The following is a 57,671-nucleotide window of genomic DNA, read 5'->3' as shown; positions in this document are numbered from 1 at the left end:
CTGGCCGCGCAGCGCGCGGGTCAGCGCCACGAAGACACCCTGCCCCATCGGCACAAAGCGGCCGGCGTGGCTGCCGGTCCAGTCGATCAGCTTGCCCAGCTCCAGCACCAGCCCCTCGGCCACGCGCAGCTCGCCGGCCAGCCGGTACCAGGCGCCACGGCTTTCGATGTGGACGCCGAGCTGCGGCAGGTCGGCGGGCACGATGCGGATTTCCTTGCCGCGCGGCCATTCCACAGCCTGCACCGCGGGCAGGCCGGGCAGCGCCTCCAGCACGGTCAGCGCGTCTTCGGGATCGTCCAGCGTCCAGGTATATTCACCGCCCGGCGGCGACTGCGTGACCAGCACCGGCAGCGCGGCGAAGACCTCGGCCACGCTGGCCAGTTCGGCATCGAGATCGCGCTGCGTGACCACCGTCTCGCCGCGCACCGCGGCCATCAGGCGTTCCCTGCCCGCGCCCGGCGCGAGCCGGGGCCCGAGCTGGCCCAGCGGCGTGACCACCAGCCGCATCGTGATACCGCGCCCGGCCACGCCGCCGATCGGCGCAACCTCCGCGCGCAGCCGCGCTTCGGCCTCGACCGTGCGCGAGCCGGCAGCCTGGTCGGCGTGGACCTGGAAATGGCCGGCCAGCGCGCGCAGCGTGCGATCGAGCTGGGCCTGGCCATCCTCCGGGATCGCCAGCCCGTCGCCGATCAGCCGCGCGGCGTCGAACTGCGCAGGGGTGAAGCGCAGCACCTTGAGCCGGTGCGGCCCGTCGCGCAGCACCGTGACCTGGCGCAGCGCCTCGGCCTCCTGGCGCGCCGCGGCGGGCAGCAGGGCCTCCATCGCCGGCGCCTCGCGCAGCGGCGGATAGAGGCGCAGCACGAAGCGGCCAGCGCTGTGCACGGCCTCCAGCGCGGGCGCGTCCTCGACCACCTCCAATGTCTGCGCCGGCGCGTGGGCGAGCACCACGGCCGGGTGGCCGACCAGCGCCATGGCGGCGGCAGCGCGGTCCAGCACATAGCGCCGGTTGTGCGAGGCATCGCGCCGGATCGCGCGCGCGACGCGCGCGTCCCACGGCTCGAGCCGGTCGTCCTCGGCCACGCGCGCCAGCGGCACCGGCCTGGGCTTGCCCCAGCCACGCGCGCCGCGCACTTGCTCCAACGGCTCGATGGTGGCCACCGCGCCGTCCGGCTCCAGCGTCAGCGCCCACAGCAGGCGGCGGCCGCCCTCGCCGGCGGCGACGGGTTCGGCGCTGGCGAGGGCGCGCAGCGCTTCCAGCGCCTGCTCCCAGCCAGGCTGGCCGGGTTCGGCATGCGGGTCGGAATGTGTGTTCAAAGGCACGACGAAATGGACTGGCGTCGGAAGCAAGCCCTGACGATGCAACCGTCGAGCCGGCAAACGCACGGAAATGAGGATTCTAGTCCGCCGCGGCGCTGGTTTCGTACGCTCTCCCCCCGCCACTCGCGTTGGCACCCATGCCCCCCGGGCTTACAATGTCGTTTTTGCTACTTTCACGGCGCTGGGAGAACAGACATGTCGATGGCGGATCGCGACGGCAAGATTTGGATGGACGGCAAGCTGATCGAATGGCGCGACGCCAAGATCCACGTGCTGACGCATACGCTGCACTACGGCATGGGCGTGTTCGAGGGCGTGCGTGCCTACAAGACGCCCGAAGGCACCGCCATCTTCCGCCTGAAAGAGCACACCCGCCGCCTGTTCAATTCCGCCAAGATCTTCCAGATGGCCATGCCGTTCGACGAGGCCACCCTGGAAGCCGCCACGCGCGAAGTGGTGCGCGCCAACAACCTGGAATCCTGCTACATCCGCCCGATCGTGTGGATCGGCTCGGAAAAGCTGGGCGTGTCGGCCAAGGGCAACACCATCCACGTGGCGATCGCGGCGTGGCCGTGGGGTGCCTACCTGGGCGAGGAAGGCATGGAGCGCGGCATCCGCGTGAAGACTTCGTCGTTCACCCGCCACCACGTCAACGTGTCGCTGGTGCGCGCCAAGGCCAGCGGCTACTACATCAACTCGATCCTCGCCAACCAGGAAGCGACCGGCCTGGGCTATGACGAAGCGCTGTTGCTCGACACCGAGGGCTACGTCAGCGAAGGCTCGGGCGAGAACGTCTTTATCGTGCGCAACGGCGTGATCTACACCCCGGACCTGGCCTCGTGCCTGGACGGCATCACGCGCGACGCCACGCTCACCATCGCGCGCGAGCTGGGCATCGAGGTGCGCGAGAAGCGCATCACCCGCGACGAGATGTACTGCGCCGACGAAGCCTTCTTCACCGGCACCGCCGCCGAAGTCACGCCGATCCGCGAGCTGGACGACCGCATCATCGGCGAAGGCCGCCGCGGCCCGGTCACCAAGCAGATCCAGGACGCGTTCTTTGCCGCCGTGGGCGGCACCAACGAAAAGTACAAGAAGTGGCTGACGCTGGTCTGAGCACCGGCCGCCAGCCCTCGTGCCCCGCACCCGCCGCCGTGCGCGCGGGGCACGCCTTGTTTTGACGAACAACAAGCCTCAATCCCCGCAACACCATGACGCAAACCGCCACCATCATCGAAATCGGCGCCGAAGACATTCCGCTGCACTGCCCCACCGCCAACACCCCGGCCTGGAACTACCACCCGCGCGTGTTCCTGGACGTGGCCGACACCGGCGAAGCCAAGTGCCCGTACTGCGGTACCGTCTACAAGCTCAGGCCGGGCACCGTGCTGAAGGGCCACCACTGATCCGAGCCGCCGGTTTTCGCACGACCCTGACGCTCCGGGCCGCCAGTTGGTGCTCCGGGGCGTTGCTGTTCCCGGCGATTGCGCCGGCGAACCGGCCCTCCGCGCCCCGCCCATGAAGAAAGCCCTCGTCATCGCCCCCAACTGGATCGGCGACGCCCTGATGGCGCAGCCGCTGTTCGCGCTGCTCAAGGCGCGCCATCCGCGCCTGGTCATCGACGCCCTCGCGCCCAAGTGGGTGGCGCCCGTGCTCGCGCGCATGCCCGAGATCGGCCGCGTGTTCCCGTCCGACCTGGCGCACGGCAAGCTGCAGCTGTCGGCGCGGCTGATGTTCGCGCAGCAGCTCAAGAACGAAGGCTACGACCTCGCCTACGTGCTGCCGAATTCGCTCAAGTCGGCGCTGATCCCGTGGCTGGCCGGCATTCCGCTGCGCATCGGCTACCGTGGCGAAGCGCGCTTCGGCATGCTCAACGTGCGCCATGCCAACCCGCCGCGCGACCACCGTCCGCCGATGGTCGAGCACTATGCCCGGCTCGCGCTCAAGCCCGGCGCGCGCTTGCCCGAGAACCTCTCCGAGCCGCGCCTGCGCGTCGACCCGGCGCGCGTGGCGGCCACCGCCGAGCGCTTCGGCATCGCCCCGCACACGCGCGTGATCGCGTTCTGCCCGGGCGCCGAGTACGGCCCCGCCAAGCGCTGGCCGGCCGGCCACTTCGCCAAACTGGCGCAGATGCTGCGGCGCTCCTACCCGTACGCGCAGATGATCACGCTGGGCTCGGCCAAGGACGCCGAGATCGCCGCCGAGATCGTCAAGGACGCACCGTTCGTGCGCAACCTGTGCGGCCAGACCTCGCTGGATGATGCCGTCGACCTGCTGGCGCTGTCCGAGGCCGCGGTCTGCAACGATTCCGGCCTGATGCACGTGACCGCGGCGCTGAACCGGCCGCAGGTGGCGGTCTATGGCTCGAGCGATCCGCGCCACACGCCGCCGCTGTCACAGGCTGCGAGTATCATGTGGCTGCAGCTGGAGTGCAGCCCGTGCTTCAAGCGCGAGTGCCCGCTGGGCCACCTGCGTTGCCTGAAAGAGATCGAACCCGAAATGGTCTTTGTTGAGCTGCGCAAGCTGCTGCACCGGCCCTGATACCCTGACACTGCCACCATGCCTCGTTTTGCCCGCCTGTTCGATTCTGCCGAAGACATCGTCGAAGCTTTCCGCGAGGCGCTCAAGCTGCGCGACGCCGAGGGCGCGCTGCGCCTGTGGCTGGACGAGGATTCGATCACCTGCGTGCTGCCCGACGGCCAGCGCATGATCGGCCACGAGCAGCTGCGCCAGGCGTTCTCGCAGCTGCTGGAAGAACAGCCGGTGCTGGTCGACGCGATCGAAACCAGCAGCCACGCATCGATGGCCGTGTCGATCTTCGACGTGACCGAGGCGCTGCGCTTTGGCAGCGACCGGGTCGAGGCCGACCTGTACGTGCACACCACCTATGTGCTGATGCAGAACCACGAAGGCTGGCGCCTGGCGCATGTCCACTGCAGCCCGGCCAACGCCGTGCAGGTGGCCGCGGTGGCTGCGGCACCCGGCCAGGCGCTGCACTGAGCCTTTGCCTGCCAGGCCGCGCGGCCCGGCTGCAACCGAGCAGGACTGCGAGACGGCAACACCGCAAGACTGTATTACCGAGCTGGCATGACGCAGCGCCCCGATCTCCTGACGCACCGTTTGCCTGTCGCCGCCGCGCCGCACGAGCATGGCCACGGCTACGGCGACGGCATCGACATGCCCTGGTGGCTGCGCGGCGGCCATGCCCAGACCATCATCCCCGCCCGCTTCACGCGCCGCCCGCCGCGCGTGGCGTTCCGGCGCGAGCGCTGGGACACGCCTGACGGCGACTTCATCGACCTGGACTGGACCACCCACCCGGTGCAGCCGGACACGCCGCTGGTAGTGATGTTCCACGGGCTGGAGGGCGATTCCGGCAGCCACTATGCGCAGGCACTGATGCATGCGCTGGGCACGCGCGGCTGGCAGGGCGTGGTCCCGCATTTCCGCGGTTGCTCGGGCGAGCTCAACCTGGCGCCCCGCTTCTACCACTCCGGCGACTCGGCCGAGCTGCGCTGGGTGCTGGAACGCGTGCACCGCCGGCACTGCGCCCAGGGCCGCAAGCTGCTGGTGGTCGGCATCTCGTTGGGCGGCAACGCGCTGCTGCGCCTGCTGGGCGAGGACGGCAGCGGTGCCAGCCATGTGCACGCCGCGGCCGCGATCTCGGCGCCGCTGGACCTGGCCGCGGGCGGCGCGGCGCTGTCGGCCGGCTTCAACATGCTCTATACGCGCATGTTCCTGCAGACGCTCAAGCGCAAGTCGCTGGCCAAGCTGCAGCAGTTCCCCGGCCTGTTCGACCGCGAGGCGATGCTGGCCAGCCGCGACCTGTACGCCTTCGACAACGTGGTCACGGCGCCGCTGCACGGCTATGCCGATACCGACGACTACTGGCGCCGCGCCGCCAGCAAGCCGGTGCTCGGCGCGATCGCCGTGCCCACGCTGGTGCTCAATGCGCGCAACGATCCGTTCCTGCCCGGGCGGCACCTGCCCGGCCCGGCCGACGTCAGCCCGCAGGTCTGGCTGGAACAGCCGGAGCACGGCGGCCATGTCGGCTTCATGACCCCGCATGAAGGCTGGCGGCGCCATCTGTGGCTGCCCGACAGCCAGTCGGGGGTGGCGTTCGGCGGCCATATCGAATGGCTGCCGGCGCGGATCCTGCGTTTTTTCGACAGCATGATGTAAAGCCGGCGGCGGCGTGCGTGGCGCCTTGCCGGCAGAGGAGACGGAGATGGACGACATCGTCAGGCAAGCCATGGCGCGCTGGCCCAACGTGCCCAATGCGTATGGCTGGCTCGCGCTGGACCGGCGCGGGCAGTGGCGCCTGCGCAATGAATACGCCCAGCAGCACGGCCTGTCCGGCGAGCCGGTGCGCAACGAAGCGCTGGTCGCCTTCATCGAGCGCAACTACCTGTGCGACGAGCGCGGCGCGTGGTATTTCCAGAACGGGCCGCAGAAGGTGTTCGTGGCGCTGGCGTACGCGCCATGGATCGTGCGGCTGCACCAGGGCGCGCTTTGCACAACCTCGCACCAGCCCTTTGCGCTGCAATCCTGCTACGCGGACGAGCATGGCAACGTGGTGCTGTCGGGGAAGGTCGACGGCGTGGACGGCACGCAGGTGGCGCTGCTGCACGACCATGACCTGGAAACCTTCAGCGGCAGCAGCACCTGGCACGGCGAGGCCTGCGGCACCGAACTCGGCCTGTTCCACCACGACGGCCACGACCTGCCGATCGAGCCGATCGCGGAGAGCGAAGTGCCGAAGCGCTTCGGCTTCGTGCGCCAGCCGGCGGCCTGACGCCGCCTGGCCCTGGCCGGGCCTGCCTCAGTTCGGTATGCCCTTGCTGTCCTGCTTGTCCTCGCGATACTGGCGTTCCAGCTGGTGCAGGCGGGCGTCGACCTCGGACAGCGTATAGAAGTCGCCGTCGCCGGCCTTGCGCGCGATCTGCAGCTGTTCGATCGCAGCCTGGTAGGCACCATCCATCGCATATTTTTCGGCCAGCGCCTGGTGCTGCTGCACCCGCTTGCCCTGGCCGGCGTATGCGCGCGCCAGCATCTCCCACCAATCGCTGCGGCTGGTTTCCTGGCGCGTGCGTTCGCGCAGGAAGCGCACCGCCTCCTCATAGCGGCCCGAGCCGAGCAGGGTCTCGGCATAGGCGACCGATACCGCATGAGAGAGCGGGAAGGCTTTCATCGAGGCCGTGGCCTGTGCCAGCGCCTCGGGCACGCGGCCCTGCGTGCGCGCCAGCTGGATCGCCATCACGTCCAGCATGGGGCTGCCCGAGCTTGCGCCCGGGATGGTGCCGTACAGCCGCCGCGCCTCGGCCAATTCCTGCTCGGCGGCGGCGGCACGGCCGAGCCGCTGCTCGGTGAAGGCGAGGCCGTAGTGCAGCGCCGGCGCCCGCAGCGTCGAGGCACCCGGCAGCTGCGCGCGCAGTGCATTGCGCAAGGCCTGCAGATCGCTCGGCGACGATTCCTGGATCACGCGCGCGCGCATCCGGGCGAACTCGTACTCGGGCGTATTGGGCACCTTGCGCGCGTTGGCGTGGCTCACGCGGTCCTGCATGTCGGCGAGACGCTCCGAAGTCAGCGGGTGGGTGCGCACATAGGACGGCACCGAGCTTTCCGAGATGCCGGACACGCGCTGCAGCCGCGCGAAGAAATCGGGCATGCCCTGCGGGTCGAAGCCCGCCGCGGTCATGATCTGGAAGCCGACACGGTCGGCCTCGCGCTCCGCGCCGCGCGAGAAGGACAGCTGGTTGGCAACGGCGGCGCCCTGCCCGCCCATCGCCAGCGCCGCCGCGGCATCGGGGCTGCGCGTGGCGGCGAGGCCGGCCAGCACCATCGACGCCAGCGCAATCCACATCGACTGGTCTTGCGACGTGATGCCGCGCGCGATATGGCGCTGCATCACGTGGCCGATTTCATGGCCCAGCACCGAGGCCAGTTCCGACTCGGTATCGGACTGCACCAGCAGCCCGGTATGCACGCCGATATAGCCGCCCGGCAGCGCGAAGGCGTTGATGCTGCGGTCGCGCACCGCGAACAGGTCAAAGCCGGTGGCAAAGGTACCGGCGCCGGTCGAGCCCGAGATATTCTGCCGCCGCGCCGCCTGCACCAGCCGGTAGCCGAGCGCGTTCAGGTAGTCCGACAGCAGCGGATCCGGCACGTACAGCGGATCGCGGCGGATATCGCGCATGATGCGGTCGCCCAGGCGCTTTTCCATGTCGGGCGACAGCGATGCCGTGGACGGGTCGCCCAGGTCAGGCAGCTGCACCCCGCCACTCTCGACCACCGGATTGTTGGTGCGCAGGCCGAACTCGGACTTCTGGCCCGCCTTGATGCTGCGGTTCAGGTTGTCGTAGACCTGGTCGCTCGCCTCGCCGGACAATGATGGCACCGGCTCCGGCGCCCGCATGGACGCGACCGGCCTGGCCGGCGCGGCCGCGGCAGAGGCCGGGGCAGCGGCCGGTATTCGCGTCGTCGCCTGCGGCCACGCCGGCGACGCCATGCTCAGCGCCAGCAGCGCAGCCAGCGACCGCCGCCATGGCGACCCGGGGCGACCATGATGTGACGCCGAACCGGCAGGCGCGGCATCCGCAGCGGCACAATGGCCGGGCGCGGCAGACCTGCGAAGCGATGGTTGTTTTGGCATGTTGCTATGATAGCGGCCTCCGGTGGCCGTTCCCATCAGACGGTTCTCCTCCCCGCCAAAGGCCTCCTGCACCAAGCCCTGCCATGACCCAGCTCACCCATTTCGATACCGCCGGCCAGGCCCACATGGTCGACGTCGGCGACAAGGCCAGCACGCACCGCGTAGCCGTGGCCACCGGCACCATCACCATGCTGCCCGACACCTTCGCGCTGGTGCGCGACGGCAGTGCCAAGAAGGGCGACGTGCTCGGCATCGCGCGCGTGGCCGCGATCATGGCCACCAAGCGCACCGCCGACCTGATCCCGCTATGCCATCCGATCGGGCTGACCAAGGTCGCGGTCGACTTTGCGCTCGACGAGGCCAGCGCCACCGTCGCCTGCACCGTCCGCACCGAGACCCGCGGCCAGACCGGCGTCGAGATGGAAGCGCTGACCGGAGTGCAGGTGGCGCTGCTGACGATCTACGACATGTGCAAGGCGGTGGACCGGGGCATGGTGATCGGCAACGTGAAGCTGCTGGAAAAGCATGGCGGCAAGTCCGGGGACTGGTCCGCGAACCCTTGATTCATAAGGCTTTCCAGACAGTCACTGTTGACCGCACTGTGCAACACCTGCGGCGCCGCTGGCGCAGCACGATGATGACGGAAGTGCACAAAAATTCGATCTTGCTCCAATCCTGCTCCATCGGAGACAGGAATGGCTTCCATATCCCGCAGAGGCGACGGATGGCAGGTACGTGTTCGTCGCAAAGGTTTCCCGCTTGAAGTAAAGACATTCACCACTCGGCACGATGCCGAACGGTGGGCAAGGTCCGTCGAATTAGAGATGGACCGGGGTAGTTTCGTCAGCCGCAGTGAGGCTGAATCGACCACCCTTGGGGATGTTCTCGAACGCTACATAACCGACATTTGCCCGTCGATGCGTGGCGGCACTGAAGACACCATTCGGCTACGTGCGATGTGTCGCACGAGACTTGCCAAACTGAGCATGGCTGCGCTGACGCCAATGGCAATCGCCGACTATCGCGATGAACGACTGAAGCAAGTACGGGCGGGCACTGTGATTCGCGAACTGGCTTACCTATCCTCAATCATCAACCACGCACGGCGCGAATGGGGCATCAACATCACAAACCCCGTCGCATCGGTTCGAAAACCAGCGATGCCACAGGGACGAGACAGGGTACTGTCGGCAGAGGAAGAATCTCGATTGCTGACTGCGCTGGCACCGACCGGACGCCGGAATCCGTGGCTTCGACCAATGGCAGTTTTGAGCTTGGAAACGGCCATGCGGCGGGGTGAGCTTTTGCAACTTCGTTGGCAGAACATCGACTTCGAAAGCCAAACTGCCTTCCTGCCAATGACCAAGAACGGAACTGCACGGACGGTGCCCCTATCCCGGAAGGCAGTAGCCCTGCTGAAAGAACTACCGCGTTGGATGGATGGAAGCGTATTCCCAATCAATGCACCGGCGCACCATCAGGCGTTCAAGCGGGCATGTAAGCGAGCTGGACTGGTTGACCTGCGCTGGCACGACCTGCGTCATACGGCGATAACCCGGCTGGCGACAAAGTTGCCGAACCTCATCGAACTGGCGGCAGTCTCCGGGCATCGCAGCCTGACCATGCTGAAGAGGTACTACCATCCTTCCGCCGCCGAACTGGCGAAAAAGATCGGCTGAGCGGACTGGTACTCGTAAAGGAAGGACGTCGGTTTGACGGTGGCCTTCCTGCTACACGGCACCAAGGAGTTGTTGCCTGTCGCGCCCGGCGATGCTATCAGTCTCCATCGAACCCTCTACGCGTTGACAGGCCCTCAATGGAATCAAACCAGCGAATCTTTTATACACGTGATCAGGTAAAGCTAATTACTGACGCATACCGGCATGTTTTTGGTCCCCTCTGTGCCGAACTGCGGGAATATTGGGACTTGGATCGGAAGCGTGATTGGGGTTGCCTGACAAGCGATTTCCACGTCGCAACTTTCGATCAGTATGAGGAAGCCAGTGCGCTTGCGATGCGGGTCGAGGCAACCGTTTTCGATCCCGTTCAACGTGGACATGCCCTACGTGATGCGACACGGAAGACAGGGGTTGGCCTGAGTCTCGGGCCTTGCCCTTGGACAGATCACGGACTGTTTCAATCTTATGAGCAGAATAAAGGAAAGGGGCGATTGACCATCATCCTCGGTCACGATTGGTATCCCATCGTCCCCGCGCGTGCGAAGACGCCACACCCTGTGGATGTGCCCTTGTCGCGCTATGCTGGGTTGCGTGGCCTAACTAAGTACATCAATGTCGGCGCCGTACCCGCGTCCATCATGGACAGATCGGAGATGCTGCTCTTCTTGAACTTTAAGCCTGACTTTCGACCGCCCAACTCACCGACAGTAGGTCCCTTCGAACCATATTCCCGCTGTTCAGAGGGTTTCAATGCGCTCGTCGATGCAGTCAGTAGAACCTTCAAGGTTCAGGTCATTAGCTGGGGAGCAAACGTTTGGGAACTGCTAAGGAAGCAGGTTGCCGACCTACGGAAGCCCCTCGGGATTTGCGTTCATGCCCGTTCACCGGAAGGTTTTGGTCGCCCCTTGGAACTGATCTGCGGTCAACGCAGTATTCCTTACCTACCTCTTGCTCACCCTTGCGACAGGCGCAACTTCAATGAGCAGCACGCCGCCCATGCAAAGGAAGGATTTATCAGAATGGGGCTTGGCGGCACAGGCAAGGTATCACCGCTCTAAAAATCAAACTGTACGAGGAAGCGTGATCCGACACCCCTTCCGATAGTTGTGACAGCCCCAGAACGAACCGTCCTTACCTTGCCGCTCCACCATCTTCACACCGCAGGCCGCACAAGTCGGGGTCTGGTAATCACCCTCAAACGCCCGCGCCAGTAGCATTGCTTGTTTGTCTGGGCCCAAGGCTCTGATGCGCCTCGACAATGCCAGCGCCGTCCAGTAGTTGGATGCCTGCTTCAGCGGCGTAATCCTTAACCGGCTGCCCGATGAAGCCTGCCAACGACCAGAAGACGCCCCGCTTCACCTTTTTCGAGTGCAGGACCCCGCCGAGTGCCCGAACCGGTTCTACCTTGACGGGGGCACGCCATGCGGGTTGCGCTGGTCCAACACCCCACGACTTGGCTATTGCAAGCCACTGACATGACGACGGAGGCTATCGAGGCGGCCGCCGAAATCAATCTGACCTGTGACTTCCGGCTGCATCAGTTTCGACTTGCATGGGCTCTAGTAAATTGCCGTGCATGCCGACGTAGGGCGCTTGGGCCGTTGCGGTGCTACCGCCTGCTATCCCAGAAGAAAAGATGATGCTTAAACTAAAGAAAATTTCAATTGAAAATTCTGGCGCAATAGAAAATTTTGATGTTGAGCTTCCTTTCACGGCTGACGGGTTGCCGAAGCCGCTGATCCTTGTCGGTGAAAATGGGGCCGGCAAGACGACAGCCTTGTCATTCATTGTTGACAGCCTTCTCCAAGTTGCAGCAACGAAATTCAATGATGTGTTAACGCCGCAAGGTCTCGGCACGCTTTACTACCGTCTAAGAAGTCATGACATTCGGGTCGGAGCAACGTCTTCCCTTACACACATCCGCTATGAATATCAGGGGCAGGATGTGCACTATGTGGACCGAGTTGGCGCGGGCGCTGATATAGCTCAAATCCGGCAACGACTGGCCGTACCGCCAGAACTGCCAATGAACGGCACCGAGACAACTGAAAAATGCTGGACCCCGAATGTAGAGCAGGCCGCCGCGACTATGCGAGATGGAGCATATGTCTTCTTCCCGAGCGGACGCAGAGAGATACCTCACTGGTTGCAAGAGAAGGGGCTACATCCTGAGCGTTACTCAACCCAACAAAGGTTTTCCAATAACCTAAGTAAGACGCTGATTGTGGAGACCGCCGCTGAAGATACCGCGATTTGGATTATGGACGGCTTGCTTGATCGAGCCATGCAATACCCTGAGGCCGGGATCATCGTCGCGAATCAAATCTTGCAGGCCATCTTGGAGGACCCGACTGCGCACTTCGCAGTCGCGCCACGCAACGTCTGGCCTCGCGTACAAATCTATACCGGGGTAGCTGCCGGGGCCTTGCCTCTTCCGAATCCGCGTCGAATGGCTATCCCTTCTCTCGCACACCTATCCGCTGGGCAGTCAATGTTGCTATCGATGTTCGGAACGATTGCGAATCAAGGTACGCTGCAGCAAAGGCGAAGCCTTCAGGATGTTGAGGGGATAGTGGTCATCGACGAAGTCGAGGTCTATCTCCATACGCACCTACAGCGGACAGTTCTTCCAAGATTGATAAGGCTGTTCCCGAAGGTGCAGTTTGTGGTAACCACCCATAGTCCGGCTTTCCTGATGGGAATGAGAGACGAGTTTGGAACGGATGGCTTCGAGATTCGCGACATGCCAACTGGCACGCGAATCGACGTGGACCAATTTAGTGAGATTGGGGCGGCGGTTGAAGCTTTGAGTCAATCGACTGCGTTCCGAGATGAAGTCAGGGCTGAAGTCGCACGAGAGAATGAACGCCCCCTTCTCATAGTCGAGGGAAGAAGTGACGCGATTCTCATCGAAGGACTGTGGCGCATATCCACCCATGCCCCACCCCCGTTTAAGATCATGACAGCAAAGGGGAAACGTGGCCTTCGGTACCTGCTTGAAGACGAACAGTTCATTAGCGAAGTTGGCGAGAATCAGCGCGTTCTAGGTCTATTTGACTTCGATGAGGCGTTCGATGACTGGAACGGATGCCATCGGAACTATCCCAACCGGGAAGGTGACGACGAATCGGGGTTACTGCGAAGGCATATCGCCAAGCAAATTTTTGCCGGGTTGCTCCCTGTGCCTGCCGGGCGAGGAGTACAGGCCGGGGAACGGTTCGCGGCAAACTCTACCTTCACAATTGAACTGTACCTGCCGGACGAACTATTGGCAGCAGGTCAGAATCTTGACACCGAAATCTTCCCCGGCGACTTTGCCATCAGAAAGTTCCGTGGCGACAAGGTAGCGTTCGCCGAAAGAGTATCTGCTGCGGGTGAGCTTTTGCCTCATTTCGAGCCGCTTCTTGCTCTCATACGACGAGTCTTGATCGATTGACGACCAGACCCCATACATAACAAGAAAAAAGGATGCCGCGCAGGCATCCTTGATCGTTCGTGGCACGGTCGGTTATGACGCCGACAGCTTCTGGATTCTGTCGTCCACCGCCTTCAGCAGGCATGCCGAATCGGTGCAGGCGTTCCGCTCTTGCTTCATCCATTCGACTTGTTGCGCCTTCAAGCTGTTGACATCGGCGGACTTCGCCTTAGCGGCGCTGTAGGTGGCAGCCAGTCGCTTGTCCGCATCGGCGGTCTGAGGCGAAGAGCAAATCAACTTCTCAATCTTTGACGCCGCCTTGCTGCAATCGAACGAAGCCTCGATGACAGTCTTCTCTGGGGCGGCAGGTGCCGTGGCGGCAATTGCCGGTGCATCCTTGGCTTCAGGTGCAGGCGCTGGCGCTGCAGGTATTGCGGGTTCCTGAACAGCCGCTTGCAGGCTTGGATTCGGGACCGTTACGGCTTGCTGCTGCGCAGCAACTTGGTCAGAAGGCTTATCTTCTTGGACCGGGGCAGCAGCGGGACTGGCAGGTTCATTCTGGACTTCTGCAACTTGTTCCTTCATGGTCGCACCTGACCCGAATGCTGTGTTGACTACATCCTCCAGCGGCACCAGCTTTGACAGCCCCACCGCCATGATGCAGAAGGCGGCGACAGCAGCGATAGCTTGCGGTCCAAACTGCCAAAAGGCTTTTTGCGCAGCCAAGTCCGCAGCGCCTCGGGCGAAGACGTAGTCGGGCATCGCGAACTGCCGAAAGGCGTCGCCAATGCGAGATGCCAGTGGTCCGGCGACCATGAACGCTACCGCAAAGCCTCCGATCACGATGGCAGTGCCCTTGTCACCCGCCAAGAATGCTTGGTAGGCGAGAAATCCAAAGATGGCGGCGCCGACGATGCCAAAGAAGACGCCGAGGCCCCAACCAAACGCCTTCTCAAAGTCAGCCTCCGCCGCAGCGGCTTCGGCGGCTGCAATATCAGCCCCACAGTGCTTGCACCGAATTGCTGCATCTTGAATGTCTTCACTACAGAACGGACATTTCTTCATATCTCTCCCCGTAAATCTGAAATCCCACCCTTGACTGCGCAGTCGTGCCAGTGCGCTTTGATCCACACGGCAGGTGCAGTCATCTAGAATGAACGTTGGCGCAAATAAGGTACATGTACCCTAGAACCAGCCGCATCATATCTGAATGATGCGGGGGTGCCAAACCTCAGCAGTCAACGCCAGAACACCACCCTTGTCGCCCTTGGCGATGCGATTCGACGCATCCGCAAAGAGCGGGGCTTGTCACAGGAACAACTGGCCTTGTCCGCAGAAATCGACGTGAGTTATCTGGGACGGGTGGAACGTGGCGACAACAACGTCGCAGTTCTCAGGCTTGAGCGCATCGCCGAAGCACTTGGTGTGACGATGGCTAAACTGATGGCCGAAGCAGGCTTATGAGGTAGCCGCCGATTGCGCGGTCACGGCTTCCCGGACCCGCATGATGGTTTGCCTGCTGGTCTTCATGTCTCGGGCGATCTGCGCAACCGACATACCAGCACTAAGTCGATCCACCACCACAGCACGCTGCTCTTCAGACAAGGCAGATGGCCTGCCAAACGCCTTGCCTTCAGCCTTAGCACGACGAAGACCGGCCTGAGTACGTTCTATAAGAAGGTCGCGTTCGAATTCGGCCACCGCGTTGATGACCTGCATGGTCATCTTCCCTGCCGGGCTGGTCAGGTCAACGCCACCAAGCGCCAGACAGTGAACGCGGACGCCAGCGGCTTCCAGCCGTTCCACCGTTGCCCGGACGTCGATGGCATTGCGCCCCAGCCGATCCAACTTAGTTACGATAATCACATCGCCGTCTTCCAGCTTGTCCAGCAGCTTGGAGAAGCCTTTCCGTTCGGAAGCGGCCACCGAACCCGACACAGTCTCCGCGATGATGCGCTGCTTGGCGACGCTGAATCCCGCCGCCTCGATTTCCTTCACTTGGTTCTCAGTCGTCTGGTCCGCAGTTGATACCCGGCAATACGCAAACAGTCGTGACATCCGCACCTCATGTGTCCGTAATGGGAGTACGAAATATACACCCTGTCCACAAGGTTTACAAGCCTACTTTCGGACATGGGTCTGGACGGGGGTCCGGCAGTGGACGGTTTCGGACATACTGCTTATCGAACCGTGGACCGTTGCTAGGGGAAGCAATGACAAATGATCCAGCACATGTCATCGAAACCGCCTGCCGGTATCTCTCTAAAGATGATCCCGCTGGCGCCGCTCATGCCATCGCCACTGAATACCCTTTCGCACCGAAGCCGAACGGTAGCCAAAGCTACCCGGCACGGTTCATGACCAAGGTGTTCGTCCGAGATGGATTCATCGATCGCTATCGCGGGACGCGGTTGGTCTTTCCGCCCGTTCTGCGGTTGCTGTCCCTGTACTTGCCAAGTGAATTCCCATATCACAAGAACTGGAAGATGAACGAGTGTCACCCGGCCTACTGGGAATTGTTGGCAACCATAGATCATGTCATTGCTGTTGCCGGGGGCGGATCAACCGACGAGGCGAACTGCGTGTCCTGTTCGATGCTGACCAATGGCATCAAGTCGAACTGGACGCTCGAACAGTTGCAATGGACGCTTCTCCCTGAGGGCGACATCGAGAAATGGGATGGCATGGCCGGTTGGTTCCTCAATGAGATTCGTCGGAACCCCGCCCTGCTGGATGAAGGACCGGCAGCGGCCTATCTGAAGCAATGGTACGGACCGGCGAAGGAGTTCGTTCGTACATCTCCCATCGATGCGCTGTGACTGGCGTAGTCGCTCGGTTCGAGACGGGTACTTCGAAAGCGGCGATTCGACACGGGTTTCGACCGGTTGAATATCGAACCACTTGCGTCCCGGTTCGCCTGACCCATACCCATTTGGGACCAGCCGGTCACTTGTCTTCACTCCCTGCGGTCGTGCGCTTCGCGAGGACGGGAGCCAAGATCAACATCCATATCTCGGCAAGACATGTGCATATCGACCGGACGGACGCGGCGCACCCCGGTTACCAAGTAGCCACAGGAAAAAGAAAAAAACCAGTTCTTGTTTTTTCAACCTTTGGACAACAGGACACCCCTAAAGGGGTGTGTCCGTGTCTGTCCGTATTAGGTCGGTGATTTCAGTCCAAGGACCAATCGATCTGCCGTGGCTGTCCGCTTGTCCACGAAGACTAGGTATTCACCCAGTAGTAGTCGCCGTGGTTCCCAACGCGACCCTCGCGAATCAGTTGCTTGACAGCACGTTCAAACGCCTTGCGCTGCGAATCAGCCGTACCCGTACTGATGCCCGCTTCGATTGCAGCAGGTTTCCACTTGTCCTTATGAACAACCAAGGCAGGGCCGAACATGCCAACATCCTCTTGCAGTTCGGCATCCGGTGTTTCGCCGAAGACATCGGCAATATCCCGCAATACACCAAGCGCCTTCACCGAACTGGCAGCCAGACGCGTCTCTGACTTATTCCGGGACGGTACATCCAGCGGAATCAGTACGCCGGCAGTCTCACCATCACCCAAGGATACGCCCTCGATCTGAAAGTGGAATTCGAAGTCTTCAGGGCCATCCTTCATCTTGGTGCATTGAAGAACCCGGAGATCGCCGCTACGGCGTTCAACCCGGTATTCGTGGTCCATAGCTGCTTTCAGTGCCGATGCGCCACGTGCCCGATCTTTCTCGCTGTTCCCGGAATGGTGAACGATCACGACCGACGCATTGAGCGGAATACGCAGGTGCGTGTCGATCTTGCTTATCAGACGGTTCACGTCGGTGTTGCTGTTCTCGTCACCACCAAAGTTACGTGCCAGCGTGTCGATGACGACCATGCAGGGCTGACCAGCCGGAACCCGCCTTGCGATCTTCTGGGACAAGTCGCTGGCCGCGTCATCGTCTGAGAGAGAGACAGGGAACTTCAATACGTGCAAGGGCATCTCTTCACCGGCAATGCCTTTCGTCCTCGCCCACGCCCTCATCCGGCGACGAAAGCCCGGAACGCCTTCGCCGACAATATAGAAGACCGGGGCGGTTTCCACCGCTTGACCGTGCCAGTCAGTGCCGGTTGCAACACAACACGCCCAATCAAGTGCGATGAAGCTTTTGCCGCTACCGGATGCACCGAACAACATGCAGGACGTGCCCTGTTCCAAGACACCATCGATCAGCCAGTCGGTAGATGCCGTCTCGGCCATGAAGTCAGCAGCCTGAACGAAATCATCACCACTGACAGATTTTTGCGACACCGGCAACGCAGCGATTTGGGCACCCTTCTGGGCACTGTCACTCGACAGCGCCTTCGCAATGGTCATCTGGCCGTAGGTCTGGCCAGCGGAATGATCTTCATCCCATTTCGACCGGATCAGCGCAGACTCGCGGAACAGGCGGTCGATCTGGTCAGCGTCTTGCGTCCAGTACGCCAACAGGTTTGCCAGTGCCTGATCTGCGTCCGACTGGCTTCCATAGCCAGACCAATCGCCATACGTGAACAACTTGGTGAATTTTTCGCTGTTACCAGCACGCGTCGCCCGCGCAAGAATTGCTTCATCGCCGAGGTCGCCATTGCTGGATTGCGTCAACGGCAAGACGTTGGAATCAACTTCATTGGCAGCCGAAGCCTTCGTGTATTGCTTCGACAGCCAGTCAATTGCTTCCTGCTTGTTCGTTACTTCATTGGCGGCAGCGCCGAAGACGTGCCCGGTGACCGTGAAGTATCGCGGACTGCCCTTATCGTAAAATTCGAGGCGGTTGTCCGGCCCTGACTTACCGCAACGAGGGAGCGTACCCTTCACGAGGATATGAAGGCCGTCACCGCTAGGCGAATACTCGACGTATGCACCGTCGAACTGCTCGACGATTTGTTGCGCCCACGGTTCGAGACTGTCATCAATGGACAAAACGTGGTCCAGATCAATACCGCAATTGCCGTCACGCAGCATCATCCCGATGCCATCGAACCTACCGCCTTCGTAGGCCGTGCGGACTTCTTCGAAAGTTGCCCAAGTTGTCGGGTCGTTCGGCTTAGCGTACTGGCCGTTCGCTTGCAAAGGCGGCTTGGTCCAGTCGTTGCCCTTTTTAACCCACCGCCACAGGACCCACTGCGGGCGGCTGTCCTTCATGGATGCAGGAATGCCATCAAAGTTGACCTCAAGGCAGTCCGGCCTTTGTTGGAGGGGAAGCGCCGACATCATTCAGCACCTCGCGAGAAGGTCATTGCCAGAAAGAGCGGGACAGACGGCGATTGGAGAAAAATTACATAATTGGTTTGATTCATTGGTTGTTGCGCACAATTGCGCATAGCAATCGGTCTCCCTCGCCGGGACTGGCAGCATAGGCGCGAGCGGACGCACCGCATGGCGCAGGAACGCGACCAGACGGCAAGGAAGCCTCGGGTATTGAATTGAGTTCTCGGAGACGAATGGCCGCAGCAGACGCAGGAACGCCATGCGAGTTGCCAAGACGCAAGAGGGCCGAGAACGGCTTAGGTACTGCTAAGGGAATTCATATAGCGCCCGACCAGAACAGTCGAAGCGTTGCGGCAGAAGCCGCTCAGTGGTGTTCAGCCAAAGACATGAACGAAAATCAAGTAATACATATTATGCCACGGCTGGGAAGTTCTTGTCAAACGAATCCTTGACATGTAGTCGAATTTGTTGCTGGGCTACGCCATTTGGCAGTCAGCGCAACAGTGCCCCGAAGTCACCGGCCCTGCCACGGCTGCAACCGGCGATGCCAGACGTCGTCCCACGCTTGCTCATGTACCGCAGGGATGGGCATCGGGTCTCCTTCAGGATTGATCGTGCATCGAGGCTGACCAGTTCATCTGTAATGCCTGCGTCACCCACAAGCAATCCGCCATCGGGCTATCACAACCTGCTGCCGTATCTTGCGGACAGGACCTTAACCGGGAATACGTGTTGTGGCAGATCGATCACACGCATGTTGCGAGATAGTTGTCTTACCTGCACAACAACGTGACCCGCCCGATACCTCGCGCCCGGAAGGCATAATACGAGTCCTCGCCTTTCCCCAAGCGACTTTCGGACGACAAGCCAAGAATGACCGCACTCGAAAAACTGCTCGACGCCTTCCGCCAAGCCGCCGCGTCCGAACGCGAGAAAGGAACCTACTTCGAAGAGTTGATCATCTGCTACCTGCGCAACGAAGCCACTTACCGCGACCTGTACAGCGATGTGTGGACTTATGCACAGTGGGCGGACGTGCAGGGTCTGGACAAGCGGGACGCCGGTATTGACCTTGTCGCGAAGACCCAAGGGACAGGCGAGTATCACGCCATCCAATGCAAGCTGTACGCACCGGACTACAAGGTCCAGAAGAGCGACATCGACAGCTTCTTTACGGCGTCCGGCAAGAAGCCGTTTGTGCGCCGGATCATTGTCGCCACGACGAATCATTGGAGTGACCACGCCGAAGATGCCCTGTATGACCAGCAGCCACCGGTCAGCAAGATCGACCTGACCGCCCTTGAAGAAAGTCAGATCGATTGGGACCAGTACCAGCCGAAGGCGGCACCGGTCATCAAGGCCAAGAAGCAGTTGCGTCCGCACCAAGTCAGTGCGTTGAACGCAACTGTTCATGGTCTGGAAGCTGCTGACCGGGGCAAGCTGATAATGGCATGCGGTACAGGGAAAACTTTTTGCAGCCTGAAGATCGCCGAAACCTTGGCCGGTGCAGGCAAGCGGGTACTCTTTCTTGTTCCAAGTCTGTCCCTGCTGTCCCAGACCCTGACGGAATGGACGCAAGAAAGCGAGACGCCGCTGCATAGCTTCGCGGTGTGTTCTGACAGCGACGTGGGCAAGAAGCGCAAGAAGGAAGACGACGCTGTTCAGACCTTCGTCCATGAATTGCGCTATCCGGCCACTACGGACGCGGCCCGGCTGGCGGCGGAGATGGCGAAGCGACATGACGCATCGCACATGAGCGTCGTCTTCAGTACCTACCATTCCATCGACGTAATTAGCCGTTCCCAGAAGGAGTTCGGGCTTGCTGACTTCGACCTGATCGTCTGCGACGAAGCCCACCGCACAACCGGTGCGACCTTTGGTGACGACGACGAAAGCGCCTTCGTCCGGGTCCACGATGCCAACTACATCCGGTCTGCCAAGCGCCTGTACATGACCGCAACGCCGCGCATCTATGGCGATTCGGCCAAGGCGACGGCTGAACGTGACAACGTGGCGCTCTGCTCGATGGACGACAAGGCGCTGTACGGTGAAGAATTGTTCGTCATCACCTTCTCCGAAGCCGTCAAGCGAGAATTGCTGGTCGATTACAAGGTGATTGTGCTGGCAGTCGAGGAAGCGCATGTCAGCCGCCGCCTGCAAGACCTGCTACGAGACGACAACAACCAGTTGAAAGTTGACGATGCAGCCCGAATCGTCGGCTGCTGGAAGGCGCTTTCGAAGCAGGACATGACCGGCGACTTGGTAGACGACGACGCCGCCATGAAACGCGCCGTGGCCTTCTGTCAGGTCATCGAGGTTTCGAAAGGGGCGAAGACGCACAAGGTCAGTTCGAAGCAGATCGCCGGAATGTTCCAGGCTGTTGTCGAGGCGTATCAGGAAAGCGAGGAAACAGAGGACTTCGAACAAGCGGCCCGGCTTCACTGCGAAGCCGACCATGTGGACGGCGGCATGAACGCCAGTGTGAAGGAAGCGAAGCTGGCATGGCTGAAATCCGAGACGCCGGAGAACACCTGTCGCATTCTCAGTAATGTCCGTTGCCTGTCTGAAGGTGTAGACGTTCCGGCGCTGGATGCCGTGCTGTTCCTAACGCCCCGCAACTCGCAGGTGGACGTGGTGCAGTCTGTAGGCCGGGTCATGCGCATTGCGCCCGGCAAGAAGCGCGGGTATGTGGTGTTGCCAGTGGTGATTCCGGCTGGCGTCGAACCGCATGAAGCCCTGAACGACAACAAGACCTATGCCGTCGTGTGGCAGGTCTTGCAGGCGCTGCGTTCGCACGATGACCGCTTCGACGCGATGGTCAATAAGCTGGACCTGATTGGCAAGGACACCAGCAAGATGGAAGTCATCGCCATCACGGACAAAATCCAGAAGAAGCAGGAAAGGACGAAGGGCACCAAGAACAAGGACGCCGGGCGCGATGAGTTCAACCTTGGCAAGAAGACGAAACGGCGTCCTAAGCAGGAACAGCAGCAGGAAATGCAGTTCGAAATCGGTGAGATCGAGAAGGCCATCTATGCCAAGCTGGTCCAGAAGGTCGGCAACCGGCACCATTGGGAAGATTGGGCCAACGACATCGCCAAGATTGCCCGGACCCATATCGACCGCATCACCGGCATCATCGAAAAACCGGCAAACGCCAAGGAACGGGAAGCCTTCCACGCCTTTGCCCATGAACTGCGGGATGACCTGAACGGCAGCATCACGGACGGCGAAATCGTTGAAATGCTGGCGCAGCATCTCATCACCAAGCCGGTGTTCGATGCACTGTTCCAAGACTACAGCTTTGCCCAGCACAACCCCATGTCCATCGCCATGCAGAACGTTCTGGACGTGCTGCATGAACACCGGCTGGACAAGGAAGCGGACACGCTGGAAAGGTTCTACGCCAGTGTGAAACTGCGGGCCGAAGGCATCGACAACGCGGCAGGCAAACAGAAGATCGTTGTGGAGTTGTACGATAAATTCTTCCGCAATGCCTTCCCCAAGATGACCGAGCGACTTGGCATCGTCTATACGCCAGTTGAAGTTGTGGACTTCATCATCCACAGCGTCGCCCACATCCTGCAAGCCGAGTTCGGGCAAACCCTTGGCAGCAAGGGCGTGCATATCATCGACCCGTTCACAGGCACCGGCACCTTCATAACCCGGCTGCTGCAAAGTGGGCTGATCAAACCGGAAGAACTGCCGCACAAGTACAAGCACGAAATCCATGCCAATGAGATCGTGCTGCTGGCCTACTACATCGCAGCCATCAACATCGAGGCCGTGTACCACGGCACCGTTGGCGGCAAGTACCAGCCCTTCGAAGGTATCTGCCTGACCGACACCTTCCAGTTGTATGAAAAGGAAGACATGGTGGATGCCCTGTTGGCAAACAACAGCGCCCGCCGCAAACGCCAGAAGAAGCTGGACATTCGCGTCATCATCGGTAATCCGCCGTATTCAGTCGGTCAGAAGGATGACCATGATGAAGCAGCAAACATTCGATATCCAAGCCTTGATCAGTCCATCAGAGAGACCTATGTGCGAAGGTCCACTGGCAATCCGCGCAGCCTCTACGACAGTTACGTCAGAGCATTTCGGTGGGCAAGCAATCGTATAGGTAACGCGGGGATCATCGGCTTCGTAACCAATGCAGGATTCGTCGACGGTAAAGCCGCCGATGGAATACGTCTTACCCTTGCCGAAGAGTTTTCCAGTATTCACATTTTCCACCTACGTGGATTACGCGGGCAAAAGACCTCTGGCGAACGAGCAAAAAGAGAAGGCGGCCAGATATTTGGCATGGGAAGCGCAGCAGCCATTGCGATCACCATATTGGTCAAGAATCCCAAGGCGGCGACGCATGGTCAGATTTACTTCCATGACATTGGGGATTACCTCACCCGCGATGAGAAGCTTGCAAAAATTGCGGGCTTCATGAGCATTGACGGCATTGCGAAGGAAGATGGCTGGAAGAGTATTACGCCGGACGCTCATGGGGATTGGATCAAGCAGCGCGTAGACGATTTTTCGGACTACATTGCTATGGGCGATAAAAAGGGCGTAGATTCTGGCAACCTCTTTGAGAACTATACGAGTGGGGTTAAGACGAATCGTGATAGCTGGGCCTACAACTCATCTAGGTCTTCTCTTGCATCAAATATGGAAAGAATGATTTCTTTCTACAACGATTGCGTGCATGCGAGAAACCACGATGACATTAATGACCCAAGCAAAATCGCTTGGTCATGGGTGCTTCGTGGTCGTTTTGAGAAGGGTGCGACCTGTGATTTCATCCCAACGTCGATCACTGAAGCCATCTACAGGCCATTTGAGAAAAAATGGATGTACTACGACGGATTCTTTAATGAGAACCGTTATCAAATGCCGCGCATTTTCCCAGATAGCAATGCCAAGAACATTGTTATTGGCATTTCTGCACCCAATCAACGAAGCGTGTTTTCGGTAATGATTTCGAACTGTGTACCTAGCCTGCATGCCGTCGATATGTCAGGTTCACAGTTCTTCCCTATGTATATCTATGACAGTGGTTCAAGTAGCACAATAACGAAGCAATCCAGCCTCTTCGACAATAACAGCGACGTCCCGGCCACGCCCAATCGCCTACGCCGTGATGCGATTACCGACGAAGGCCTTGCGCACTTCCAGTCTGCTTATCCGGGTGAGAAAATCAGCAAGGAAGACATCTTTTACTACGTCTACGGCCTGCTGCATTCACCAGATTATCGGGATCGCTATGCCGACAACCTGAGCAAGGAACTGCCACGCATCCCTTGCGTGAAGACCGCTGCCGACTTTTGGGCTTTCTCCAAGGCTGGTCGCGATCTGGCGGAACTGCATCTGAACTATGAGACGGTCGAGAAGTACCCGTTGCAGATCGAAGATGGCGGCCTGCTGTTGAAGGATGCCGATTACCGTGTCGAGAAGATGCGGTACGGCAAGAAGGGTAAGGACAAGGACCCAACCACGCTGATCTACAACGACAAGATCACCCTCACCGGAATCCCGCTGGAAGCCTATGACTACGTGGTGAACGGCAAACCGGCACTGGATTGGGTCGTGGAACGTCAGTGCGTGAAGACCGACAAGGACAGCGGCATCGTCAACGATGCCAACGATTGGGCCATCGAAACTATGGACAACCCGCGTTACCCACTCGAACTGTTCCAGCGCGTGGTGACGGTCAGTTTGGAAACGATGAAGATCGTCCGGTCGTTGCCGCGTCTCGATATTCAGCAGCCGGGGCAAGCTGACGGGAAGCCGGTGGACGAGATGATCCAGTCCGCGATGACTGCCTGAGAATGCTCACAACATTCGAAAATGACCTGAAAGCGGTCATCGGCCATCCCACGACCCTACGCCCTTTCGTATGCAACGGGTCGCCGCTGGACTGTACCGTGTTCTTGGTTGGGCTGAACCCGGCGACAAAGTTGAAGGCTGGATTTTGGGACTTCTGGGTACCGGGCGTGGGCTTCGATCGCGAAGCATGGTTCAAGACCTATGTGGACGAACGAGTGGCAGCAGGTCCCAACCCGGGCAAGACGCGTGTCACCAAGGCGTCTCGCACGCGCAGACTTATAAACCACATGATCGAAGGCGCGGGTTCCGTCAAGGTACTGGAAACAAACATCTATTCCACGGAGAAGGCGTCCTTGTCCGATCTCCACCCAAATGAGAAGGAAACCGCGCCATTCGACTTCCTTCTTGGCCGCATCAAACCTCGCCTGTTAGTGGCATTTGGCATTGACGCTCATCGTCACCTTGCCAAGCAAAAACTCGATGCCAAGGTCTTGGAGATACCGCATTTCGCTGATCGCGAAGCGGGATGGTCGAATGACAAAGCCTTCAAGCTCGGCGAACAGGTGAAGGTATTCGTCGGAACGGCCTGATGCTCCGGCCTCGTTCGTAGAATTCACCGATCAACGGTTCCACCGGTTCGAACCCGCTCAGCATGCGATTCCATTGTCACACGACCTCAAAGTCCTCATGCCGGAACGGCGCATACACTTCGCCGTCGAAGAACACGGCATAGACACCGGTCCGCTTGCCGTAGGCGACGATTTGCACGGTCTGGCCGACGAGAAATTCGGTACGCGGGGTACGGGCGTTTAGCACCTTGACGACCGTACCGTGGTCAAGCGGGGTATTCATAGCTCACCTTCCCGACAGGGGTTCGTGTCGGCGCCGCCGCCTACGTGTCCAATTGATCCCAATCGTCGCCAAGCATCCAGCGAAGGGCAGACAGCTTGCCGTTGACCATGCCCCACTCGAAGTCAGTCCAAGGACCATAGTTTCCTTCGCCAAGCTGCCTTTCTGCCCTCTTGGCGGACCTCAGTGCGCCTTTCCAGATGTCTTCCGCGATATGGGTCTGCGTATTTAACTTGCGCTTGGCCCATCCATCGTCCCATGCTTTGCGACTGACGATCTTGACCTTGCCTGTTTCGACCTGCCAAGCCCTGTACTTGTGCCGGTTGTACCAGACCTGCGTCGTCAGGCGGTCCATCGCTTCCAGTATCTCTGTGAGACTCCTTGGTTCTTGCTGCCATTCCTGTTCCCACATGGCGTGGGTGACATGCATCGGGTCGATACGGCGCAGGCATTCGGTCAAGTTGATGAAGTACATCGACTTGATCTTCGAGAAGGAACTGGCTAGGTCGGGGTGCGGCAGTTTTTGATTGCCGTTGACCATGCTGAAGTCGTGCTTGTTGTGTGTCACGAAGGCGAACCGCTGACCCGTACCGCCCATCTTCCGCACGCATTCAACATAAGTTTCGATCAGGATCGCGTCTGCCATCGAGTTCTTGTTTTCGTGGTGGCACGGCGCTTTTCGATGCAGCGCACGATCTGCTGCTCGAATCTTCACCTCATCGGTGGCCTCTATGATCGGCGCGGAAGTGAGTATCTTCTCGATTCGGTTCAGGACACCTTCAGCCGCACCGCCCATGATCGGAATGCGATGGTCTATGTCCGACAGATAGGCCAGAACCTTGTCCTTCTGCCTCTTGTCGCCGTCTGCCTTGCGGATCGCGTCTTTGACCTGATTGAAGTGGCTGGAAAGGCCCTTCGCGCTGGACTTGGCAACCCGCGTGCGGTTCTTCTGAAACTCGTTGACGACAATGCGTGGCACCAGAAGGTTCACGCGTTCGGCAGCAACAAGGTCTTCGAGTAAATCAAGCAGAGGGGTCTGTTTGGCGTTCTCGGCAAGGTCAAGCCAGACGCTGGTGTCGATGAGAAGGTGGAACATTGGTTTGGATAGTTGTTCTTGCCAATGCCGCTGCTGCGTCAGGCGATCTCCCGCACGTCAATCTTGAACTGGCGGTCATCCCGTACTGCCTCGAAGAATTTGACGGGATGACCCCTTCGCCCAACCCATTCTCGGATTTTGGTGCGGTCGCTTTCCGGCATGCGAAATCCGAACGTGACGCTACGCAGCAATTCTGCCGGGTAGCTGTGCAGCCCGGGGCCGCTTTCATGGTCGATGATCCTGTACTCGGATTCATATGACCAGCCGGTGAATTTGGTAAGGAAGACCAAATCCACCTGATCTGAGGTCGTGGTGGTGAAGACATCAACAACGGGATATGTGTCCGAGTAGCGAACTTCTTGGGCTGCCCCAAAAAACGGCGTAGTGTCGCCTGCTTCGAAACCAAGACAGTACCCGCGATGTTCGTCCGCATAGTGCGACCACATGAGGATGCTGTCATTGGTCGCTGACAGACAGTAAATCCCAATGTTGTCAGCAAGGGCTGATAGCAACCCTGTTCGCATGCCTTCCCATGTTTCTGGGTTTCGGTGCCGGCCCTCTCTATAGATGCCGAAGGCTCGCGCCATCGCTTCATCGGGAGAAAGGTGCGGTTCCTGCTGATGCAATCCCCTTGCAAGCCTTGTAACAATGTCCCTTTCTGACCCCTCAAAGGTGAACCAAGGCCGGCATTCAAAGGGGTCATTCAGAGAGGCCGGTGACGCGAACCATACGCTCGGTGTTGAAAACAGCGCCTCTGAGTATTCGCCAAGCATTCCATACTTGTACAAGACCCCAACGGTCATCGTTTCGTCTCCATGTGAAAGATCAGCGGTTCCACCAGTTCGAAACCACGTAATTCTTCCAGCCATCGAATCGGGATTCCGGCAAGACCCCTAATGCCCGCCAGACCGCCAGCGACGGCAGCAGTCGTGTCAGTATCGTGGCCGAACAAAATAGCGGTCCTGACTACATCCTCGAAAGAATCCTCTTCCAGTGCCTTGCGTGCTGACCATAGGCAGTCCAGCACGTAGCCGGTCCCACGTGGCTGGTCCGTCTTCCCGAAACTCCTCAACACATCCAGTTCGGCCTGGAACGCTTTCCGCTGTCGTTCACCTGTCCAGTCTTGGTAAATCTCTTCAAGACGGCGGTCTGCCCATGACCACGGATCGGGTAGCTTGCACAGGTAGCCTCGGGCGGCCAGCGAGAAGTATGCGCAACCCACGAGCGACCGGGGATGGGCATGGGTCGGCAAACTTTGAAGGTGCGCGTCCTTCACAAGCTGTTCGTCGCTACCGCTATGCCATAGGGCTAACGGCAGAACCCGCATGAGGGACCCATTTCCGTTGCTGCGTTCATCGGTCCCACCGGATTCGTGCGGCGAGACACCATCGCGAAGGTAGCCCAACGCCTCGGCAGTCTGGATGCCACAGTCGAAGACATCGCCATCGACAGCCATGTAGCCATCATCCAGCCATTGCAACAGTCGGTCGCCGAAGTCGGTCAGATTTAGCTGTCCACAGTCCGTCAGACTTGCCATAAGGCAAAGTGCTTGGGCACCATCATCAGACCACGTTCCGGGTCGGACCCCGGCATGTGCCCGCCTGAATCCGACTGGTGGCACCATTTCAATCAGATGGCGCTTTGGCAGGTCTTCCGGTGAATGAAATTCGAACGGTACGCCCAAGGCATCCCCGACCAGTAGGCCCACCAGTCCGCCAATGGCAGCATTGGACGCATGGTCCGTCAACAGTGCGGCGAATCCATTGTTCTTGTCTGTCAATTAGCATTCTCCAACTGTTGGACCATTGGTCGCATATGGTAGCGGCTGGCGCGACCAATGGTGTCAACGGTAGCGATGGAACCAGTGCCCACCAATGGCTGCTAAGACAACTGTGGCTTGACTGTGGGCAGCCATTGGGGACATAGGAAACGGGTGACGCCGCCAATGGTTTACAGCCCTCACGGCAATTGTTGGACTGGTCTGCATTTCCCGTAACCATTGAGAACCGGTCTGGGCAATGGCGGCATAGCAGTGATCGACCGTAGCAATGGTGACCGTTGCAATGCTAGTCATTGGCCGACCGATGGGTATCCGCTATTCGTCAAGCTCATCCACTGTCGTCGAGGTGAAGTCGGCAGTGACAATCAAGGCCGAACGGTAACGTGGTTTTGTGATGGAAAGATAACACGACCGAAGCATTCCAGCCGACGCCATCGTTAGCAGAGACTGAAATTCACTTGGGGATAGGTCGATAACGGCCTGTAGCACCGGCTTGACAGCAATGATTGCGCCAATCGATGGCACTTCCCTCTGACCGACGACCGGGTTCGCATTGACATAGGCCATGATGGAAAACTGCGAAGTTCCTGCTACCGGTTCGGTGAGTTCACCCTCGATGTGTAGGGTAAGCATAGTCACCCGTTCTGGCGGCAATGATCGAGGTCTGTCAGCGCGAATACTCAGGCTGGCGCGAAGCTGTTTAATGTCGCCGTAACGCGGTAGCAGTTCGTCGCGTCTTTTTTTCCTAAGTGGGCGTGACATGGGCCGTCTCCCTTCCAATGACGAGAATGTGAACTGGCTTACGGTCGCACGACTGTGATAACCATTGGGGACATATGGAAGCGGACGACGCAGCAGTCGGTTTACCGGTCGTAATGCAATGTTGGACCGATCTGCATTGCATGCGCTGCGCCTATCGGGACCGGCGTGGGCATCAATGGAACACTACCGACTGTAGCGGCGACCGCGCCGCCGATAGACACTATCGCAAACTGCAACGTCATCTCGTAAACTTATGACTGGCGTTGGTGCGATTGCTCCATTTGCGCTCCAACGCCGTTCCACTTGATCAACCGGATTGGTCAAGATCGAAGGTCAAGCCTAAAGTCACGTTAGTGATCACTCTCACTACTAAACCCTATTGATGGGCACTTAGACGCATGGCGCTGACCGGCGTGCAGGTGGCGCTGCTGACGATCTACGACATGTGCAAGGCGGTGGACCGGGGGATGGTGATCGGCAACGTGAAGCTGCTGGAAAAGCATGGCGGCAAGTCGGGCGACTGGGTGGCGGCCGCCGGCCAGTGAGCGGCCTGGCTGCAGCGCCCGTGGATCGGCACGCGCCAAACGGCAATCGCGGCACCTAGACTAGACATTGCTCAGGGCAGCCGGAAACGCGCTTCGCGCCCGCATGGACCCAGCGTCCCCGCCTGGCTCCCATCACCTTGCCAAAGGAGACACGCAATGCTGACGCAGAAGACAAAGGACATTGTGAAAGCCACCGCGCCGGTATTGGCGGAACACGGCTACGACATTATCAAGTGCTTCTATAAGCGCATGTTCGAAGCGCACCCCGAACTTAAGAATGTGTTCAACATGGCGCATCAGGAACGGGGCGAGCAGCAGCAGGCATTGGCGCGGGCGGTCTACGCGTATGCGGAGAATATCGAAGACCCGAGCAGCCTGATGGCCGTGCTGAACAACATTGCCAACAAGCACGCGAGCCTGGGCGTCAAGCCGGAGCAGTACCCGATCGTCGGCGAGCATCTGCTGGCGGCCATCAAGGAAGTCCTGGGCAGCGCAGCGACCGAGGAAATCATCTCAGCGTGGGCACAAGCCTATGGCAACCTCGCCGACGTCCTGATGGGCATGGAAAGCGCGCTGTATGAAGGTTCGGCCGAACAAACCGGCGGCTGGACCGGGTGGCGGTCCTTTGTGGTCCGCGAGAAGCGCCCGGAGAGCGGCGTGATCACGTCCTTCATCCTTGAGCCGGTCGACGGCAAGCCGGTAGCCAACTTCAAACCCGGTCAGTACACCAGCATTGCCGTCGACGTGCCCGCGCTAGGCCTGCAGCAAATCCGCCAGTACAGCTTGTCCGATATGCCGAACGGGCGCAGCTATCGGATCTCGGTCAAACGGGAAGGCGGCGGCACCCAGCCTCCTGGCTATGTTTCAAACCTGCTGCACGATCACGTCAATGTCGGCGACGAGGTAAAGCTGGCTACGCCGTATGGGAGTTTCCATATCGACGTCAACGCCAAGACGCCCATTGTGCTGATCAGCGGCGGCGTGGGGCTGACACCGATGATCAGCATGCTCAAGACCGCGCTGCAGGCGCCGCCGCGGAAGGTCGTCTTCGCGCATGGCGCCCGCAATAGTGCAGTGCATGCCATGCGAGACAAGCTGCGCGAGGCGGCAAAGACCTATGAGAACTTCGAACTGATCGTGTTCTATGACCAGCCCCTGCCTGAGGACGTGCAAGGGCGCGACTACGATTATGCGGGGCTGGTCGACGTCAAGCTGATCGAAAAGTCGATCCTGCTGCCCGACGCGGACTACTACATCTGCGGCCCGATTCCCTTCATGCGCATGCAGCATGATGCACTGAAGAATCTTGGCGTCCATGAAGCGCGCATTCATTACGAGGTGTTTGGTCCGGACCTGTTTGCCGAATAGGCCGGCACGCATGGACGCATCCGGGAACGACGGACTTGTCATGCCGCGCCAGTTCACGGCGTCCGGCCAGTCTGTCGTTCCTCGGTAATAAAGGTAACGCCACATTTCCACATGCGCCGCCGCAGCGCCTGCGCACGACAATTTGGTATTCAATACGATTGCGGGCCGGCGCATGTCGCGGCCGGCTGCCACTGCCCGCGGCGAGCCTTTCGGCCACGCGGGGGAAAGGTGAATACCATGAACGGGCGCAAGCTCTGCCAGCTGGTACTGGCACTGGCGGCCACGGCCGCAAGCGGCGCCGCCCTTGCCGGGCGAGCCGATTTCCACAATGCCGGCTGGCATGACGCGGACACACGCGGCGGCATGATCAAGACGCGTGTCGGCGTGGGCTTCTATTTCGGCCCCAGCGTCGTGTTCGGCGGCTACCCGTATTACTACCCTGCCTACCCTGCGCCCTATTACTACCCGGCTCCGGCCGTCGCCGTGCCGGCCGAGCCACCTCAATACGTCGAGCAGGGCCCCAACGGGCCGGTGCCAGCCCCGGGGCCCGAGCGGTCTGTACCGCAGGACCAGGGCTGGTGGTACCACTGCAACGAGCCGGAAGGCTACTACCCCTACGTGCAATCGTGCCCGGGAGGCTGGCAGCGAGTGCCGGCCCAGCCGCCGGCCAATTACTGACAGCGTGGAGCACAGCATGCGAGTCCTGACCCGCGCCACGTTTGCCGTGGCGACCCTGACACTCGGCGCCTGCGTCGTGATGCCTTCCGGCCCCAGCGTGATGGCGTTGCCGGGCACCGGCAAGAGCTTCGACCAGTTCCGCGCCGACGACTACAACTGCCGCCAGTTCGCCTTTGGGCAGGTCGGCGGCGTGACTTCCTCGCAGGCGGCCAACAACGCGGCAGTCGGCAGTGCGGTAGTGGGCACCGCGCTGGGCGCTGCGGCTGGTGCAGCCTTTGACGGCGGATCGGGCGCGGCGGTCGGCGCGGGCCTGGGCCTGCTGACAGGCGCCGCGGTCGGCGCGGGCAACGCGCAGTACGCGGGTTACGGCACGCAGCGGCAATACGACGCCGCCTACGTGCAGTGCATGTATGCCAGCGGCAACCGCGTGCCAGTACCGGGGCGGGTGGCGGCTGCGCCGGCTCCTGCGCCGCGGTACTACTATGCGCCGCCCCCCCCGGCCTACTACGTGCCCTACTACTAGGTCAGTTGCGTCCCCACGCGGAGAACCGGCGCGAGCGATCGGTGACCCAGGCGCAGAACGCCTGCGGGCGCTCGCCCTCGGACAACTCGCTGCATGCCTTGGCGATCTCGGCGTATTGCGTCGCTTCATCGCCCAGGTAGTACCAGCGCAACCGTTCCATCCACAGGCGGCCCTGCGCGGCATCGCCGGTCAGCGCGAGCAGCCACGCCGTGCGCCCGATCATCGTGGGAGTCGGCAGCAGGTGCACGGCGGCGATATGCCCCGGCAGCAATTGCGCTGCATTCTGCGGCGTGATGACGGCCTGCCCGACGGCATCGGCCTGCGCATGCTGGCGGAACCAGAAGCGCGGCATCGGCAAGGTGTTGCGGGTTTCGCTGGCGGCGTATTCGCGTGCTTCGGCGCGGCGGTAGTCTTGCCACATGGTCGCCAGGATGGCGACGGCAAGCGCAATGCAGGCCACGTTGAGACCCTTCGCCACACTGGCCGGGACGCGCCATGGTCCGGCGGCGGCAGGCTCGAGCCAGCCCAGCAGGAAACAGAACGGCAGGAAGAAATACAGGTAGTGCAGGGGGTATTCCAGCATCGAATGCGCGCAGAGCATCGCCAGCCACGTCAGCATCAGCACCGCTTCACGGCGCTCGCCGTTTTCTGCCTGCCAGAGCCGCGCCCGCACCACGCGCCATAGCCACGCTGCGAGAATCAGCGCGACGCCGAGCGTGCCCGCGACGCCGGTCTTGGCCAGCAGATCCAGCACAGCGTTATGGGCATGCAGGGACATCTCCACCTTCACGCCGACCTGCGGCAACTGGGTGAATTGCGCCCAGCCGAATTCGCCCCAGCCGACACCGAGCCATGGATGCGCGCGGAACATCGCCAATGCATGCGACCATAGCGCACCACGTGCGGACATCTGGTCTTCGGCTTCCAGTTGCGCGATGGTGTCGAACAGGCGCCAGTCGAGCAACTGGCCGGCGGCGCGGATCGCTGGCTGCAGCACCAGCAGCATCATGATCATGGCGGCCGCGGCCACCAGCAGTCCGGTCGTGCGCAGCATCGGATCCGCCTCGCGCGGCGTGTCGCGTGCCAGCCAGGCAGCGACCAGCGCGTAGAGCGCGGCAAGACCAACATGCAGCACGCCGGTGCGCGATCCCGATAGCACGATGCCGCTCTCCAGCAGTGCTACCGCTACCAGCCACATCGGGAAACGCAGCCTGCCGCGCGATGCCAGCCAGACTGACGCAACCAGTGCGAGGCCGTGCACGGTGGCCTGGTGATTGGGCTGGTTCAGGTTGCCCCACAGGCGGCGGTTGTCGTCGTAGAAGTAGGTGGAAACGAGGCCGAAGGTGCTGCGCTCGAGATGGAAGAGCTGGACCCACTGTGTGACGGTGCCGAGCAGGCCGGCGATCAGGAAGGCGATGGCCAGGGTGTCGCCGGCGTTGAGCGTCTCGGATGCTTGACTGCGGCGGTATGACCATGCGGCGCATGTCACGGCTGCGCCGAGGAACAGTGACAGGACAGTGAGGGTCGCGCTGCCGGTGATATCGGCGTGACCGAGGGCGGTGCGCATCAGACCGACGGCGGCGAGCCAGAAGAACAGCAAGGCTACCCACGGCAGCAAGATCGTCGCAGATGCCGCTGGGGTGGCGGGCTTGCGGAGCGACAGGAACGCAACCAGGGCCAGCGCGCAGCACGCGGCGGTCCATTCGCCGTAGAACGTCGCGAGTGGGAGCGTATGCCGGGAGACTAACAGCGGGAAGACGATTGCTGCGATGAGAGCAGCCGCGGGGAGATTTGTCCGGGACGGCGGCATTGAGGCGCCTGGTTTGGGGAAAGGCGCATCATAGCGTGCGCGCCGGGCAAAGAAAAAGCGCCCGAAGGCGCTTTTCCATCACGATCTGAAAAATTACGTGCGGCAGCTTGCCGGAGCGAAGTTGCCAGCCAGTGAGCCCGCTGCCGTAGGTGCCGGGCCCGGAACCGGCAGGGTTGACGCGGCCTTGGCCGCGGAGAAGCATTCCCAAGTCACAGAACCACCAGCCGGAACCGTGCCGACTGCGAGATTGGCTGCGGCAGCGGAAGGAACGAGCACAAGCGTACCGCCACCTGCACGTGCGGAATAAGTGATCGTGATTTCTCCAGTAGCAGCAGTGATAACAATACTGGTGACGTTTTGAGTAGCGGCAGGAGCGGTCCACCCACTAGCAAAGGCGACCCCGCTTGCAGCGTTTTCTGTGACCGCAGTTTTTGCCGAAGCTGCAAGTGCCATGCCTTCAGTAACACGAGAACGAACCAAGTAGTCCTGATAAGCCGGAATCGCAATCGCCGCCAAGATACCAATGATCGCCACCACGATCATCAGTTCGATCAGCGTAAAGCCCTTCTGGACACGACGGCCCAGTTTCTTCAGTTGTACCCGTTGCATGATTTGACCCCTCGAAGAGATTTTGGTTAAGCGTTGCACGTCTTCGGTTTCGTGACGCGGGGCCTATTCAGCAGTAAGCGTGCCAGCCATATCCCCCGTCCGTAGGGGGCAAAAAGCGACAAATTCCGTCACCCGGCAGCGGAAAGGCCCTACGCATGCGCCAAATTTTGTCACCTGGCGGCGCTACCACCTGCCGAAGCGACAAAATGTGCGATCACTCACATGAGTTAGTTGGATATCCCACCGACAGGGACGTCTGCCAGGAGAGCAACAAAAAAGGCGGCCACCCGGCCGCCCTTCCCTGCGATGCAATACCCCGTCAGGCCGTCTGCGCCTGCCGGCGGCTCAGCAGCTTGCCGATGATCACCACCAGGATCGCGCCTGCGGCACCGAATACCAGGTGAGCGTGCGGCACGTGGACTTCGAACCAGGCCGCATCGACCGGATCGCTGACCAGCATCTCGCCAGCCAGGTAGCCCAGCAGCGCCGCGCCCAGCACGATGATGACCGGGAAGCGCTCCATCACCTTGAGCAGCAGCGTGCTGCCGAACACGATCAGCGGGATCGACAGGCCCAGGCCGATGATCAGCAGCATCAGCTGGCTGCCTTCGGGGCCCTTCTGCGCGGCGGCGGCCACGGCGACCACGTTGTCGAGCGACATCACCAGGTCGGCGATCAGGATGGTGCGGATGGCGGCCCAGATATTGTCCTTGCCGTCGTGGCCTTCCTCGTCGTCATCGCCGGTCAGCAGTTGCACGCCGATATAGACCAGCAGCACGGCGCCGACGATCTTCAGGTACGGCAGGCTCAGCAGCTTGACCGCGGCCACGGTCAGCACCACGCGCATGATGATGGCGGCGGCGCTGCCCCAGAAGATGGCCTTCTTCTGTTGGGCGGGCGGCAGGTTGCGCGAGGCGAGCGCGATCACCACCGCGTTGTCGCCGGACAGGACGATGTTGGTCAGGATGATCGATCCCAACGCAATCCAGAAAGTGGTGGAAGACAGCAGTTCCACTGGGAGGCTCCTCGAGTTCTATGTGGTGGCGGTTTTATGTACTGGCGCGCCCCGTCATCCGACGGGTGTTCGGATGTCTGAAAGCGCAGACATGACTGTTTAACCCACGAACCTTTCGATTACATTTCAATCCTGTAATCTTTCGGGGCTTTCACGGCGCCGGGATCACCCGCTGCAAAAACAATGCCCCCGCCGATGGCGGGGGCATCACTAGTCTGTCATTCCCGCCCCAGCGGGAACGGCAAGCAGACCTTACAGCATCGCCTTCAGCAGGCGGCCCATCTCCGACGGGTTCTTGGTCACCTTGATACCGCAGGCTTCCATGATTTCCAGCTTGGCCTGGGCGGTGTCGGCACCGCCCGAGATCAGCGCGCCGGCGTGGCCCATGCGCTTGCCCGGAGGCGCGGTCACGCCAGCGATGAAGCCAACCACCGGCTTCTTCATGTTGTCCTTGATCCAGTTGGCCGCGTTGGCTTCGTCCGGACCGCCGATCTCACCGATCATGACCACGGCGTCCGTTTCCGGATCGTCGTTGAACATCTTCATGACGTCGATGTGCTTCAGGCCGTTGATGGGGTCGCCACCGATGCCGACAGCCGACGACTGGCCCAGGCCCAGCGCGGTCAGCTGGCCCACGGCTTCGTACGTCAGGGTGCCCGAGCGCGACACCACGCCGATGCGGCCCTTCTTGTGGATGTGGCCCGGCATGATGCCGATCTTGATTTCGTCCGGCGTGATCAGGCCCGGGCAGTTCGGCCCCAGCAGCAGGGTCTTCTTGTTCTCGCGGCGCATGCGGTCCTTGACTTCCATCATGTCGCGCACGGGGATGCCTTCGGTAATGCAGACCACCAGGTCCAGGTCGGCATCAACGGCTTCCCAGATCGCGGCAGCGGCGCCTGCGGGCGGCACGTAGATGACCGACACGGTCGCGCCGGTCTGGGCCTTGGCGTCCTTGACGCTGGCGTAGATGGGAATGCCTTCGAAGTCTTCGCCTGCCTTCTTGGGGTTCACGCCTGCGACGAAGGCGTTCTTGCCATTGGCGTAGTCGCGGCAGCCACGGGTGTGGAACTGGCCGGTCTTGCCGGTGATGCCCTGGGTGATGACCTTGGTGTCTTTGTTGATCAGAATCGACATGCTGTAATCCTTTGCTTTTCTACGAGCGGCGCGCGCGGGAGCTCAATAAAGAGCGCCAGCGCACCGCTCGCGTTCGCGTATGGTTGCGTTCGTGCGACGGCTTACTTGCCAGCGGCAGCGGCCACCACCTTCTGGGCGGCTTCTTCCATCGTGTCGGCCGAGATGATGGGCAGGCCCGACTCGGCCAGCATCTTCTTGCCGAGGTCTTCGTTGGTGCCCTTCATGCGCACGACCAGCGGCACCGTCAGGTGCACGGCCTTGGAAGCGGAGATCACGCCTTCGGCGATCACGTCGCAACGCATGATGCCGCCGAAGATGTTGACCAGGATGGCCTGCACGTTCTTGTTGCTCAGCATCAGCTTGAAGGCTTCGGTCACCTTCTCGGTGGTGGCACCGCCGCCCACGTCGAGGAAGTTGGCCGGCTCGCCGCCGAACAGCTTGATGGTGTCCATGGTGGCCATGGCCAGGCCGGCGCCGTTCACCAGGCAGCCGATGTTGCCGTCCAGCGAGATGTAGGCCAGGTCGAACTTCGAGGCTTCGATTTCGTTGGCGTCTTCTTCATCCAGGTCGCGGTAGGCGACGATTTCCGGGTGACGGAACAGCGCGTTCGAGTCGAAGTTGAACTTGGCGTCCAGCGCGATGACCTTGCCGTCGCCGGTCAGGATCAGCGGGTTGATTTCGGCCAGCGAAGCGTCGGTGTCGTAGAACGCCTTGTACAGGCCTTGCAGTGCCTGGCGGGCTTGCGCCACGCTCGCGTCGGGCACGCCGATCTTGCGGGCGATGTCATCGGCGTCAGCGTCGGTCAGGCCGGTCGACGGCTCGATGATCAGCGTGTGGATCTTTTCCGGGGTGTGGGCAGCGACTTCTTCGATGTCCATGCCGCCTTCGCTCGACGCCATCAGCGCGATCTTCTGCGACACGCGGTCCACCACCAGCGAAACGTACAGTTCCTTCTTGATGTCGGCGCCTTCTTCGATCAGCAGGCGGTTGACCTTCTTGCCTTCCGGACCAGTCTGGTGCGTGACCAGCTGCATGCCCAGGATGTTCGAGGCGTATTGCTTGACCTCGTCCATGCTCTTGGCAACCTTGACGCCGCCGCCCTTGCCGCGGCCACCCGCGTGGATCTGCGCCTTGACAACCCACACCGGGCCGCCGAGCTGTTCTGCGGCCTTCAGGGCCTCGTCAACCGAGAACGCGGGGATGCCGCGCGGAACCGGCACATTGTATTTGCGCAGGATTTCCTTGCCTTGATACTCATGGATATTCATGCGTGTTTCCTTTCGGGTAGGCGTAAAAGGTAGAAGGGAGAAATCTGAAAAAGGAGACGAACTCTCTCGTCTGGTTGGCTGATCCTGAGAATCAGCCGGAAGTGCCGGTTGGCCTGTCGGCCGGGACAGCGTCGTTGCCGTCGTCGTTGGCTTGACCACCGCGGTCGCCATTGGCCACGGCGGGCGCCCGAGGCGCGGTTGCGACGGCAGGTGCGGCCTCGGCCCTTGCCTTGGGCCTCGGCTGGTGACCATACCAGCGCGGGTAAAACTCACGAACCACCTCGCCGTCGAAACGCAGCGCGTGGCAGCCGTGCAACTGATAGGGCGGCTCCGGATTCGGATCGTCCTCGCCGTTGTCGCGGATACTGATGACTTCGCCGGCAAACGCCTGGATCGCGGTGCTGGGCAGCACGCCGGCGGCTTCGGTCAGGTGGGAACAGCCGTTGATGCCGGCCAGGCGCTCGCGCACGGCCTTGCGGAAGCCCTTGCGCAGGTTCAGCCCGATCAGCTTGCGGTAGGCCGGGCCGATGGTGTCGCACTGCGACGGGTACGGCACCCAGTCGGAGCACGCCTCGGCATCCAGCACCGTCATGTCCTCGTTGATCGTGACGCGCAGCCACAGGTCGTGCAGGGGCTGGCCTACCGGGCGGATACGGTCGCCGGCAAGTGCGATGTCGCGGGGCTTGGTGTCGGTCAGGCGCACCTCGACATCCCACAGGCCGTCCTCTCTCTGGTACGCCTCGGCCGTAATGGCACGGCGATGGCGCAAGGAGCGGTTGACGGGCTGGGACAGAGGCATGGCCAGGCTGGAATACTGGGGGCTTGGGAACGGCGGCGCCGGAGCACCGAATAACCCGGGGAGTTTAACATGCCGCGCTGGTTTGCCCGGGAACATCCTTGTGCGGCGACTGTCGCGCCGCATTGTCGGGCAACGGCGCGCCAATGACACCCTGACTGCAGTGCAGGTAATGAACCGACGAATGCGGATACTACCGCACACAGACGCTCAGTCGTCGTCGCCGTACGCTTCGTCAGCGCCCTGGATGATCTTGCTGACCACCGCCCGGGAGAATCCCCGCGCCACCATGAATCGGATCTGCCTCGCACGTGCCTCCGGCGTATCCGGCGGCACGCCGAAACGCTTGCGCCAGACCTCGCGGGCCCGCTCGGTCTCGGTGGCGCGCAGCCTTTCCTGCAGTTCGCCCAGCTGTTCGCTGTCCAGCTTGTGGGTCTTGGCTTCCTGCATCACCCTGGCCGCGCCATAGCGGGCGCCGCGGCGATGGACCAGGCTGTCGGCAAAGCGCTGGTTGGACAGCCAGTTCTCGCGCTCGAGCGCATCGAGCAACTGCTCGAGCTGTTCCGGCGATTCGGCATGGGGCGCCAGCTTGCGCGCCAGCTCGGCGCGGCTGTGCTCGCGGCGCGACAGGTAGCCGACGGCGCGGGCCTTCAGGGACAGGGGGGGACGCGTGGCCATTGAGGTCGTGAAGTTTCCACCGTGGGCCTAAACAAAAAGGCCGGCGCATCGGCGATGCCCCGGCCCTTCCGGTTGCTCCAGCGGCGGGCTGGCGCTCAGTCTTCCAGCACTTCGGCCGGCACGACGTTGGTCGGCGCCACACCCAGCGCGGCACGCACCTTGTTCTCGATCTCTTCGGCGATGTCCGGGTTCTCGCGCAGGTATTCGCGCGCGTTGTCCTTGCCCTGGCCGATCTTGTCGCCGTTGTAGCTGTACCACGCGCCCGACTTCTCGACGATCTTGGCGTCCACGCCCAGGTCGATGATCTCGCCCTGGCGGGAAATGCCCTGGCCGTACAGGATGTCGAAGAAGGCTTCGCGGAACGGCGGCGAGACCTTGTTCTTGACCACCTTGACCTTGGTCTCGTTGCCGATGACGTCGTCGCCCTTCTTGATCGAGCCGATGCGGCGGATATCCAGGCGCACCGAGGCGTAGAACTTCAGCGCATTGCCGCCGGTGGTGGTTTCCGGCGAGCCGAACATCACGCCGATCTTCATGCGGATCTGGTTGATGAAGATCACCAGGCAGTTGGTGCGCTTGATGGTGCCGGTCAGCTTGCGCAGCGCCTGGCTCATCAGGCGGGCCTGCAGGCCGGGCAGCGAGTCGCCCATTTCGCCTTCGATTTCAGCCTTGGGCACCAGCGCCGCCACCGAGTCGATCACGATCAGGTCGATCGAGCCCGAGCGCACCAGCGCGTCGGTGATTTCCAGCGCCTGCTCGCCGGTGTCCGGCTGCGAGATCAGCAGGTCGCCGACGTTCACGCCCAGCTTGCCGGCGTAGCTGACATCCAGCGCGTGCTCGGCGTCGATAAAGGCGCAGGTGCCGCCCAGCTTCTGCATTTCGGCCACGACCTGCAGCGTCAGCGTGGTCTTGCCCGACGATTCCGGACCATAGATCTCGACCACGCGGCCGCGCGGCAGGCCGCCGACGCCAAGCGCAATGTCCAGGCCGAGCGAACCGGTGGAGACCACCTGGATGTCCTTCTCGACCTCGCCGTCGCCCAGGCGCATGATCGAGCCCTTGCCGAACTGCTTCTCGATCTGGGAGAGCGCGGCGGCAAGCGCCTTCTGCTTCTCGGCGCTCACGCCCGCACCTGCCTTCTTGTCGTCCATGGTCGTCCTTGAATCAAATGGTGTATAAATAGGCCGCATGTGGCGCGGCACCGGCTTTTGCCGGCTCCGGCGCCGGCCCGGCTGTCTGCGCGGCCGCCATTCCGGAAGCATCACTCAGGAAGCATCCCGGGCGGCCCCAGCGGAATGTGCGGGTACTGTATAAAAAAACAGTATGCTTGGCAAGCCCCATCGCGCCCATTCCGCGGGCGTCCGGCTATGCCGGCCAGGCGGAGACAACCATGCGTATTCTGATCGCCGAAGATGACGACACGCTGGCCGATGGCCTGACGCGCTCGTTACGTCACTCTGGCTATGCCGTCGACCATGTTGCCGACGGGCTCGGTGCCGACTCCGCCCTGTCGACCCAGACCTTCGACCTGCTGATCCTGGACCTGGGACTGCCGCGCATGTCCGGCCTTGAGGTGCTCAAGCGCCTGCGCGCCCGCGGCGCGATGCTGCCGGTGCTGATCTTGACCGCGGCCGACAGCGTCGACGAGCGCGTCAAGGGCCTGGACCTGGGCGCCGACGACTACATGGCCAAACCATTCGCGCTGTCCGAACTGGAAGCGCGCGTGCGCGCACTGGTGCGCCGCGGCGCCGGCGGCGGCGCCACGCTGATGCGGCACGGGCCGCTGGCCTTCGACCAGGTCGGCCGCATCGCCTACCTGAACGAACAGATGCTCGACCTGTCGGCGCGCGAGATCGGCCTGCTGGAGATCCTGCTGACGCGCTGCGGCCGGCTGGTGTCCAAGGAACAGCTGGTCGACCACCTGTGCGAGTGGGGCGAGGAAGTCAGCAACAATGCCATCGAGGTCTACGTGCACCGCCTGCGCAAGAAGATCGAGGTGGGCGGCATCCGCATCGCCACGGTTCGCGGCCTGGGTTATTGCCTGGAAAAATTCCAGCCGGCCGTGGCCGCGCAGCATTGACGCCACCATTGACGCGGCCCGCACCTTAGCCCCGCCCTTGCAGGCGAGCACGACCGCACCCGAGCGACCACCGTCGAGATGAGCCTGCTGCAACTGCCCTGGCGGCGCGCGCACCGCGCCGTGCCACCACCCTCCCATACCACGCCTGGCACGCCTGGCACGCCTGGCACGCCCGGCACCGACCAGGAACTGGCCGACGCACTGCCTCACCTGGAGGAAAGCACCGCCACGCCCGCGCCACGCTCGCTGTTCGGCGAGATCCTCGACTGGATGCTGGCGCCGCTGCTGCTGCTGTGGCCGATGAGCATCGCGGTGACCTACCTGGTGGCCAAGTCGATCGCCAACGGCCCGTTCGACCGGGCGCTGGAAGCCAGCGCCATCGTACTGTCGCAGCAGCTGCGCGAGGTCAACGGCCGCGTCACGCTGCAGCTGCCGCTGTCGGCGCGCGAGATCCTGCGCGCCGACGAGACCGACAATATCTATTACCAGGTAGTCGGCAAGCGCGGCGAGTACATCGCCGGCGACCACGACCTGCCGCTGCCGTCGGAAGAAGACCAGGGCCACGCCGGCCTGGTGTCGCTGCGCGACGACCGCATCGCCGGCAACGATGTGCGCGTGGCCTACACCTACGTCGACCTGCGCAATGTCAGCGGCAGCCAGCCGGTGCTGGTGCAGGTGGCCGAGACGCTCGACAAGCGCGCGCGCCTGGCCAACGAGATCATCAAGGGCGTGATCCTGCCCCAGTTCGTGATCCTGCCGCTGGCGGTGGTGCTGGTGTGGTTCGGGCTCTCGCGCGGGCTGGCGCCGCTGACCGCGATCCAGCAGCGCATCCGCGCACGCAACCCCGGCGACACCAGTCCCATCGACGAACGCGCCGCACCGCAGGAGATCACGCCGCTGGTGGGATCGTTCAACGACCTGCTGGCGCAGCTGGACCAGTCGGTGCAGACGCAGAAGCGCTTTATCGCCGATGCCGCGCACCAGATGAAGACACCGCTGGCGGGGCTGCGCATGCAGGCCGAGCTGGCGCAGCGCGAGCAGTCGCCGGAAGAGCTGCGGCGCTCGCTGGCACAGATCGCCGGCAGCTCCGAGCGCACCGCGCACCTGGTCACGCAACTGCTGTCGCTGGCGCGTATGGAAAACCTGGCCGGCACCGGCGGCATGGGCGAGCTGGACCTGTGCGCGCTGGCGCGCGAGGTGGTCAAGGACTGGCTGCCGCAGGCCTGGGCGCGCGACATCGACCTGGGGCTGGACGCCGCCGACCACCCGGTTACGGTGCTGGGCAACGGGCTGATGCTGACGGAGATGCTCAACAACCTGCTCGACAATGCCATCCGCTATACGCCGCGCGGCGGGCATGCGACGGTGCGGGTCAGCGCCGATGCCTTCGAGCCGTTTGCCTACCTCGACGTGGAAGACACCGGCCCGGGCATCGCGCCGGCCGATCGCGAACGCGTGATGGAGCGCTTCTACCGCGTGCTCGGCACCAATACCGAAGGCAGCGGGCTGGGCCTGGCCATCGTGCGCGAGATCGTGCAGCAGCACGGCGGCGACGTGCAGATTTCCGACCACGTCTACCAGCAATCGCCGCGCCTGGCCGGCGCGCATTTCCGCGTGACACTGCGCCGCCCCACCGAAACCCTGACCTGATGAACGACGCGCCCGCCCCTGACCTCGCCGAAGCACGCCAGCGCCAGAACTGGCACCGCAACCTGCGCTGGATCGTCGGGCTGCTGGCGGTCTGGTTCGTGGTTACCTTCGTGGTAGCGTGGTTTGCGCGCGAACTGCGCTTCGACTTCTTCGGCTGGCCGTTCTCGTTCTGGGTTGGCGCCCAGGGGGCGCTGGTGGTCTACGTGCTGATGGCGGCCCTGTACGCCTGGCGGATGAACCGCGCCGATGAAGGCTCCGACGAAGCTGTCGTGCCCGCCCCCCTGCCTTCGCAGGGTGCCTTGCGCGGGCCGGGCTCCGATGCTGCATAGCGATATGCCGGCGGGCCCGCGCGGCAATGCCATGTGGAGCTAAAGATGGCTGCACCGCAGCATGCGCGGCCCTGAAATCGGCTAGCGTATACCCCGACATTTTTTGGCACTTGTGCGCCGAAATCTGTCAGAACTCAGTAAGTTTCGCGAACCACAATCCTCTGCAACTCAGGCTCCCGGCCAGCGGCACGGGCCTTTTCCGCGATGTTGCCGCGCCTTGCCCGAGATCCATTCCAGACGGAGGAGACAAGATGGCAAACGTGCAAAACGTTGCGGTACCCGGAGGGGGTGCGCAAAACACACCGATGACACACGAGGAGCGCAAGGTGATTCTTGCCTCGTCGCTGGGCACGGTGTTCGAGTGGTACGACTTTTACCTGTACGGCTCGCTGGCGGCGATCATCGCCAAGCAGTTCTTCGCGGGGCTGGATCCGACCTCGGCCTTCATCTTCGCGCTGCTCGCCTTTGCCGCCGGCTTTATCGTGCGGCCGTTCGGCGCGCTGGTATTCGGCCGCCTCGGCGACATGATCGGGCGCAAGTACACCTTCCTGGTGACCATCCTGATCATGGGCCTGTCGACCTTCATTGTCGGCCTGCTGCCCGGCTTTGCCACCATCGGCTGGGCCGCCCCGGTGATCCTGATCATCCTGCGCATGCTGCAGGGCCTGGCGCTCGGCGGCGAGTACGGCGGTGCCGCCACCTACGTGGCCGAGCACGCACCGCACGGCAAGCGCGGGGCGTATACCTCGTGGATCCAGACCACTGCGACGCTGGGCCTGTTCCTGTCGCTGATCGTGATCCTGCTGTGCCGCGAGCTGACCGGCCCGAACTTTGAGGTCTGGGGCTGGCGCATTCCGTTCCTGCTGTCGATCCTGCTGCTGGGGACGTCGGTGTACATCCGGCTGTCGATGAACGAATCGCCGGCATTCCAGCGCATGAAGGCCGAGGGCAAGACCTCCAAGGCACCGCTGACCGAGTCGTTCGCGCAGTGGCGCAACCTGAAGATCGTGATCCTGGCCCTGCTCGGCCTGACCGCCGGGCAGGCCGTGGTCTGGTACACCGGCCAGTTCTACGCACTGTTCTTCCTGACGCAGGTGCTCAAGGTCGATGCCAAGACGGCCAACCTGCTGATCGCCGGCGCACTGGTGATCGGCACGCCGTTCTTTATCTTCTTCGGCTCGCTGTCGGACAAGATCGGCCGCAAGTGGATCATCATGGTGGGCTGCGCGCTGGCCGTGCTGACCTACTTCCCGCTGTTCAAGGCGCTGACCCACTACGCCAACCCGGCATTGGAGCGCGCGCAGCAGACCGCGCAGATCGTGGTGACCGCCGATCCGAAGCAGTGCTCGTTCCAGGGCAGCCCGATCGCCCGCGAGATCGACTTCCGCAGCTCGTGCGATATCGCCAAGCGTACCCTGGCCCAGTCATCCGCCAGCTATGAGGTGGTGGAAGCCCCGGCCGGCACGATAGCGACGGTCAAGATCGGCGACAAGGAAATCAAGGCCTTCGACGCCAAGCTCGCCAATGGCCACAGCTTCGACGACGCCAGCAAGGCGCAGATCGCGGCGTTCAAGAAGGAGGTGAGCGGCGCGATGTCCGCCGCCGGCTACCCGGCCAAGGCCGACCCGGCGCAGATGAACACGATCATGGTGCTGGTGATCCTGGTCATCCTGGTCATCTACGTGACCATGGTCTACGGCCCGATCGCCGCCATGCTGGTGGAGCTGTTCCCGACGCGCATCCGCTATACCTCGATGTCGCTGCCCTACCATATCGGCAACGGCTGGTTCGGCGGCCTGCTGCCCACCATCTCGTTCGCGCTGGTGGCCCAGAACGGCAATATCTACTACGGCCTGTGGTACCCGATCATCATCGCGGCCATCACCTTCGTGATCGGTGCGCTGTTCGTGCGGGAAACCAAGGACGTGGATATCTACGCCCACGACTGAACGGCCGACGGGACGAAACCGTGACCACGACGGCAGGCCGCCCGGCCTGCCGTTTTTTCATGGGTGCTGGTGTCCCGAAAAAACTTCGCACGGGGGTGTTGACAGTGCCGAAAGCCCCTGTATAATCTCAGTCTTCGTTGGCGAATTAGCTCAGTCGGTTAGAGCGACGGAATCATAATCCGCAGGTCCGGGGTTCGAGTCCCTGATTCGCCACCATCTATTTGAAAAGCCGCGTTCTCTTGCGAGAACGCGGCTTTTTGCTTTGGATTGCCAGGCGCGCTGCCGGCACCTCTCGATGCCGGAAGCGTCACGCCCTACGGCTGCGTCAACAGGAACTCATGCCGGCTGGTATCGAGCCGCGACACGCGGTACTCGATCCGCTCGTCGTGGTAGGACGAGGCCACGCGCAGGATCTTCAGCAACGGACTGCCCACGGCAACGCCCAGCAGCTGGTGGTCATCTTCGTCCGCCAGCGCGGAGCGCAGCCGCTCTTCGGTGCGGATGATATTGATGCCGAAGCTATCCTGGTAGAAGTTGTAGAGCGTATTGGGCCGCTCGCGCAATTGCTTCTCCGTCAGGCCCTTGAAGCGCTCTTCCGGCACGGTGATGGCATCGATCATCATCGGCGTGCCTTCCAGCGACAGGACGTTGGCGAAGCGGAACACGGGTTCACCGACGGCCAGCCCCAGGGCGGCCGCCTCGTCCTTGTCGGCCTTCGCGCGCCGGAACCTGGCCAGGCGTACGGTCGGATATTCGCGATGGCCATCCTGGCGCACGATACGGAAGAAGCGGAAGAAGTGATCCTCCTGCCGGTGCGTGGCGACGAAGGTGCCGCGTCCCTGGTGCCGGATCATGATGCCTTCGGCCACCAGCTCATCGATCGCCTTGCGCAACGTGCCGATCGACACGCCAAAGCGCTCGATCAGCTTGCGCTCGGACTGAATGGCTTCTCCCGGCTTCCACTCGCCCTCCGCCAGCGCGGAGAGAATGGCCTGCTTGACGTCCTTGTACAGGACGCCGCCGATCGCACTGGCGGCATCAAATCTGGCACCCACGTTGAAATCCCTGTTCGCTGGCCCGCGCCGCCTTGACGGCTGTGCACAGGCCGATTCATCTAGATAAGCCAGATCATACCGGAGGCCATCTTGCGCCTATCGGCACCTATCGGCGCCTGTCGCGGCCAGCCGGTGCTATTCGGCGCGGATGTGTTTCTCTTCGATCAGCCTTGCCCATCGCGTCACCTCGCCGTTGAAGTATTCGGCGAAGGGGCCGCTGGTCTGCGGCGCCGGGCTGAAGCCGGCCGCCACGATGCGCTCGCGCATCGCGTCGGACTGCAGTATGCGCGCCACCGACGCGGCAACCTTGTCGACGATCGGCCTGGGCGTCCCCGCCGGCATCATCAGGCCGGTCCAGTTCTCGACGATCAGGTCGGGATAGCCCGCCTCGGCCACGGTCGGCACGTCGGGCAGCAGCGGGTGCCGTTCACGTGTGGTCACCGCCAGCGCGCGCAGCTTGCCGCCCTTCACATAGGCCAGCGACTCCGGGAAGTTGGAGAACACCACATCGATCTGGCCGCCGATCAGGTCCGTCATCGAAGGCGCCCCGCCCTTGTATGGCACATGGGTCAGGTTGCCACCGGTCAGGCTTTCGAACAGCGCCAGCGTCAGGTGCGGCGGCGTACCGTTGCCGCTGGAGCCGGCATTGAGCTTGCCCTTCTGCGCCGCGGCGGCCAGGTCCTTCAGCGACTTGACCGGAGAACTGGCCGGCACCACCACCAGCATCGGCGACGAGGCGATGCGCGCCACCGGCACCAGGTCTTTCTGCATGCTGAACGGCAGCTTGGGGAACAGCGTCACATTGGAGGCATGCGTCAGCGTGACCGCGAGCCAGGTATAGCCGTCGGCGGGTGCCTTCGCGACCTGGTCGGCGCCGATGTTCGCGTTGCCGCCGGGCTTGTTGTCGACCACCACGGGCCGCTTCCACTCTTCGGCGAGCTGGTGCCCGACCAGCCGCGCCATGATGTCGGTCAGGCCACCGGCCGCGAACGGCACCACGTAGCGGATCGGCTTGCCGGGATAGTCATGGGCGGGCACCGACGCCTGCGCCGTGCCCTGTGCGGCGGCCGGCGCCGAGGCCAGTCCAGTGAGCGTGGATACTGCGGACAACGCGACAAGCGCGCCGGCTCCGTACCTGAGCGCGGTGCGAATCAAACCTCGAACCATGGTGTGTCTCCGTTTTGTGGTCGCTGGCCCGTTCTTTGCCGGGTCCGGTTTCGTGGTGGGAATCGAATCGAAAACGCTAGGCCTTGCCCTCCTGCACCTCTTCCGCCAGTTCGCCCGCCAGTTCGCGCAGCTCACTGAGCAGGGCCTCGGGGATGTCTATGCCATGGGCCTGCGCGTCGGCCTGCGCGGCATCGCGCCGCGCGCCTGGCAGGCGCGTGCCCTCGTCATCCAGCATTGCCTGCAACAGGGCTTCGACACGTCCGTCATAGGCGTCGGAGCCCGCGAACGCGCCCGGGTCCAGCGCCATGAAGAGCTGGCCGATGCGCGGCCGGTTGCCGGCGTCGGTAAAAAAGGAATCCGCTTCGGCGCCAAAGCTGGCACCTGCCAGCGAGGTCACCAGCAGCTCGACCATCAACGCCAGCATCGCGCCCTTGACGCCGCCGGCGGGCAGCATCGAGCCGCGCAACGCGGCCTGCGCATCGGTCGTCGGCTGGCCGGCTTCGTCCAAAGCCCAACCCAGGGGAATCGGCTTGCCCTGCTTCGCCGCCACCATGATCTTGCCGCGTGCGACTTCGGACAACGACAGGTCGATCACGACCGGCGCGTGGCCCCGGCGCGGAAACACCGCGGCAATGGGATTGGTGCCGAACAGCGGGCGCCGTCCTCCCCAGGCAGGCATTGCTGCGGGCGAGTTGCCCATGGCGATGCCCACCATGCCCGCACGCGCCACCGGATCGAGCGGCAGCGCGGCCGCGCCGAAGTGGTGGCTGTTGGTGACCGCCGCGACACCGACACCGGTCTCATAGGCCCGGCCCATTGCCTCGGCAATCGCCAGGTCGCATGCCGGGAAGGCGAAGCCGCACCCCGCATCGACCAGCGCCGCGCTGGCGCGTGCGCGCCGCACCGTGGGCGTCGCGCGGCCGTCGACACGATCCGCGCGCAGGTGCGCCACATACATGGGTACCCGCGATACACCGTGCGACGCCAGCCCCGCCGCATCGGCACGCACCAGCGCCGCGGCCGTTGCGTCGGCCTGCAGCTGGCTCGCGCCCGCACGCCGAAGCGCGGCGTTGGCGATCCGCTCCACTTGCGTCATCGGCACCCGGGTCATGTCATGTCCTCCAGCGTCTGCCGCACCTGTTGCGCGATCATCATCGAGACCCGCGCATTGGCCTCCTGCGTCACGCCGCCGATATGCGGCGTCAGGATCAGGTTGGGCACGTCGGCGAGCACGCTGCCTGCGGGCAAGGGCTCGTGCTCGAAGACGTCAAGCGCGGCGCCACCGAGATGTCCGTCGCGCAGCGCCTGCGCCAGCGCGGCCTCGTCGACCACGCCGCCGCGGGCAGTGTTGATCAGCACCGCGCCACGCTTCATGCCGGCGATCCGCTGCGCGTCGAGCAGGTGCCGCGTGGCGGCGACCAGCGGCACATGCAGGCTGACCGCGTCGGACTGCGCCAGCAGCGTGTCGAGCGCGGCACTGCGCACGCCGGTGCGGGCCCATACCGGGTCGTCCGCGGCCAGCATCGGATCGAATGCCGCCACCTGCATGCCGAACGCCTGCGCCAGCGCGGCGGCCTGCCTGCCGATGTCGCCGAAGCCCACCAGCCCCAGCGTCTTGCCCAGTGCCTCCCTGCCCTCCGACAGGCGTGCGCGCGGCCACTGCCCCGCGGCCACTTGCGCGCTGCTGCCGTAGGCGCCGCGCAGCAGCAGCGCCGCAGTGGTGACCACGTACTCGGCCACCGAGCGCGCGTTAGCCCCGGCCGCGGGGATCACGCGGATGCCGCGCTCGCGGCAGGCCTCGACATCGATATTGTCGAGGCCGACCCCGAGCCGCCCGACCACGCGCAGCGACGGCGCACCGGCCAGCAGCGCCGCGTCGACCTGCGTGCGGTTGCGCACGATCAACGCCTGCGCGCCGGGCAGCGCATCGAGCAGTTCGGCGCGGCGGTCGACCCAGCCCGGCTCGTAGCGCAGGTCGAAGCCCGCGCGCAGCGCCTGCACCGCGGCATCGTCCATGAACTCGCTGATGCAGATGCGCTTCATCATGCCGACTCGTGGATGCGGGTCAGCACGAACTCGCGGTGACCGAGCGCCTCAGCCGCGGTCCAGCGCCCGTTGACCGTGGCCAGCATGCACTCGAGCAGCTTGTCGCCGGTCTGGTCCAGCGTCAGCTCGCGCTGCAGCAGGCCCGAGCAATCGACATCCATATGCTCGCTCATCAGCCGCACCGTGCGCGGGTTGGCACACAGCTTGATCACCGGCACGATCGGGTTGCCGATCACGTTGCCCTGCCCGGTCGGGAAGAAATGCACCACATAGCCGGCGGCGGCGCACAGCGTGACCATCTCCGCCGCGGCCGACGACGAATCCATGAACCACAGGCCCGGGTGAGTCGGCTCCTCGGCCTTGTCGAGCACGCCGTCGACCGTGCACTTCTTGCCGATCTTCTGGATATTGCCCAGCGCCTTCTCCTCGATCGTGGTGAGGCCGCCGGCGATATTGCCCTTGGTCGGCTGCGACTCCGACAGGTCCGAGGTCTTCCAGCGGTCGATCATGCCCTGGTAGCGCTCGAACATGGCCATGAACTGGTGGCGTACTTCGTCGTTGGCGCAGCGCGCCGCCACGATATGTTCGCCGCCGGTCAGCTCGGAGGTCTCGCCGAAAACCAGCGTGGTGCCGAGCGGATGCAGCTTGTCGAAGGCATTGCCGACGGTCGGGTTGGCGCCGCAGCCGGACGTGGTATCCGACTCGCCGCACTTGGTCGACACCCACAGCTCGCTGATCGGGCATTCCACCCGGTGCAGCGCGGTGGCGTACTGCACGTATTCCTTCGCCGCCTTCGACGCGCGCATGATGGTGTCGTGGTCGCCATGGCCCTCGATGCCGAAGCCGACCACCGGCTTGCCGGTCTTGGCGATGCCGTCGACCACCTTCTTGGTCCAGCCGTCCTCGATGCCGATCACCACCACGGCGGCGACATTGGGGTTGCTGCCCGCGCCGATCAGCGTGCGGAAGTGCAGGTCCAGGTCCGGCCCGAACTGCAGGCGGCCATACGGGTGGGGAATCGCCATGGTGCCCTTGATGGCGACGGCGACCGCCTCGGCGGCGGCGTTGGACAGGTCGTCCAGCGGCAGGATGATGACGTGGTTGCGCACGCCGACGCGGCCGTTGTCGCGGCGGTAGCCCCAGAAGGTGGTGTTTTGATCGATCACGGACATGGCTTGGGTCTCGGGTATGAGTGGGGAGATGAGTGGCGGACGGGGCGTGGCTTACCAGCGCTTGGTCTTGATGTTGTGGACGTGGGCGTGTTCGCCTGCCTTGATCGGCGCCACCACCTTGCCGATGTCGATGCCGTACTTGTAGACGGTGTCATCGGGATCCATGTCGCACAGCGCTACCTTGTGGCCGATGGGGATCGGCTGCAGCGCGGTCACGGTCACGATCTTGTCCTCATCCATGATCCAGGCGTTCAGCCTGGTGCCAGCCTGGATCCCTTCCACCACGGCCACCGCCACGGTGTCCTTGGCGTCGTGCAGCACTACGTGAATCATCGTTGTCTCCTCTGTGGATCGGTTGTGCGGGTTGTCTGTGAAACCATCTTAGGCAAGCTAAAGATCCATGTCAACTAACTCATATATATCACTTAGTTGAATGTGAATCGGCGCATGAGGGACGCTGGGGACCGCAGCAGATCATTGGCGACCTGCGGCTCGTCTTGCGGCAGTGCTAAGGGGGAGGAGTTGCTGGCGCTGCGACGGCCTGTTCAAGGCCGCCGCCAGGGGCATCGACGTGCCCGGTCAACGAATCAGTCGCCGGCGGTGACGACCTGCCGGGGGGTTACCAGTAGCGTACCCGGCCCGTATCCAGGTGTACGAATTGCTCGCCCTGGTAAAAACCGACACCCCCGCCCTTCAACGTCTTCGCGGCATCGCGCAGGTCACCGAGCGGCACGCCGGCGACGCGGATGTCGATGGCCTTGCCGTCCATGTGGAGGCTGTGCCTGGCGACCCCGCCGCCACGCGAGGTTCGCAGGCGCGAATTTGTGGCCGGACTGCGATAGCCCGAGATGACCTGGAACGGTTCGTTGGTACCGAGTTCTCGGCGCAGCTGGTACAGCAGGTCGAACAGCTGCGGATCGATCACTCCAACCTGGCCCGAATAATGGTCGCGCAGGAAACCATTGAGCGAAGTAAGTGCCTCGGGCACAAAACTCTCGCCCACGGCATAGACGAGCTTGATGCGCTCACCCGTATGAGTGTGGTCAAAGGCCAGCGTGCGCGCATCGGCCAGGCTGGCAAGCGCCTGGCGCGGCGCCAGGGGCATCAGTCCGGCAGCCAGCGCCAGGCCTCCGGTGGTATGTAGAAAGCGGCGGCGTGCCTTGCGCGTCGCATCATTCATGGTACTTCCTCTGCATGTGCTGGGCGCGCCTTACTGCCTGGCAGCAGCGCGCGCGATGGCTGGCGGCGAGGGGCGCCCGGTGCGTTGCCGCAGCGCCTTGTCCAGCAGTTTGTCGTGACCGTAGATGTCAGGCAGGAAGGATACACGACCATCGGCCCGGGCGATGACCGTGCCATAGGCCAGCACCACCGGCAGCGGTTGCTGCAGCCGCACCGTGTTCGACTTCCCGCGCGCCATCGCCTCGCGGATACGCGCCTCGTTCCAGTCAGGCATATCCTGCAGCACGAACTGAGCCAGTGCCACTGGGGATTCCACGCGGATGCAGCCGTGGCTGAAGTCGCGCCGGTCGCGCTTGAACAGCTGCGGCGTCGGGGTGTGGTGCAGGTAGATGTTTTCGTTGTTGGGGAACATGAACTTGATGTCGCCCAGCGCGTTCATGGGGCCGGGGCGCTGCCGGATGCGCATGCGGCCATTGAGCACGGCTTCCAGGTTGTCCTCGGACAGCGTGGTCACGGCCTTGCCGTCGCCGGTCACGAACTCGAAGCCCTGCTGGTTGAAATATGCCGGATCGCGGCGCAGCCGGGGCACCGTCTCGCGCTTGGCGATCGACGGCGGCACGTTCCAGTACGGGCTGAACTCGATGTAGCGCATATCTTCCTCGAACAACGGCGTGCGCGTGTCCAGCGCCTTGCCGACGATCACCTTCATCTCCAGCTTGATGTCGAGCTTGCCGTCGCGGATCTCGTAGGCGCGCAGCATGAACTCCGGCACGTTGACCACGATCATGCGCGGGCCATCGAGCGGGGTCCAGCGCATCCGCTCCATGGTCAGTTCGATCTGCCGCACCCGGCTGGCCATGGGCAGATTAAGTTGCGCCAGCGTCCCGGTGCCGATCACGCCGTCGGCCTGGAGCCCGTGCCGCGACTGGAACGCCTTGACGCCATTGACGAGTGCGCCTTCATAGCGCGCCGGCGGCTTCGTGCCGGCCGGCAGGTCGCCCAGTGCCACCAGGCGCGCCGTCAGCGCCGCAGTGCCCGCCCACGGCTGCCCCGGCGTCAGCTTGCCCGCGGGCAGCGCCGGCAGCGGCTGCACCCAGACCGGCAGCGCGGCGATCTCGCGGTAGCGGGCCAATGCCTCGCGCAGCGTGCCATACAGGGGGAAAGTGGGCGCGGCCTGGCGCACCGCGTCCGGCAGGCGGTGTTGCGCGACCGCCTCGCGCAGCACCGTGGCGGCGTCATACGGGCGTTCTTCCTGTGGCGCGAAATCGGCGCGAACCGCACGGGGATTGATACGGCCGCCGTGCAGGTCGGCCAGCATGCGCTCCATCGCGGCGGTCAGCGCGGCGTCAAGACGGGCGGCGGCATCCGTTGCGAGCACCGGCCCGGTGGCCGCCTGGTGCACTGCCTGACGCAGCGCCTCGGCATCGTAGTCGCCCGGATCGAGTCCATCCGCAGCCGCGTTGGACAGCGCGTCGACCGCCTGCCTGGCTTCCGGTACGGGCCTGCCCTCGGCGAACCATAGTGGTCCCTGAGGTGCCGGAGCGGCTTGTGGCGCCGACGCTTGTGGCGCGTGTGGCGCTGGTGGAGTCTGGGCCGCCTGAGGCGCCTGGGCCCGGACCGGGGCTCCGGCGGCGCCTGCCAGCAGCAGTGCGGCGAGCGCAAGTTTCATTGTGCCGGGACGGTGGCCGCTGACGCGACTCGCGGCCAGGCAAAGCGCAAGGAGAGCAGCCTTGCCTGCGGCAAGACTGGCGCCGGTCAGGCGCATGGCGGCTGTCGGTAACGAAGGCATCGTGGGGATGGGCTCGTTTCGTGGCACACGCCCACAGTCTACCCGTGTTGGGGAAGCGGCGTCAGGACCGCACGGCGGGCCGCTTCGCGACCGCCAGACCACATCGAACAACGCAAATCACGGGTCCGGCAAGGTCACCAGGCAAATTCGGCCGATTCACGCAGCTTGCTCGGAAGTTTCACACGGTGGGCGTATCGCCATATTCCTACACTGGGCCCCGTTCACAAGGCAATTCCGATGTCCGGATGCAGCCGCTGCCTTGGAACACTTGCGTGCCACGGCAATCGTGCGGGCGGCACGTCTTCCACAACCAAGAGACCCAACATGAAATTCGCATTTGCACCGGTGGTAATCGCCGCCGGCATCGTCCTCGCGTCGCAATCCGCGCATGCCGTCGACGGCACCATTACCTTCAACGGAAATATCACCCCCACATCGTGCGAGATCAATGGCAACGGCACCAGCTCGAAGTCATTCACCGTCACGCTGCCGACCGTTTCGGCAAAGACGCTGAACACGGCTGGCGCGCGCGCCGGCCGCACTCCGTTCACCATTGCGCTGAGCTGCGATGCGGATACCGGCGCGGTCCACACCTATTTCGAACCGGGACCGACCACCGACGCCAGCACCGGCAACCTGGTGATCAACAGCGGCACCGGCACGGCAAGCAATGTGCAAATCGGGCTGCTCAATGCAGACTTCTCGCTGATCAAGGCCGGCTTTGCGGACAGCGCCCAGAACTCGCTGCCCATGCAGCTGACCGGCGGCACGGCCACCCTGTCCTACTTTGCCGAATACGTCGCCACCGGCCAGGCCACCTCGGGCTCGGCCAATTCCAGCGTGATGTACACCATCGCGTATCCGTGACGCCAGCGCGTTCCTGAGATTTCCCTGAAGGGCAAATCCGATTCCGGACCTGGCGCACATGTGGCGCAGTCCGGTGCGTAGGCACGCGCCATGTTGGCGGCGCGTGCCGCCCTCTTTCCCTCTGCTGTGCTTGCCGGTCCTGCCGACGACTGATTCTTCAAGCTCTGTTTTACGGCCTCAACATGCTGTACATATCCCTGCGAAACTTGCTGGCCGCCCCCATGGCCGCGCTGGCGCTGTCGTGCGCGTTGCCCGCCAACGCCTCCGTCATCGTCGGCGGCACGCGCGTGGTCTACCGCGCCGCGGACAAGGAAGTCACGCTAAAACTGACCAACGAAGGGCAATCGCCCGCGCTCACCCAGGCGTGGGTCGATGCCGGGACGGCGACCCCGACGCCGACCTCGATCGAAGTGCCCTTCACGATCACCCCGCCGATCGCGCGCATCGACCCGGGCAAGGGCCAGACGCTACGCATTCTCTATACCGGCGAGCCGCTGCCGCAAGACAAGGAGTCGCTGTTCTGGCTCAACGTGCTTGAAATCCCGCCGAAGCCGTCCGCCGATGAAGCTGGCGTCAACTCGCTGCAAATGGCATTCCGTTCGCGCTTCAAGCTGTTTTTCCGCCCCGCCGGCCTGCCGGGCAGCGCCACGGCGGCGCCGGCTGCGTTGCGCTGGGAACTTGGCAGCCGCGACGGCAAACCCGTGCTGCTGGCGCATAACCCAACGCCATACCATGTGTCGCCGGTCAGCGTCGAGGTCATTGCCGGCGAGCACCTCGCCAAGGCGACAGACCCGGACATGATTGCGCCTGGCGCCACTGCAACCTTCCACCTGGACAGCGAAGTCCGCAACCCTGCCGGCGCCACGGTGCGTGTGCACTGCATCAACGACTTCGGCGGCAGGGACAAGTTCAGCGCGCCGCTGAACGCCTCCGGCTCTCGCTAGCCCTCTTCACTCTTCAACCCACGGTCCGTTACGCCCTTCGGCAGCCGCCGGCTGCCGATGCCTGCGTGCGGCCATCGTCGACACGCCGGTTCCATGCTGACACTCTCTCCCCGTCACGTCCCGTTTCGCCTGCGTCCGCTTTATGCCGTGTTGCTGACCTTGTTCGCCAGCGGCGCAGGCGCAGCCGGACAACCCGACGCCAGCCCGACGCCTGTCCGCTCCGCGCAGGACGTGGAGTTCAGCGATACCTTCCTGCAGGGTACGGCGGGCGGCGTTGCGGACCTGAGCCGCTTCAGCAAGGGCAATCCGGCGCTGCCGGGCCACTACCGTGCCGAGTTGTATGTCAACGAAATCTGGCTGGGTCGCGCCGGCGTGGAGCTGCGCCAGTCCGGCGACCCCGCCGCCCCGGCGGTGCCGTGCTTCGATCGCAGCCTGCTGGAGCGCATCGGCGTCGACCTGGCCAGGCTGCCGGCCGCCGCATCGCTGGACGGCGACGGCTGCCAGCCGCTGCCAGCGCTGATCGCCGATGCCACCGCGAGCTTCGACAACGGCGAGCAGCGGCTCGACGTCAGCGTGCCGCAGGCCGCGACGGTGCGCCGCGCGCGTGGTTACGTCAGCCCCGAGAACTGGGACAACGGTGTTCCGGCGGCACGCTTGCAGTACAACGCCAACATCTATCACTCCGACGCATCCAGCCTGTCGACCACGCAGGCCTATGTGGGCCTGAACGCCGGCCTCAACCTGGGGCCATGGCGCTTCAGCCACCAGGGCAGCCTGAACCGCGATGAACGGCAAGGCACGCGCTACCAGAGCGTGCTGACCAACCTGCAGCGCGCCATTGCGCCCTGGAAAAGCCAGTTGGTGGTCGGCGATGCCTTCACCGACGGCACGCTGTTCGACAGCATCGGCTTTCGTGGCGTGCGCCTGGCCAGCGACGAGCGGATGTATCCCGAATCGCTGCGCGGCTATGCCCCGATCGTGCGCGGTATCGCGCGCAGCAATGCCCGCGTGCAAGTCCGCCAGCAAGGCAACATCCTCTACGAAACCACGGTGGCACCCGGGCCGTTCGAGATCGATGACCTGTACCCCACCGGCTACGGCGGCGACATCGAAGTCGTGGTTACCGAGGCGGACGGCAGCGTGCACGTATCGACGATGCCCTACGCCGCCGCGGTGAACGCCTTGCGCGCCGGCCAGAGCCGCTACAGCGTCACCGCGGGCCAGTACCGCAACACGGTACTGCAAGGCTCGACGCTGCTGCTGCAGGGCACTTACCTGCACGGTTTCAGCAACACCGTCACCGGCTACGGCGGCTTTGTGGCCGCGCAAGGCTATGGGGCAATCGCCGCGGGTGCCGCGCTGAATACCGACCTGGGTGCCTTTGGCGCCGACATCACGCATGCCAGCACGCGGCTGCAGGGTCAACCGGACCGCAGCGGCCAGAGCGTGCGGCTGAGCTACAGCAAGCTGGTTGCACCAACCAATACCAATTTCTCGGTTGCGGCATACCGCTACTCCAGCCGGGGCTACCTCGGCCTCGCCGATGCCATGTCCTGGCTCGCGCTGGACCAGGCGGGACGGCTGCCAAGCCTGCCCACCGCGCGCGGCAAGCTGCAGCTAAGCATCAACCAGGCCCTGCCGGCCGGCTATGGCAACTTCTACCTGACCGGCTCGGTGCAGAGCTACTGGCAGGGCGGCAGCACCGTCAGCCAGTTCCAGGCCGGCTACAACAATACTTACCGCGCCATCGCCTATGGCGTGTCGGCGTCGCGGCAACTGAATGTCGCCACGAGCAAGTGGGACACGCGCGTGATGCTGACCGTCGGCCTGCCGCTGGGCAAGTCGCCACGGGCACCCTACTCGCTGACCAGCGTCCAGCGCGGCTCCGACGGTTCCTTCACGGCACAGGAGACCGTGACCGGCACGCTCGGCAGCGACAATGCCATCAGCTATGCCCTCAATGCTGGACATAGCGGCGGCGGGTCCGGCAGCGCCAACAGTATCGGTGGCAGCGTCTCCTATATCTCGCCGTTTGCGACGATGACCGCCAACGCGTCCAGGAGTACCGCATATGCGCAGGCCGGCGCGGGCATTTCCGGCGGCATCGTGGCCTACGCGGATGGCGTGGCGTTCTCGCCGTCCCTCGGCGATACCGTCGCTGTGGTCGAGGCCAAAGACGCCGCAGGCGCGCGCCTGGCCAATGGCGCCGGGCTGCGTGTCGACCCGTGGGGCCATGCCGTGGTCTCGAACCTGGTGCCGTTCGCGCGGAACGAAATCGAGCTCGATCCGCAGGGCCTGCCGCTGGAAGTCACTCTCAAGTCGACGCAGCAGCGGATCGCGCCCACCGCCGGCGCGGTGGTGCGGGTGCGCTTCGAAACCGAGAATCCCGGCCGCGCGGCAATCCTGCGCACGCGCCTG

52 protein-coding genes, 1 tRNA gene and 1 pseudogene (2 of these 54 running past the window's edge) are annotated in these 57,671 nt (G+C 62.9%); 27 read left to right on the top strand and 27 right to left on the bottom strand.

All coding sequences use genetic code 11. From position 1 onward, the window contains the following. A protein-coding gene (locus E1J61_RS09495) for a DEAD/DEAH box helicase (RefSeq protein WP_243736822.1) crosses the window boundary here: on the bottom strand, positions 1-1,320 show its 5' end (the start). It extends 1,680 nt beyond the left edge of the window; 1,320 of the gene's 3,000 nt are visible here — the first part of the coding sequence; it begins with the start codon at positions 1,318-1,320; its stop codon lies off the left edge, out of view. 192 nt (positions 1,321-1,512) lie between these two features. Here E1J61_RS09495 and E1J61_RS09490 point away from each other — a divergent pair, with 192 nt between their 5' ends. The 6 genes from E1J61_RS09490 to E1J61_RS09465 all read left to right on the top strand — a co-directional run bounded on the left by E1J61_RS09490 (position 1,513) and on the right by E1J61_RS09465 (position 6,112). Then, positions 1,513-2,433: a branched-chain amino acid transaminase gene (locus E1J61_RS09490; protein WP_133093811.1), complete on the top strand. Its 921-nt coding sequence runs from the start codon at positions 1,513-1,515 to the stop codon at positions 2,431-2,433. Positions 2,434-2,528: 95 nt separating this feature from the next. Then, entirely contained in the window at positions 2,529-2,723 is a 195-nt protein-coding gene (locus tag E1J61_RS09485; RefSeq protein ID WP_133093810.1) for a zinc-finger domain-containing protein, read from the top strand. A gap of 112 nt (positions 2,724-2,835) precedes the next feature. Next, positions 2,836-3,858, top strand: a complete 1,023-nt coding sequence (waaF, locus tag E1J61_RS09480) for a lipopolysaccharide heptosyltransferase II (RefSeq protein ID WP_133093809.1) — start codon at positions 2,836-2,838, stop codon at positions 3,856-3,858. 18 nt (positions 3,859-3,876) lie between these two features. Beyond that, positions 3,877-4,317, top strand: a complete 441-nt coding sequence (locus E1J61_RS09475; protein ID WP_133093808.1) for a nuclear transport factor 2 family protein — start codon at positions 3,877-3,879, stop codon at positions 4,315-4,317. Positions 4,318-4,404: 87 nt separating this feature from the next. Next, complete coding sequence (locus tag E1J61_RS09470) at positions 4,405-5,499, top strand: YheT family hydrolase (protein WP_133093807.1); 1,095 nt, start codon at positions 4,405-4,407, stop codon at positions 5,497-5,499. Positions 5,500-5,545: 46 nt separating this feature from the next. Then, a complete protein-coding gene (locus E1J61_RS09465) occupies positions 5,546-6,112 on the top strand; it encodes a DUF2946 family protein (protein ID WP_133093806.1) in 567 nt (188 codons plus the stop codon). 27 nt (positions 6,113-6,139) lie between these two features. Here the strand turns inward: E1J61_RS09465 and E1J61_RS09460 are convergent, their stop codons facing one another. Next, entirely contained in the window at positions 6,140-7,732 is a 1,593-nt protein-coding gene (locus E1J61_RS09460; RefSeq protein ID WP_243736821.1) for a M48 family metalloprotease, read from the bottom strand. Between E1J61_RS09460 and E1J61_RS38185 the strand changes: the two genes are divergently transcribed. The 4 genes from E1J61_RS38185 to E1J61_RS09445 all read left to right on the top strand — a co-directional run bounded on the left by E1J61_RS38185 (position 7,731) and on the right by E1J61_RS09445 (position 10,706). After that, the gene (locus E1J61_RS38185) at positions 7,731-7,883 is read left to right on the top strand and encodes a hypothetical protein (RefSeq protein WP_243736820.1); all 153 of its coding nucleotides are present in this window, start codon (positions 7,731-7,733) and stop codon (positions 7,881-7,883) included. The genes E1J61_RS09460 and E1J61_RS38185 overlap by 2 nt on opposite strands. Positions 7,884-8,052: 169 nt before the next feature. Beyond that, entirely contained in the window at positions 8,053-8,532 is a 480-nt protein-coding gene (gene moaC, locus E1J61_RS09455) for a cyclic pyranopterin monophosphate synthase MoaC (protein ID WP_133093804.1), read from the top strand. Positions 8,533-8,664: 132 nt separating this feature from the next. Continuing rightward, positions 8,665-9,648, top strand: coding sequence for a site-specific integrase (locus tag E1J61_RS09450; protein ID WP_133093803.1), 984 nt, complete (start codon positions 8,665-8,667; stop codon positions 9,646-9,648). A gap of 491 nt (positions 9,649-10,139) precedes the next feature. Further along, complete coding sequence (locus E1J61_RS09445) at positions 10,140-10,706, top strand: hypothetical protein (protein ID WP_133093802.1); 567 nt, start codon at positions 10,140-10,142, stop codon at positions 10,704-10,706. Positions 10,707-10,842: 136 nt separating this feature from the next. On the opposite strand, the gene E1J61_RS38180 is transcribed toward E1J61_RS09445, so the two are convergent. Continuing rightward, positions 10,843-11,022, bottom strand: coding sequence for a restriction endonuclease (locus tag E1J61_RS38180; protein WP_243736838.1), 180 nt, complete (start codon positions 11,020-11,022; stop codon positions 10,843-10,845). 262 nt (positions 11,023-11,284) lie between these two features. Here E1J61_RS38180 and E1J61_RS09435 point away from each other — a divergent pair, with 262 nt between their 5' ends. After that, the gene (locus E1J61_RS09435) at positions 11,285-13,084 is read left to right on the top strand and encodes an AAA family ATPase (protein WP_133093801.1); all 1,800 of its coding nucleotides are present in this window, start codon (positions 11,285-11,287) and stop codon (positions 13,082-13,084) included. Between the two features lie 72 nt (positions 13,085-13,156). Here E1J61_RS09435 and E1J61_RS09430 read toward each other — a convergent pair whose 3' ends face one another. Then, on the bottom strand, positions 13,157-14,128 hold the full coding sequence (locus E1J61_RS09430) for a lysozyme inhibitor LprI family protein (RefSeq protein WP_133093800.1): 972 nt from the start codon (positions 14,126-14,128) through the stop codon (positions 13,157-13,159). A gap of 156 nt (positions 14,129-14,284) precedes the next feature. Here E1J61_RS09430 and E1J61_RS09425 point away from each other — a divergent pair, with 156 nt between their 5' ends. Beyond that, on the top strand, positions 14,285-14,527 hold the full coding sequence (locus E1J61_RS09425; protein ID WP_133093799.1) for a helix-turn-helix domain-containing protein: 243 nt from the start codon (positions 14,285-14,287) through the stop codon (positions 14,525-14,527). On the opposite strand, the gene E1J61_RS09420 is transcribed toward E1J61_RS09425, so the two are convergent. Continuing rightward, positions 14,522-15,121 carry a recombinase family protein gene (locus E1J61_RS09420; protein WP_133093798.1) on the bottom strand — a complete coding sequence of 200 codons (600 nt, stop codon included), beginning with the start codon at positions 15,119-15,121 and terminating at the stop codon, positions 14,522-14,524. The two genes, E1J61_RS09425 and E1J61_RS09420, sit on opposite strands and share 6 nt — an antisense overlap. Before the next feature lie 155 nt (positions 15,122-15,276). On the opposite strand from E1J61_RS09420, the gene E1J61_RS09415 reads away from it, so the two are divergent. Then, positions 15,277-15,882: an HNH endonuclease gene (locus E1J61_RS09415; protein ID WP_133093797.1), complete on the top strand. Its 606-nt coding sequence runs from the start codon at positions 15,277-15,279 to the stop codon at positions 15,880-15,882. A 406-nt stretch (positions 15,883-16,288) separates the two neighbouring features. Here E1J61_RS09415 and E1J61_RS09410 read toward each other — a convergent pair whose 3' ends face one another. Next, positions 16,289-18,298, bottom strand: coding sequence for an AAA family ATPase (locus tag E1J61_RS09410; protein ID WP_243736819.1), 2,010 nt, complete (start codon positions 18,296-18,298; stop codon positions 16,289-16,291). Between the two features lie 867 nt (positions 18,299-19,165). Between E1J61_RS09410 and E1J61_RS09405 the strand changes: the two genes are divergently transcribed. Continuing rightward, on the top strand, positions 19,166-24,115 hold the full coding sequence (locus tag E1J61_RS09405) for a type ISP restriction/modification enzyme (RefSeq protein ID WP_133093796.1): 4,950 nt from the start codon (positions 19,166-19,168) through the stop codon (positions 24,113-24,115). Positions 24,116-24,117: 2 nt separating this feature from the next. Further along, entirely contained in the window at positions 24,118-24,705 is a 588-nt protein-coding gene (locus tag E1J61_RS09400; protein ID WP_133093795.1) for a hypothetical protein, read from the top strand. Between the two features lie 76 nt (positions 24,706-24,781). On the opposite strand, the gene E1J61_RS09395 is transcribed toward E1J61_RS09400, so the two are convergent. From E1J61_RS09395 to E1J61_RS09375, 5 genes are all read right to left on the bottom strand, one after another. Continuing rightward, complete coding sequence (locus tag E1J61_RS09395) at positions 24,782-24,967, bottom strand: hypothetical protein (RefSeq protein ID WP_133093794.1); 186 nt, start codon at positions 24,965-24,967, stop codon at positions 24,782-24,784. 40 nt (positions 24,968-25,007) lie between these two features. Further along, a complete protein-coding gene (locus E1J61_RS09390; protein ID WP_133093793.1) occupies positions 25,008-26,060 on the bottom strand; it encodes a PIN domain-containing protein in 1,053 nt (350 codons plus the stop codon). 38 nt (positions 26,061-26,098) lie between these two features. Continuing rightward, entirely contained in the window at positions 26,099-26,863 is a 765-nt protein-coding gene (locus tag E1J61_RS09385; protein ID WP_165971448.1) for a DUF2971 domain-containing protein, read from the bottom strand. Then, positions 26,860-27,840 (bottom strand): ADP-ribosylglycohydrolase family protein, encoded by a 981-nt coding sequence (locus E1J61_RS09380; RefSeq protein ID WP_133093791.1) that lies wholly within the window; start codon positions 27,838-27,840, stop codon positions 26,860-26,862. The genes E1J61_RS09385 and E1J61_RS09380 overlap by 4 nt, the downstream gene beginning before the upstream one ends. A gap of 315 nt (positions 27,841-28,155) precedes the next feature. After that, entirely contained in the window at positions 28,156-28,602 is a 447-nt protein-coding gene (locus E1J61_RS09375) for a hypothetical protein (protein WP_243736818.1), read from the bottom strand. A gap of 401 nt (positions 28,603-29,003) precedes the next feature. Here E1J61_RS09375 and E1J61_RS09370 point away from each other — a divergent pair. The 4 genes and pseudogenes from E1J61_RS09370 to E1J61_RS09355 form a co-directional block, all read left to right on the top strand. Beyond that, a pseudogene (locus E1J61_RS09370) lies at positions 29,004-29,147 on the top strand (cyclic pyranopterin monophosphate synthase MoaC); the annotation flags it as partial. A gap of 156 nt (positions 29,148-29,303) precedes the next feature. Beyond that, positions 29,304-30,515, top strand: a complete 1,212-nt coding sequence (hmpA, locus tag E1J61_RS09365) for an NO-inducible flavohemoprotein (protein ID WP_133093790.1) — start codon at positions 29,304-29,306, stop codon at positions 30,513-30,515. Positions 30,516-30,752: 237 nt separating this feature from the next. Continuing rightward, the gene (locus E1J61_RS09360; RefSeq protein ID WP_133093789.1) at positions 30,753-31,193 is read left to right on the top strand and encodes a hypothetical protein; all 441 of its coding nucleotides are present in this window, start codon (positions 30,753-30,755) and stop codon (positions 31,191-31,193) included. Between the two features lie 16 nt (positions 31,194-31,209). After that, positions 31,210-31,716, top strand: coding sequence for a hypothetical protein (locus tag E1J61_RS09355; RefSeq protein WP_133093788.1), 507 nt, complete (start codon positions 31,210-31,212; stop codon positions 31,714-31,716). 1 nt (position 31,717) lies between these two features. On the opposite strand, the gene E1J61_RS09350 is transcribed toward E1J61_RS09355, so the two are convergent. The 8 genes from E1J61_RS09350 to recA all read right to left on the bottom strand — a co-directional run bounded on the left by E1J61_RS09350 (position 31,718) and on the right by recA (position 40,177). Continuing rightward, a complete protein-coding gene (locus E1J61_RS09350; protein WP_133093787.1) occupies positions 31,718-33,526 on the bottom strand; it encodes a PglL family O-oligosaccharyltransferase in 1,809 nt (602 codons plus the stop codon). Positions 33,527-33,619: 93 nt separating this feature from the next. Next, positions 33,620-34,135, bottom strand: a complete 516-nt coding sequence (locus E1J61_RS09345) for a pilin (RefSeq protein WP_133093786.1) — start codon at positions 34,133-34,135, stop codon at positions 33,620-33,622. 319 nt (positions 34,136-34,454) lie between these two features. Beyond that, positions 34,455-35,150 (bottom strand): TerC family protein, encoded by a 696-nt coding sequence (locus tag E1J61_RS09340; RefSeq protein ID WP_133093785.1) that lies wholly within the window; start codon positions 35,148-35,150, stop codon positions 34,455-34,457. Positions 35,151-35,402: 252 nt separating this feature from the next. Continuing rightward, positions 35,403-36,284 (bottom strand): succinate--CoA ligase subunit alpha, encoded by an 882-nt coding sequence (gene sucD / locus E1J61_RS09335; RefSeq protein ID WP_062796940.1) that lies wholly within the window; start codon positions 36,282-36,284, stop codon positions 35,403-35,405. Between the two features lie 101 nt (positions 36,285-36,385). Continuing rightward, entirely contained in the window at positions 36,386-37,552 is a 1,167-nt protein-coding gene (gene sucC / locus E1J61_RS09330; RefSeq protein ID WP_133093784.1) for an ADP-forming succinate--CoA ligase subunit beta, read from the bottom strand. Positions 37,553-37,643: 91 nt separating this feature from the next. Next, a complete protein-coding gene (locus E1J61_RS09325; protein ID WP_133093783.1) occupies positions 37,644-38,351 on the bottom strand; it encodes a DUF2889 domain-containing protein in 708 nt (235 codons plus the stop codon). 207 nt (positions 38,352-38,558) lie between these two features. Then, complete coding sequence (gene recX, locus E1J61_RS09320; protein WP_133093782.1) at positions 38,559-39,026, bottom strand: recombination regulator RecX; 468 nt, start codon at positions 39,024-39,026, stop codon at positions 38,559-38,561. Positions 39,027-39,121: 95 nt separating this feature from the next. Beyond that, the gene (gene recA, locus E1J61_RS09315) at positions 39,122-40,177 is read right to left on the bottom strand and encodes a recombinase RecA (RefSeq protein ID WP_133093781.1); all 1,056 of its coding nucleotides are present in this window, start codon (positions 40,175-40,177) and stop codon (positions 39,122-39,124) included. 239 nt (positions 40,178-40,416) lie between these two features. Here recA and E1J61_RS09310 point away from each other — a divergent pair, with 239 nt between their 5' ends. The 5 genes from E1J61_RS09310 to E1J61_RS09290 all read left to right on the top strand — a co-directional run bounded on the left by E1J61_RS09310 (position 40,417) and on the right by E1J61_RS09290 (position 45,250). Beyond that, positions 40,417-41,106, top strand: a complete 690-nt coding sequence (locus tag E1J61_RS09310; protein WP_116317177.1) for a response regulator transcription factor — start codon at positions 40,417-40,419, stop codon at positions 41,104-41,106. Between the two features lie 78 nt (positions 41,107-41,184). After that, on the top strand, positions 41,185-42,756 hold the full coding sequence (locus E1J61_RS09305; RefSeq protein ID WP_133093780.1) for a sensor histidine kinase: 1,572 nt from the start codon (positions 41,185-41,187) through the stop codon (positions 42,754-42,756). Continuing rightward, positions 42,756-43,085 (top strand): DUF4212 domain-containing protein, encoded by a 330-nt coding sequence (locus tag E1J61_RS09300; protein WP_133093779.1) that lies wholly within the window; start codon positions 42,756-42,758, stop codon positions 43,083-43,085. Before E1J61_RS09305 ends, E1J61_RS09300 begins: the two co-directional genes overlap by 1 nt. Positions 43,086-43,336: 251 nt before the next feature. Next, positions 43,337-45,034 carry an MFS transporter gene (locus tag E1J61_RS09295; RefSeq protein WP_133093778.1) on the top strand — a complete coding sequence of 566 codons (1,698 nt, stop codon included), beginning with the start codon at positions 43,337-43,339 and terminating at the stop codon, positions 45,032-45,034. A 139-nt stretch (positions 45,035-45,173) separates the two neighbouring features. Next, a tRNA-Met gene (locus tag E1J61_RS09290) sits at positions 45,174-45,250 on the top strand. 98 nt (positions 45,251-45,348) lie between these two features. On the opposite strand, the gene E1J61_RS09285 is transcribed toward E1J61_RS09290, so the two are convergent. The 8 genes from E1J61_RS09285 to E1J61_RS09250 form a co-directional block, all read right to left on the bottom strand. Beyond that, positions 45,349-46,089, bottom strand: a complete 741-nt coding sequence (locus tag E1J61_RS09285; RefSeq protein WP_133093777.1) for a GntR family transcriptional regulator — start codon at positions 46,087-46,089, stop codon at positions 45,349-45,351. Positions 46,090-46,224: 135 nt separating this feature from the next. After that, a complete protein-coding gene (locus E1J61_RS09280; RefSeq protein ID WP_133093776.1) occupies positions 46,225-47,256 on the bottom strand; it encodes a tripartite tricarboxylate transporter substrate binding protein in 1,032 nt (343 codons plus the stop codon). A 76-nt stretch (positions 47,257-47,332) separates the two neighbouring features. Continuing rightward, the gene (locus tag E1J61_RS09275) at positions 47,333-48,367 is read right to left on the bottom strand and encodes an Ldh family oxidoreductase (RefSeq protein WP_133093775.1); all 1,035 of its coding nucleotides are present in this window, start codon (positions 48,365-48,367) and stop codon (positions 47,333-47,335) included. Then, positions 48,364-49,299 carry a hydroxyacid dehydrogenase gene (locus tag E1J61_RS09270; RefSeq protein ID WP_133094209.1) on the bottom strand — a complete coding sequence of 312 codons (936 nt, stop codon included), beginning with the start codon at positions 49,297-49,299 and terminating at the stop codon, positions 48,364-48,366. Before E1J61_RS09270 ends, E1J61_RS09275 begins: the two co-directional genes overlap by 4 nt. Beyond that, entirely contained in the window at positions 49,299-50,474 is a 1,176-nt protein-coding gene (locus tag E1J61_RS09265; RefSeq protein WP_029048820.1) for a UxaA family hydrolase, read from the bottom strand. Before E1J61_RS09265 ends, E1J61_RS09270 begins: the two co-directional genes overlap by 1 nt. Before the next feature lie 51 nt (positions 50,475-50,525). Then, positions 50,526-50,807 (bottom strand): UxaA family hydrolase, encoded by a 282-nt coding sequence (locus E1J61_RS09260; RefSeq protein WP_133093774.1) that lies wholly within the window; start codon positions 50,805-50,807, stop codon positions 50,526-50,528. 286 nt (positions 50,808-51,093) lie between these two features. Further along, positions 51,094-51,654 carry a YcbK family protein gene (locus E1J61_RS09255; protein WP_133093773.1) on the bottom strand — a complete coding sequence of 187 codons (561 nt, stop codon included), beginning with the start codon at positions 51,652-51,654 and terminating at the stop codon, positions 51,094-51,096. Positions 51,655-51,684: 30 nt separating this feature from the next. Next, the gene (locus E1J61_RS09250; protein ID WP_133093772.1) at positions 51,685-53,322 is read right to left on the bottom strand and encodes a murein L,D-transpeptidase; all 1,638 of its coding nucleotides are present in this window, start codon (positions 53,320-53,322) and stop codon (positions 51,685-51,687) included. A 444-nt stretch (positions 53,323-53,766) separates the two neighbouring features. Between E1J61_RS09250 and E1J61_RS09245 the strand changes: the two genes are divergently transcribed. The 3 genes from E1J61_RS09245 to E1J61_RS09235 all read left to right on the top strand — a co-directional run. Beyond that, entirely contained in the window at positions 53,767-54,309 is a 543-nt protein-coding gene (locus E1J61_RS09245) for a fimbrial protein (protein WP_133093771.1), read from the top strand. A 182-nt stretch (positions 54,310-54,491) separates the two neighbouring features. Beyond that, positions 54,492-55,253 carry a fimbria/pilus periplasmic chaperone gene (locus E1J61_RS09240; protein ID WP_207951192.1) on the top strand — a complete coding sequence of 254 codons (762 nt, stop codon included), beginning with the start codon at positions 54,492-54,494 and terminating at the stop codon, positions 55,251-55,253. A gap of 93 nt (positions 55,254-55,346) precedes the next feature. Next, on the top strand, positions 55,347-57,671 hold the 5' portion of the coding sequence (locus tag E1J61_RS09235; protein ID WP_133093770.1) for a fimbria/pilus outer membrane usher protein. 237 nt of this gene lie beyond the right edge of the window; only the first 2,325 of its 2,562 coding nucleotides appear in the window; its start codon is at positions 55,347-55,349; the stop codon falls past the right edge of the window.

The sequence above is a fragment of the Cupriavidus sp. L7L genome (assembly GCF_004353535.1).
GTDB classification, from domain to species: Bacteria; Pseudomonadota; Gammaproteobacteria; order Burkholderiales; family Burkholderiaceae; genus Cupriavidus; species Cupriavidus oxalaticus_A.
Note: the sequence above shows the minus strand (reverse complement) of the source record. Positions and strands in the feature narration are given on the sequence as shown.

Bases quoted from the DNA above. Each gene is read 5' to 3' on its own strand.
- E1J61_RS09420 (WP_133093798.1), bottom strand. From the start codon at position 15,121: ATGTCACGACTGTTTGCGTATTGCCGGGTATCAACTGCGGACCAGACG.
- E1J61_RS09280 (WP_133093776.1), bottom strand. From the start codon at position 47,256: ATGGTTCGAGGTTTGATTCGCACCGCGCTCAGGTACGGAGCCGGCGCG.
- E1J61_RS09310 (WP_116317177.1), top strand. From the start codon at position 40,417: ATGCGTATTCTGATCGCCGAAGATGACGACACGCTGGCCGATGGCCTG.
- E1J61_RS09240 (WP_207951192.1), top strand. From the start codon at position 54,492: ATGCTGTACATATCCCTGCGAAACTTGCTGGCCGCCCCCATGGCCGCG.
- E1J61_RS09460 (WP_243736821.1), bottom strand. From the start codon at position 7,732: ATGCGGGCGCCGGAGCCGGTGCCATCATTGTCCGGCGAGGCGAGCGAC.
- E1J61_RS09405 (WP_133093796.1), top strand. From the start codon at position 19,166: ATGACCGCACTCGAAAAACTGCTCGACGCCTTCCGCCAAGCCGCCGCG.
- waaF (WP_133093809.1), top strand. From the start codon at position 2,836: ATGAAGAAAGCCCTCGTCATCGCCCCCAACTGGATCGGCGACGCCCTG.
- recX (WP_133093782.1), bottom strand. From the start codon at position 39,026: ATGGCCACGCGTCCCCCCCTGTCCCTGAAGGCCCGCGCCGTCGGCTAC.
- E1J61_RS38185 (WP_243736820.1), top strand. From the start codon at position 7,731: ATGGACGCGACCGGCCTGGCCGGCGCGGCCGCGGCAGAGGCCGGGGCA.
- E1J61_RS09275 (WP_133093775.1), bottom strand. From the start codon at position 48,367: ATGACCCGGGTGCCGATGACGCAAGTGGAGCGGATCGCCAACGCCGCG.
- hmpA (WP_133093790.1), top strand. From the start codon at position 29,304: ATGCTGACGCAGAAGACAAAGGACATTGTGAAAGCCACCGCGCCGGTA.
- E1J61_RS09470 (WP_133093807.1), top strand. From the start codon at position 4,405: ATGACGCAGCGCCCCGATCTCCTGACGCACCGTTTGCCTGTCGCCGCC.
- E1J61_RS09355 (WP_133093788.1), top strand. From the start codon at position 31,210: ATGCGAGTCCTGACCCGCGCCACGTTTGCCGTGGCGACCCTGACACTC.
- E1J61_RS09245 (WP_133093771.1), top strand. From the start codon at position 53,767: ATGAAATTCGCATTTGCACCGGTGGTAATCGCCGCCGGCATCGTCCTC.
- E1J61_RS09255 (WP_133093773.1), bottom strand. From the start codon at position 51,654: ATGAATGATGCGACGCGCAAGGCACGCCGCCGCTTTCTACATACCACC.
- E1J61_RS09395 (WP_133093794.1), bottom strand. From the start codon at position 24,967: ATGAATACCCCGCTTGACCACGGTACGGTCGTCAAGGTGCTAAACGCC.
- E1J61_RS09350 (WP_133093787.1), bottom strand. From the start codon at position 33,526: ATGCCGCCGTCCCGGACAAATCTCCCCGCGGCTGCTCTCATCGCAGCA.
- E1J61_RS09400 (WP_133093795.1), top strand. From the start codon at position 24,118: ATGCTCACAACATTCGAAAATGACCTGAAAGCGGTCATCGGCCATCCC.
- E1J61_RS09490 (WP_133093811.1), top strand. From the start codon at position 1,513: ATGTCGATGGCGGATCGCGACGGCAAGATTTGGATGGACGGCAAGCTG.
- E1J61_RS09295 (WP_133093778.1), top strand. From the start codon at position 43,337: ATGGCAAACGTGCAAAACGTTGCGGTACCCGGAGGGGGTGCGCAAAAC.
- E1J61_RS09450 (WP_133093803.1), top strand. From the start codon at position 8,665: ATGGCTTCCATATCCCGCAGAGGCGACGGATGGCAGGTACGTGTTCGT.
- E1J61_RS09485 (WP_133093810.1), top strand. From the start codon at position 2,529: ATGACGCAAACCGCCACCATCATCGAAATCGGCGCCGAAGACATTCCG.
- E1J61_RS09300 (WP_133093779.1), top strand. From the start codon at position 42,756: ATGAACGACGCGCCCGCCCCTGACCTCGCCGAAGCACGCCAGCGCCAG.
- E1J61_RS09250 (WP_133093772.1), bottom strand. From the start codon at position 53,322: ATGAAACTTGCGCTCGCCGCACTGCTGCTGGCAGGCGCCGCCGGAGCC.
- E1J61_RS09325 (WP_133093783.1), bottom strand. From the start codon at position 38,351: ATGCCTCTGTCCCAGCCCGTCAACCGCTCCTTGCGCCATCGCCGTGCC.
- E1J61_RS09415 (WP_133093797.1), top strand. From the start codon at position 15,277: ATGACAAATGATCCAGCACATGTCATCGAAACCGCCTGCCGGTATCTC.
- E1J61_RS09435 (WP_133093801.1), top strand. From the start codon at position 11,285: ATGATGCTTAAACTAAAGAAAATTTCAATTGAAAATTCTGGCGCAATA.
- E1J61_RS09385 (WP_165971448.1), bottom strand. From the start codon at position 26,863: ATGACCGTTGGGGTCTTGTACAAGTATGGAATGCTTGGCGAATACTCA.
- recA (WP_133093781.1), bottom strand. From the start codon at position 40,177: ATGGACGACAAGAAGGCAGGTGCGGGCGTGAGCGCCGAGAAGCAGAAG.
- E1J61_RS09430 (WP_133093800.1), bottom strand. From the start codon at position 14,128: ATGAAGAAATGTCCGTTCTGTAGTGAAGACATTCAAGATGCAGCAATT.
- sucC (WP_133093784.1), bottom strand. From the start codon at position 37,552: ATGAATATCCATGAGTATCAAGGCAAGGAAATCCTGCGCAAATACAAT.
- E1J61_RS09360 (WP_133093789.1), top strand. From the start codon at position 30,753: ATGAACGGGCGCAAGCTCTGCCAGCTGGTACTGGCACTGGCGGCCACG.
- E1J61_RS09270 (WP_133094209.1), bottom strand. From the start codon at position 49,299: ATGAAGCGCATCTGCATCAGCGAGTTCATGGACGATGCCGCGGTGCAG.
- E1J61_RS09375 (WP_243736818.1), bottom strand. From the start codon at position 28,602: ATGTCACGCCCACTTAGGAAAAAAAGACGCGACGAACTGCTACCGCGT.
- E1J61_RS09390 (WP_133093793.1), bottom strand. From the start codon at position 26,060: ATGTTCCACCTTCTCATCGACACCAGCGTCTGGCTTGACCTTGCCGAG.
- E1J61_RS09410 (WP_243736819.1), bottom strand. From the start codon at position 18,298: ATGATGTCGGCGCTTCCCCTCCAACAAAGGCCGGACTGCCTTGAGGTC.
- moaC (WP_133093804.1), top strand. From the start codon at position 8,053: ATGACCCAGCTCACCCATTTCGATACCGCCGGCCAGGCCCACATGGTC.
- sucD (WP_062796940.1), bottom strand. From the start codon at position 36,284: ATGTCGATTCTGATCAACAAAGACACCAAGGTCATCACCCAGGGCATC.
- E1J61_RS09345 (WP_133093786.1), bottom strand. From the start codon at position 34,135: ATGCAACGGGTACAACTGAAGAAACTGGGCCGTCGTGTCCAGAAGGGC.
- E1J61_RS09260 (WP_133093774.1), bottom strand. From the start codon at position 50,807: ATGATTCACGTAGTGCTGCACGACGCCAAGGACACCGTGGCGGTGGCC.
- E1J61_RS09475 (WP_133093808.1), top strand. From the start codon at position 3,877: ATGCCTCGTTTTGCCCGCCTGTTCGATTCTGCCGAAGACATCGTCGAA.
- E1J61_RS09265 (WP_029048820.1), bottom strand. From the start codon at position 50,474: ATGTCCGTGATCGATCAAAACACCACCTTCTGGGGCTACCGCCGCGAC.
- E1J61_RS09465 (WP_133093806.1), top strand. From the start codon at position 5,546: ATGGACGACATCGTCAGGCAAGCCATGGCGCGCTGGCCCAACGTGCCC.
- E1J61_RS09305 (WP_133093780.1), top strand. From the start codon at position 41,185: ATGAGCCTGCTGCAACTGCCCTGGCGGCGCGCGCACCGCGCCGTGCCA.